Annotated in this window: 39 protein-coding genes, 4 tRNA genes and 5 pseudogenes; 32 read left to right on the forward strand and 16 right to left on the reverse strand. The window is 71.1% G+C overall.

Going from position 1 to position 40414, the window contains the following annotated elements; translation table 11 throughout:
- On the forward strand, positions 1-302 hold a 302-nt coding region (locus B1L11_RS32270), incomplete at its 5' end, for a hypothetical protein (protein WP_218671457.1).
- Positions 303-921: 619 nt separating this feature from the next.
- On the opposite strand, the gene B1L11_RS32275 is transcribed toward B1L11_RS32270, so the two are convergent.
- Positions 922-996: transfer RNA gene (locus tag B1L11_RS32275), tRNA-Val, on the reverse strand.
- A 25-nt stretch (positions 997-1021) separates the two neighbouring features.
- Positions 1022-1093 (reverse strand) — tRNA-Gly (locus B1L11_RS32280).
- A gap of 190 nt (positions 1094-1283) precedes the next feature.
- Between B1L11_RS32280 and B1L11_RS32285 the strand changes: the two genes are divergently transcribed.
- Positions 1284-1766, forward strand: coding sequence for a DJ-1/PfpI family protein (locus B1L11_RS32285; protein ID WP_218671458.1), 483 nt, complete (start codon positions 1284-1286; stop codon positions 1764-1766).
- 181 nt (positions 1767-1947) lie between these two features.
- Here B1L11_RS32285 and B1L11_RS32290 read toward each other — a convergent pair.
- Positions 1948-2879 (reverse strand): annotated as a pseudogene (locus B1L11_RS32290) (LysR family transcriptional regulator).
- A gap of 131 nt (positions 2880-3010) precedes the next feature.
- Here B1L11_RS32290 and B1L11_RS32295 point away from each other — a divergent pair.
- From B1L11_RS32295 to B1L11_RS32330, 9 genes and pseudogenes are all read left to right on the forward strand, one after another.
- Complete coding sequence (locus B1L11_RS32295; protein ID WP_079319162.1) at positions 3011-3706, forward strand: type 1 glutamine amidotransferase domain-containing protein; 696 nt, start codon at positions 3011-3013, stop codon at positions 3704-3706.
- Positions 3707-4257: 551 nt separating this feature from the next.
- Positions 4258-9372 (forward strand): LamG-like jellyroll fold domain-containing protein, encoded by a 5115-nt coding sequence (locus B1L11_RS32300; protein ID WP_179155426.1) that lies wholly within the window; start codon positions 4258-4260, stop codon positions 9370-9372.
- Between the two features lie 111 nt (positions 9373-9483).
- The gene (locus B1L11_RS45840; protein WP_143737699.1) at positions 9484-10329 is read left to right on the forward strand and encodes a hypothetical protein; all 846 of its coding nucleotides are present in this window, start codon (positions 9484-9486) and stop codon (positions 10327-10329) included.
- A 305-nt stretch (positions 10330-10634) separates the two neighbouring features.
- Positions 10635-11279 (forward strand): hypothetical protein, encoded by a 645-nt coding sequence (locus B1L11_RS32310; protein ID WP_079319165.1) that lies wholly within the window; start codon positions 10635-10637, stop codon positions 11277-11279.
- 276 nt (positions 11280-11555) lie between these two features.
- Complete coding sequence (locus B1L11_RS32315) at positions 11556-11831, forward strand: hypothetical protein (RefSeq protein ID WP_079319166.1); 276 nt, start codon at positions 11556-11558, stop codon at positions 11829-11831.
- Between the two features lie 8 nt (positions 11832-11839).
- Positions 11840-12190 (forward strand): annotated as a pseudogene (locus tag B1L11_RS52455) (glutamine--fructose-6-phosphate aminotransferase); the annotation flags it as partial.
- Positions 12191-12242: 52 nt separating this feature from the next.
- Positions 12243-13658, forward strand: a complete 1416-nt coding sequence (gene glmS, locus B1L11_RS32320) for a glutamine--fructose-6-phosphate transaminase (isomerizing) (RefSeq protein ID WP_256863071.1) — start codon at positions 12243-12245, stop codon at positions 13656-13658.
- Positions 13659-13822: 164 nt separating this feature from the next.
- Complete coding sequence (locus tag B1L11_RS32325; protein WP_079319167.1) at positions 13823-14761, forward strand: tripartite tricarboxylate transporter substrate binding protein; 939 nt, start codon at positions 13823-13825, stop codon at positions 14759-14761.
- A 45-nt stretch (positions 14762-14806) separates the two neighbouring features.
- Complete coding sequence (locus B1L11_RS32330) at positions 14807-15862, forward strand: mechanosensitive ion channel family protein (RefSeq protein ID WP_079319168.1); 1056 nt, start codon at positions 14807-14809, stop codon at positions 15860-15862.
- Between the two features lie 10 nt (positions 15863-15872).
- On the opposite strand, the gene B1L11_RS32335 is transcribed toward B1L11_RS32330, so the two are convergent.
- The gene (locus tag B1L11_RS32335) at positions 15873-16259 is read right to left on the reverse strand and encodes a hypothetical protein (protein WP_079319169.1); all 387 of its coding nucleotides are present in this window, start codon (positions 16257-16259) and stop codon (positions 15873-15875) included.
- Positions 16260-16578: 319 nt separating this feature from the next.
- On the opposite strand from B1L11_RS32335, the gene B1L11_RS32340 reads away from it, so the two are divergent.
- The 4 genes and pseudogenes from B1L11_RS32340 to B1L11_RS32355 all read left to right on the forward strand — a co-directional run bounded on the left by B1L11_RS32340 (position 16579) and on the right by B1L11_RS32355 (position 18624).
- Positions 16579-16794 (forward strand): hypothetical protein, encoded by a 216-nt coding sequence (locus tag B1L11_RS32340; protein WP_143737700.1) that lies wholly within the window; start codon positions 16579-16581, stop codon positions 16792-16794.
- Positions 16784-17029: a hypothetical protein gene (locus tag B1L11_RS32345; RefSeq protein WP_143737701.1), complete on the forward strand. Its 246-nt coding sequence runs from the start codon at positions 16784-16786 to the stop codon at positions 17027-17029. Before B1L11_RS32340 ends, B1L11_RS32345 begins: the two co-directional genes overlap by 11 nt.
- A gap of 63 nt (positions 17030-17092) precedes the next feature.
- Positions 17093-17428 carry a hypothetical protein gene (locus B1L11_RS32350; RefSeq protein WP_079319172.1) on the forward strand — a complete coding sequence of 112 codons (336 nt, stop codon included), beginning with the start codon at positions 17093-17095 and terminating at the stop codon, positions 17426-17428.
- A gap of 156 nt (positions 17429-17584) precedes the next feature.
- A pseudogene (locus B1L11_RS32355) lies at positions 17585-18624 on the forward strand (P1 family peptidase).
- Positions 18625-18648: 24 nt separating this feature from the next.
- Here B1L11_RS32355 and B1L11_RS32360 read toward each other — a convergent pair.
- Together B1L11_RS32360 and B1L11_RS32365 are read right to left on the reverse strand one after the other, a co-directional pair.
- A complete protein-coding gene (locus B1L11_RS32360) occupies positions 18649-19890 on the reverse strand; it encodes a DUF5685 family protein (protein WP_079319173.1) in 1242 nt (413 codons plus the stop codon).
- A 150-nt stretch (positions 19891-20040) separates the two neighbouring features.
- Positions 20041-21231 carry an RNA-guided endonuclease TnpB family protein gene (locus B1L11_RS32365; protein WP_079319174.1) on the reverse strand — a complete coding sequence of 397 codons (1191 nt, stop codon included), beginning with the start codon at positions 21229-21231 and terminating at the stop codon, positions 20041-20043.
- A 363-nt stretch (positions 21232-21594) separates the two neighbouring features.
- Here B1L11_RS32365 and B1L11_RS32370 point away from each other — a divergent pair, with 363 nt between their 5' ends.
- Complete coding sequence (locus tag B1L11_RS32370) at positions 21595-22359, forward strand: enoyl-CoA hydratase/isomerase family protein (protein WP_079319175.1); 765 nt, start codon at positions 21595-21597, stop codon at positions 22357-22359.
- Positions 22360-22519: 160 nt separating this feature from the next.
- The gene (locus B1L11_RS32375) at positions 22520-22993 is read left to right on the forward strand and encodes a hypothetical protein (protein ID WP_143737702.1); all 474 of its coding nucleotides are present in this window, start codon (positions 22520-22522) and stop codon (positions 22991-22993) included.
- Positions 22994-23021: 28 nt separating this feature from the next.
- On the opposite strand, the gene glgC is transcribed toward B1L11_RS32375, so the two are convergent.
- On the reverse strand, positions 23022-24395 hold the full coding sequence (glgC, locus tag B1L11_RS32380) for a glucose-1-phosphate adenylyltransferase (protein ID WP_256863072.1): 1374 nt from the start codon (positions 24393-24395) through the stop codon (positions 23022-23024).
- On the opposite strand from glgC, the gene glgA reads away from it, so the two are divergent.
- Positions 24333-25517: a glycogen synthase gene (gene glgA / locus B1L11_RS32385; RefSeq protein ID WP_079319178.1), complete on the forward strand. Its 1185-nt coding sequence runs from the start codon at positions 24333-24335 to the stop codon at positions 25515-25517. The genes glgC and glgA overlap by 63 nt on opposite strands.
- Here the strand turns inward: glgA and B1L11_RS52460 are convergent.
- Positions 25501-25881, reverse strand: a complete 381-nt coding sequence (locus tag B1L11_RS52460; protein WP_306291733.1) for a zinc-binding dehydrogenase — start codon at positions 25879-25881, stop codon at positions 25501-25503. The two genes, glgA and B1L11_RS52460, sit on opposite strands and share 17 nt — an antisense overlap.
- Before the next feature lie 316 nt (positions 25882-26197).
- A pseudogene (locus tag B1L11_RS54230) lies at positions 26198-26545 on the reverse strand (alcohol dehydrogenase catalytic domain-containing protein); the annotation flags it as partial.
- A 126-nt stretch (positions 26546-26671) separates the two neighbouring features.
- Here B1L11_RS54230 and pgeF point away from each other — a divergent pair.
- Positions 26672-27292 (forward strand): peptidoglycan editing factor PgeF, encoded by a 621-nt coding sequence (gene pgeF, locus B1L11_RS32395; protein WP_143737703.1) that lies wholly within the window; start codon positions 26672-26674, stop codon positions 27290-27292.
- A 49-nt stretch (positions 27293-27341) separates the two neighbouring features.
- On the opposite strand, the gene B1L11_RS32400 is transcribed toward pgeF, so the two are convergent.
- Positions 27342-27800: a MarR family winged helix-turn-helix transcriptional regulator gene (locus tag B1L11_RS32400; RefSeq protein ID WP_218671459.1), complete on the reverse strand. Its 459-nt coding sequence runs from the start codon at positions 27798-27800 to the stop codon at positions 27342-27344.
- Between the two features lie 50 nt (positions 27801-27850).
- Here B1L11_RS32400 and B1L11_RS32405 point away from each other — a divergent pair, with 50 nt between their 5' ends.
- Positions 27851-28243 (forward strand): VOC family protein, encoded by a 393-nt coding sequence (locus tag B1L11_RS32405; RefSeq protein WP_079319179.1) that lies wholly within the window; start codon positions 27851-27853, stop codon positions 28241-28243.
- Here the strand turns inward: B1L11_RS32405 and B1L11_RS32410 are convergent.
- A complete protein-coding gene (locus B1L11_RS32410) occupies positions 28237-29157 on the reverse strand; it encodes a TIGR03564 family F420-dependent LLM class oxidoreductase (protein WP_079319180.1) in 921 nt (306 codons plus the stop codon). The genes B1L11_RS32405 and B1L11_RS32410 overlap by 7 nt on opposite strands.
- Positions 29158-29243: 86 nt before the next feature.
- On the opposite strand from B1L11_RS32410, the gene B1L11_RS32415 reads away from it, so the two are divergent.
- A complete protein-coding gene (locus B1L11_RS32415; RefSeq protein ID WP_256863073.1) occupies positions 29244-29687 on the forward strand; it encodes a TetR/AcrR family transcriptional regulator in 444 nt (147 codons plus the stop codon).
- Entirely contained in the window at positions 29615-29788 is a 174-nt protein-coding gene (locus B1L11_RS55380; protein ID WP_372974751.1) for a hypothetical protein, read from the forward strand. Before B1L11_RS32415 ends, B1L11_RS55380 begins: the two co-directional genes overlap by 73 nt.
- Here the strand turns inward: B1L11_RS55380 and B1L11_RS32420 are convergent.
- The gene (locus B1L11_RS32420; RefSeq protein WP_179155427.1) at positions 29739-30848 is read right to left on the reverse strand and encodes an SPFH domain-containing protein; all 1110 of its coding nucleotides are present in this window, start codon (positions 30846-30848) and stop codon (positions 29739-29741) included. The genes B1L11_RS55380 and B1L11_RS32420 overlap by 50 nt on opposite strands.
- A 245-nt stretch (positions 30849-31093) precedes the next feature.
- Here B1L11_RS32420 and B1L11_RS45850 point away from each other — a divergent pair, with 245 nt between their 5' ends.
- The 4 genes from B1L11_RS45850 to B1L11_RS32435 all read left to right on the forward strand — a co-directional run bounded on the left by B1L11_RS45850 (position 31094) and on the right by B1L11_RS32435 (position 34580).
- Entirely contained in the window at positions 31094-31375 is a 282-nt protein-coding gene (locus tag B1L11_RS45850) for a hypothetical protein (RefSeq protein WP_143737704.1), read from the forward strand.
- A complete protein-coding gene (locus B1L11_RS32425) occupies positions 31263-31817 on the forward strand; it encodes a hypothetical protein (RefSeq protein ID WP_143737705.1) in 555 nt (184 codons plus the stop codon). The genes B1L11_RS45850 and B1L11_RS32425 overlap by 113 nt, the downstream gene beginning before the upstream one ends.
- Before the next feature lie 230 nt (positions 31818-32047).
- Positions 32048-33814, forward strand: coding sequence for a YhjD/YihY/BrkB family envelope integrity protein (locus B1L11_RS52470; protein ID WP_079319182.1), 1767 nt, complete (start codon positions 32048-32050; stop codon positions 33812-33814).
- A gap of 52 nt (positions 33815-33866) precedes the next feature.
- The gene (locus B1L11_RS32435) at positions 33867-34580 is read left to right on the forward strand and encodes a phosphatase PAP2 family protein (RefSeq protein WP_179155428.1); all 714 of its coding nucleotides are present in this window, start codon (positions 33867-33869) and stop codon (positions 34578-34580) included.
- A gap of 62 nt (positions 34581-34642) precedes the next feature.
- On the opposite strand, the gene B1L11_RS32440 is transcribed toward B1L11_RS32435, so the two are convergent.
- Positions 34643-35299 carry a hypothetical protein gene (locus tag B1L11_RS32440; RefSeq protein ID WP_256863074.1) on the reverse strand — a complete coding sequence of 219 codons (657 nt, stop codon included), beginning with the start codon at positions 35297-35299 and terminating at the stop codon, positions 34643-34645.
- Positions 35300-35591: 292 nt separating this feature from the next.
- Between B1L11_RS32440 and B1L11_RS32445 the strand changes: the two genes are divergently transcribed.
- A complete protein-coding gene (locus B1L11_RS32445) occupies positions 35592-36509 on the forward strand; it encodes a hypothetical protein (RefSeq protein ID WP_079319184.1) in 918 nt (305 codons plus the stop codon).
- Positions 36510-36672: 163 nt separating this feature from the next.
- On the opposite strand, the gene B1L11_RS32450 is transcribed toward B1L11_RS32445, so the two are convergent.
- From B1L11_RS32450 to B1L11_RS32460, 3 genes are all read right to left on the reverse strand, one after another.
- Positions 36673-36743, reverse strand: a tRNA-Cys gene (locus tag B1L11_RS32450).
- A gap of 30 nt (positions 36744-36773) precedes the next feature.
- Positions 36774-36845: transfer RNA gene (locus B1L11_RS32455), tRNA-Gly, on the reverse strand.
- Between the two features lie 54 nt (positions 36846-36899).
- A complete protein-coding gene (locus B1L11_RS32460; RefSeq protein WP_143737706.1) occupies positions 36900-37562 on the reverse strand; it encodes an ACT domain-containing protein in 663 nt (220 codons plus the stop codon).
- Between the two features lie 150 nt (positions 37563-37712).
- Between B1L11_RS32460 and dusB the strand changes: the two are divergent.
- The 5 genes and pseudogenes from dusB to B1L11_RS32480 all read left to right on the forward strand — a co-directional run.
- A pseudogene (gene dusB, locus B1L11_RS32465) lies at positions 37713-38776 on the forward strand (tRNA dihydrouridine synthase DusB).
- Between the two features lie 67 nt (positions 38777-38843).
- The gene (locus B1L11_RS55385) at positions 38844-39119 is read left to right on the forward strand and encodes an ABC transporter ATP-binding protein (protein ID WP_218671460.1); all 276 of its coding nucleotides are present in this window, start codon (positions 38844-38846) and stop codon (positions 39117-39119) included.
- Entirely contained in the window at positions 39068-39469 is a 402-nt protein-coding gene (locus B1L11_RS48865; RefSeq protein WP_372974752.1) for an AAA family ATPase, read from the forward strand. Before B1L11_RS55385 ends, B1L11_RS48865 begins: the two co-directional genes overlap by 52 nt.
- Positions 39466-39846 (forward strand): hypothetical protein, encoded by a 381-nt coding sequence (locus tag B1L11_RS32475; RefSeq protein WP_079319186.1) that lies wholly within the window; start codon positions 39466-39468, stop codon positions 39844-39846. Before B1L11_RS48865 ends, B1L11_RS32475 begins: the two co-directional genes overlap by 4 nt.
- A partial coding sequence (locus B1L11_RS32480) for a DUF6297 family protein (RefSeq protein ID WP_256863075.1) occupies positions 39747-40414 on the forward strand: 668 nt, incomplete at its 3' end. The genes B1L11_RS32475 and B1L11_RS32480, both read left to right, overlap by 100 nt.

A 40414-nucleotide genomic window follows, 5' to 3' on the forward strand; every position in this document is an offset into this window, starting at 1 on the left:
GCGGGCGGGCGCCGAGGGCGTGGACGCCGGGGCGGCGCGGCGCCCCCCGCGTGACGCCGGGACGGGGCGGGGGGGACGGCGGCGGCCTCGCGCTGCTGCGGGACCTGCACGGCCTGTACCTCCTCGCCACCGAGTGCGACCTGTCGTGGAGCGTGGTCGCGCAGGCCGCCCGCGGGCTCAGGGACGACGACCTGCTCGACCTCGCCCGGCACTGCGCCGCCGAGACGGCCGTCCAACTGCTCTGGCTGCGTACCCGGATGCGTCAGGCCGCGCCGCAGGTTCTCGTCGTCCCGTCCTGGTAGTACGGGAAAAGGCCGACAAAGTCCGCCATTAAGAGGAAATCTAGACAAGCGTCGTATGATTTCCGGTGAAATGGATTGTGTCGGGGCGGGGGTAATTGATAGAAGTTTATCTCGGCGCCGGCGACCGGCAGGGATCGGCCGTGCCCATCGCTATACCGGTGCTCACGGCGGGGGCGTACCGGTGGTGGCGGGAATGGCTCGCAGGAAAAGGCGAGCGCCGTGCCGCGATTTCTCGGCGGAGCCGGCCGCATTCGGCGGCCGGCGCCGCCGCGGATCGGCTGGAAATCCGCACAGGCCCGAGCGCGTCACGCGCCGCTCGCGGAGACGGGCAGGTCCTCGAGGCGGATCAGGCCGTATCGGCCGCCCGAGTTCTCCTTCATATCGGCTTGCGAATGGCGGAACTGGGCGCTGCCGGAGTCGTACGAGTTCCTGCGTGGTGGACGCGGCCCGTGGGGGCGGCGAGCGGGCCGTGCCGGCCGATGATCCGGTCGAGCGACCGTGAGGCGACCGGCGCCATGACGATCGGGGGCGCCGTCCCCACGCCGGACTCGCGTCCGCTGCAGGGAGGCGACCAGGTGGGAAACGACGAAACCCCGGCCGCGGCCGGGGTTTCGGTGGCTGGTGGACGATACTGGGATTGAACCAGTGACCTCTTCCGTGTCAGGGAAGCGCTCTCCCGCTGAGCTAATCGTCCGTGCCCGGATCTCGTCCGGGCTCCGAGCGGAAGACGGGATTCGAACCCGCGACCCTCACCTTGGCAAGGTGATGCTCTACCACTGAGCCACTTCCGCAGCCATCGCTCGGGGTTTTTTCCCGGCGACGCGTGAACAACTCTAGCGGATCCCGGAGGGTGCCGGTGCCAACTGCCTTCGATCCCCAGGCGCCCACGCGGCACGTGACCGAAGCGGGGCGAGACGTTGACCTGCGGGGGAGGCCGCGCGCAGGATGAGGCGGCAACGGTACGCAGGAGGGGGTTACGCGATGGCGAAGGTGCTCATCATCACCGGCGACGCGGCCGAGGACCTGGAGGTGATGTACCCGTACCAGCGGCTTCTCGAGGAGGGCTACGAGGCGCGCATCGCGGCGCCGTCCGCCAAGAAGCTGCAGTTCGTGGTGCACGACTTCGTCGAGGGCTTCGACACCTACACCGAGAAGCCGGGCCACACCTGGGCGGCCGACGTCGCCTTCTCCGACGTGAACCCGGACGAGTACGCCGCGCTGGTGATCCCCGGCGGTCGTGCCCCCGAGTACATCCGCGGCGACCGGGACGTTCAGGAGATCGTCCGCCACTTCGCGGACGCCGGCAAGCCGATCGCCGCACTCTGCCACGGGCCGCTGGTGCTCGCCGCCGCCGGTGTGCTGAAGGGCCGCGAGAGCAGCGCGTACCCCGCCTGCGCGTCCGACGTCGAGAACGGCGGCGCACGTGGGTCGACAGCGAGGCGCACGTCGACCAGAACCTCGTGACCGGGCGGGCCTGGCCCGACCACCCGGCGTGGATGCGCGAGTTCATGAAGGTGCTGCGCGCCGCCGCCCCGGCGACCTGATCGCCCGCGCCGCGCCTGCCGCCGGACCGCGCGGTGCTCGCCGTGTTCGCCGAGCCCGCGCGGGCCGCCGGCGCCGGGCCCGTCGCCGAACTCGGGCCTGGCTACCACTCGCGCGCCGAGGCGAGCAGCACCTCCCGGACGAGGGAGACATGAGGGCTCTCCGGCGCCCCGCGCGGCGGGCGAGAAACGGGGTGTTTATGGGCGCGTCGCCGGGGTCGAGGAGCGGCACGACCTCCCCCGTGCGCAGCTCCCGAAGGCACAGGTAGCGGGGGAGGACGCTGATCCCGGCACCGGCGGCGACCGCGGCCAGCACACCGCGAAGATCCGGCACGACCACGGCCGGTGACATCGGCGGGCGCGTGCGGAACACGTGCCGCCAATACCTGCGGACGATGGGCAGGTCCTCGGCGTAGGCGACCAGCGGGACATCGCGCAGGGGGCCGGGATCCTCGCAGCCGACGGGGCCGATGCGCGCGGCCCAGGCCGGCGCGGCCACCAGTACGAACTCCTCGTCCATGAGCGGTTCGGCGACGACCGATCGCCCGCGCGGACGTACGGCGGAAAGGACCAGATCGAAGCGCCCGGCGCGCAGTCCGTCGAGCAGGTCGTCGGCGAGACCGGTGGTCACCCGCAGCCGTACGCCCCGATCCACCAGAGGCGCCAGGGCGGGCAGCACCCGCACGCACAACAGTTCGGCCGGACCGCCCAGATGCACCGGCTCGGAGGAATCGCTTCCCGGCAGGCCCCGTTCCGCGACCGCGGCCAGAGCGTCGAGAGGCCCGGCGACCTGTGCCGCCAGTTCGTCGGCCACCGGGGTGGGCGCCACCCCTCGCGGCAGCCGTTCGAACAGCTGGCGCTCCAGTTGCTGTTCGAGGCTGCGTATCTGGCCGGTCACGGTCGGCTGGGACAACCCGAGGAACTGCGCCCCGCCGGTGAGGGAACCGGCCCGGTAGACGGCGAGGAACGTCCGCAGCAGCGTGAGGTCCAGCGGGCCGCGATCGGGGACCGGCTCATCGGATTCCTGATGGGTCATAGTGACAACGCTATTGGTCCTCCGATGGCATGGCGACCTACTGTCTGATCGTCGCCGCCGGCGAGCCGCCAACGGCCGCCGGCTCATCGCGCCTCGCGTACGCGCCGAGGCCCGTCGAGAGAGCTACCGCAATGGCACAGATCCTTTTCGTCATGACCGGCGCCGACCGCCTGAGGCTGGCCGACGGCACCTCGCACCCCACCGGCTACTGGGCCGAGGAGTTCCTCGCGCCGTACCGCGCGTTCACGGAGGCGGGGTACGAGGTCGTCGTCGCGACCCCGGGCGGCGTCGTGCCGCCGGTCGACCCGGCCAGCTTGGCGCCGGAGTTCAACGGGGGACAGGAGGGCGCGGACGCCGTCGCCGCGGCGCTGGAGGCCGCCGTGGAGCTACGCCGCCCGATCGCACTGGAGAAGGCCGACCCGGGCGAGTACGCGGCCGTGTTCTACCCGGGCGGGCACGGGCCGATGGAGGACCTCGCGTCCGACGCCGACTCGGCCCGGTTGCTCACCGCGGCGATCGGGTCCGGCACGCCGCTCGGCCTCGTCTGCCATGGTGTGGCCGCCCTGGCAGGCACCGCGGACGGTGACGGGACCTCGCCCTTCGCCGGCTACCGCGTCACCGGCTTCACCAGGGCGGAGGAGGAGCAGGCCGGCCTCGCCGACCGGATGGAGTGGGTGCTGGAGGACCGGCTGGTGGCGCTGCGCCTGCGCTTCTCCGCCGGCGAGCCGTGGGCGCCGCACGTCGTCGTCGACCGCACCCTGCACACCGGGCAGAACCCGGCTTCGTCCGCCCCGCTGGCCGCCGCGCTGCTGAAGACGCTCAACTGACCCCGGCCCTGGTCCTGTCGTGGCACTGCCTGCCGCCGACGGTCGCGCCACTGCCTGGCGCGGGACAATCCGACGACTCTGATCGCATCCAGGAACACGGGCCGTTTCCGAGCGGCGGGAGGAACCCCTCCCGCCGCCTCTGTTCGTGCCGGGCCTGCCGTTCCGCGTACGAGGCGCTCTTCTCCATGCTCGCCCCGTTACGGCGAACGTATGTGGGAAATTCAGATTTCCCGAATTCGCCGACGTTCGCCGCCATATGGGGGCTCATCTGGATATGTGCCAAATTTTCGCCCACCAGGTGTTGTGCGTATCAGCGCATTGCTGATACAAGATCACGTGACATCCCACATGCTTGCGAAAGGGGTATTTGTGAGAGAAAGTCACGAAGGGTTCTCCTCGCATTACCGAGGGCTTCCGCACGATGGTCGGGGAGGAGTAAAGCGCTGGTAGCGGCCCTGGCCGTGGCGGCGCTCACGGCGGGGGGCCTACCAGCGGCTGCGGAGGACAACGAGGTCGGGCCCAGTGCGGCTCCGCAACCGGCTGCTCCACCGTTGACGCAATTTCCGAAACCTAAGGATCCGGACGCCCCTTTACGAGAGGCGATCGCGGAGGCGAAAAAACAAGGAAAGCCGGTGCCGGTGCCATCGAAGGACACCGAGACGAGCTGGACCTGGGCATATCCCGATTCTCATCTCACCACGGAGACCTGGGCGGGACCCGCTCGCGTCAAGCAGTCGGATGGAACGTTCCGCTGGATCGATACCACGCTTGAGGAGCGCGACGGTGCACTTCGGCCCAAGGTGGCTAAGGCGGACGTCCGGATAGGCGACGGTGGTGACACCCACCTGGCGTCGCTGGAACGCGCCGACAAGGGGCAGTCGTTCGCGATCGACTGGCCGACCGTGCTCCCCAAGCCCCGTGTCGAGGGCAACAAGGCGATCTACGATATCTCCACGTCCGGCTTGAAGGCCGACCTGGTCGTCACAGCCCTGGCCACAGGCTTCCGGCACGATGTGGTGCTGCGCGAGAGGCCCACCGGCCCCGTCGAGTTCCGGCTTCCGGTACGGACCGAGGGGCTCAAACTGGGCAGGACCGAGGCGGGCGGGCTGAAGCTCACCGACGCCAAGGGCAAGGTCGTAGCCTCCGCGGCCGAGCCGTTCATGACAGAGGCGCCGAGCACGGACGCGAAGTCCGCACCGAACACGCGCGGCCGGATCGACGCCGCGCTGGTCGGCAAGAACGGTGCCCAGACCCTTGTGATCAAACCGGATGCCGGGTTCCTCGCGGACAAGGACACCACCTACCCCGTCACCGTGGATCCCACGGTCTCCCTCACGCTGGCGAGGGACGTCTCGGTGCAGTCCTCCAGTTCGAGTGCCGGGGACGAGACCGGATCGACTCTCTACGTCGGCAGCGGCACCTACCTGCAGGCGGAGCGCCGTTGCAGCGGCAGCGTGTGCACCACCACCAACAAGATCTACCCGGACTTCTTCCGGACCTATATCGACTTCGGCAGCGACACCGGCGCACTGGCCGGCAAGTACGTCGACTCCGCCACCCTGCAACTGGTCGGCTCCTACACCGGCCCGTGTGTGGGCCGTACCATCACCGCGTCGCCGATCACGTCGTCCTGGCTGTCGGTGTCGTATCTCCGGCGCCCGTCCACCTCGGCCACGGGTACGGTCACGGTCACGCCGAGCTGCAGTTCGAACGCCGTGACGAGCTTCAACGTCACCCAGATGGTCAAGGACTGGGTGACTGGGAGCGGGTTCTACGGCGTGGAGCTGAAGTCGGCGGAGGACTCCCGCAGCAGCTGGCCCGACGACCCGAACCCGATCACGGCCCAGTACTGGTCGTTCAACTCCACGGAGGCGGGTCAGAACCCGCCGAAGCTGAGCGTCAACTACCTGCTGCCGCCGGAGATCCCCACGGTGACAGGGGAGTCGATCGACTCGATCGCCGGCAACGACGCCATCTCGCGCACCAGCGACGTGAAGGTCAATTACTCGTCGACCTCGGTCGACGGTAAGAACATCGACTACCTCGTGTCGATCTCCGACCCGACCACGCCCATCCCGGTGCCCACGACCAGCCCGTCGCCCGACCCCAGCCCGACCCCTACTCCCTCGCCCTCCCCGTCGAGCACGCCGTTCCCCGGCCTGGTCGCGGCGTACGGGATGAACGAGGGCACCGGGACAGCGGTGGGCGACCAGTCGGGCACCGGCAACGCCGGCACGACGAGCGGCACGACCTGGGCGGCCGGCAAGTTCGGCCAGGCGCTGTCGTTCAACGGCAGTTCCAGCATGGTCACCGTGCCGGACTCCCCCTCCTTGCGCCTGACGAACAAGATGACGATCGAGGCGTGGGTCAAGCCCTCCATCGCCACGAGCTGGCGCTCGGTGCTCATGAAGGAGACCTCCAGCAGTACGTCTTACGGCATCTACTCCAACACCACCGTCGGCCGCACTTTCGTCGGACCGACGAGCTACCTGCAGATCGGCGGCAGCGTCACCAGCGTCAGCGGCCCGAGCGCCCTGCCGACCGGGGCCTGGAGCCATATCGCCAGCACGTACGACGGCAGCGTCATCAAGACCTACCTGAACGGCAGCGTGGTCGCACAGAGCAACGTCAGCGGCACCCTCGCCACGAGCACGGGGCCCCTGCACATGGGCGGGAACGGCATCTGGGGTGAGTACTACGGCGGTCTCATCGACGAGGTGAGGATCTACAACGGCGTCCTCACGCAGGGGCAGATCCAGTCCGACATGAACACCGCCGTCGGCAACACAACGACGGTGGACAATCCGCCGTCCGCTCCGGGGACGCTGAATGCGGTCGCCGGGCCCGACACCGTCGACCTGTCCTGGGGCGCGGCCACCGACGACCATGGCACGGTCACCTACCAGGTGCACCGCTCGACGACCGCCGGCTTCACCCCGACGGCGGCTACCCGCGTCGCCACGGTGAACGGCCTGACCTACAGCGACAGCGGCATGGTCCAGGGCCAGTACTACTACCGGATCGTGGCGGTGGACAACGCCGGACAGGCTGGTGCTCCCTCGAACGAGGCGGCGGCCAGGACGTCGGCGCAGCTCTTCCCGCCGGTCACCGGGTCCCCCTCAGGGCAGGTGGTGAGCAACGAGTTCAAGCTGGGCAGCCCCGACAGCTTCAAGTTCAAGGTCAAAGCCTGTCTCAGCGGCATCACCCCCCGGATGTGCAACGAAACCCCCTATTACCGCATCACCACCGACGCTCCGTACGTTCCGACCGATACGGAGACGGGACTGGCCGACCCGCAGGCGCCGATTCTGTCGGCCATGGTGGCACGGCCCTCAGGCGGTCCGGTGACCGCACGGTTCTACCTCTACAACAGCGTCGGGCAGCCGGTGGGGGCCGTGCCGCTCATCGAACGGACCATCCCGGGCCGTGAGCGCATCTCGGTCGACGTGCCGGAGGGACTCCTGCAGCCCGGGCAGACCTACACGTGGCAGGCGCAGTCGTGTGCCGTGGAAGTCTGCTCCTCGAAATCCGCTCCGGTGAGCTTCACGATCGAAGCAGTGGACGGTGAGACGAGTCCTGAGCCGATCCAGCAGAGTCTGACGCTTGGCCAGAGCAACTTCGTCTTCAAAGCCGCGAAGAGCAGTGCCACAGCCTGCGGTGGTGGCCCGTGCGTTCTCCAGGACTCCGACAAGATCACGGTTGGAGGTGAGGGGGAGGACAGGGTCGTCTCCGCATTCGCCCTCAACATGTCCGAGGTGCCGGACGGCGCCGTGGTGACGAGCGCGGTTCTGGATCTCGGTAGTGCCGCCTGCGCGGGTGCACCGTGTCCAGCTGATGCGACCGTCGTGCTTCGCCCGCTCAAGGCCGTGGTGACGTCCGAGACTACAGGAGCGCAACTCGCTGGGCTCGTAACCGGCGGCGACTATTCGATGCCGATAGCCGGCCCGCAGGCGGATATCGCAGGGGACGAGTTCTCCTGGTTCTCGGTCGAGACGAATCAGGCGACTCCGATCACCTTCGGAGAGGCAGACGCGCAGAGCCGAGTAAGCCTGAAGATCTCCTACATTCCCGCGGGGCCGCCGAGCTCGGTGATGAACCTGGTGGCCGACGCGGGTGACGGTTCCGCGACCGTGCGGTGGGGAGTGCCGGAGTCCAACGGCTCCATGTCCATCCTGGACGGCTATGACGTGGAGGTCTTCGACCCCAGCGGTGACCAGTTGGACCACGTGGAGACCGAAGACGCGACGGTCGGAATCGACGGCCTCACCAATGACGTCACCTACACGGTCAAGGTCCGGGCGCGTACGAGGTTCGGGGCCGGCGAGTGGAGTTCGGTTACGGTCATGCCGAAGCCCCTGCCGTCGCCGTGCGACACGGACACGTATACCGACGCCGTGCGCGACTATTACCAGGCACAGGATGCGGTGCTGGACGGCGAAGCCCCCGACGTGTGGGATGTTCCCAATGTCACGCGCGAGTCGCCGATCGCCGCGTCGCTTTCCCTGCTGAACGCTCCTCTGGTGAGAGCTCACCAGGCCATGTCCGACTCGGCGATCACCCGTACTGACTCTCAGGTCGTCCTGAAGAACGTGGTGGTGTCCCAGGCCGCCGACGGCGAGGTGCAAGTGGCCGCCGAGGTGGAACGCAGGTGGACCGAAAGGAACACCACAAGTGGCGAGACCGAGCCGCACGAGAGCATGGACAAGGTCGTTCACACCTTCGACGCCTGCGACGATCTCAACGCCACGCTCGATGTCGTCGATCAGAACGAGGACACGAGTGACTTCATCGACACGGGTGCCGGTAGCGACGATGCGGACGGCGACGGCGAAGCCTACCTGCGGAGCCTGCACAACCAGTCGGCTTCGCTCGCGGGTGGGAGTACGACGACACGTCGCAGCGACTCGTCGGCGAGTCCCGGCAGCCCGTTGACGGGGAAGGGCGCCATGCAGGCGCGTACGGGCGTTTCGGCAGCGGAGACAAGCGTCTCGACGGCGCGATCCTCCTGCCCGTACTACTCCTGGGGCCTCACCACTGGAACGCCCACACGGTCCTACCGCTACACGAAGGGGACTCTCTTCCAGGTCGCTCACAGTGGTTGGTGGCGCGTGTGCGACCCGCGGCAGGACGACACCGAGTGGGTGGTGGACAAGATGGGGGCAGTCTCGACCTTGTACACCGATTCCTGGTTCTGGAAACCGACGAAGAAGGACCCCAAGACCAAGAAGAACGTGCTGGACAAGGCTGCCCAGAAGCTCAACAAATACATACTCGCCAACTCGTCCGTCGATGTGAACAGCGCCCCGTGCTTCCGCAGTCAGGCCACCACCTACACCATCGAGGTGTCGGGAGCGTTCGGGTTCCCGGATGCCGAGGTAGCCGGCGGTATCAGCCTCGGGCGAACGGCAGGAAAGGACTGCGGTTCCACCGTGGAAGAGCCTGGTGAAAGGCTTGGCGGGACGATCTCGAAGAGAAAGGCCGCACTCAGGACCACCCTATGGGTCTCAAGTGATTCTGCCGTGGCGAACTGCTTCCAGAGCGCCGGAAACACCTGCAGCGTCGATCGGTTCCGCCAGACATCGGCTGGGAAGCTCCATCTCAGAAAGGGCCCGGGAAACGTGGCGTTGAAGAGCATCGTCCTCAACAGCGACTGGGTCTGGTACTAGCCTCACAGCCCAACTGATTGTGGTTGACTGACCTCGGGGCGAGGCGCTGCTCCGCGCCTCGCCCGAGCCGTCGAGGAAATTTGGTGCCCGAGCATCATGAGGAGTGTCGGTATGCGGATGCGTTCACTCGGCGCGCTCGTCGTCGCCCTGCTGTCCATCAGTGCCTGTGGTGATTCGGAGGCAGCGAGCGCTCCGCGTCCGTCGGCACCGTTTCCCGATCATGCGGAGCTGGTCGTGAAACTCGCCGCTGTGACGACGAACCCGGGACGACGGCTGGATTTGCGCAACTGGTACAGGGAGCCGCAGGGAAGTGGCTACCGGATAGGGGCGACGGGTGAGTTGTGGTCGGGCTTCCGGGGGCCGGTACGTATTTCCCCCAGCTCTTACGCTGTCACCTTGGACGCGGCAGGGAAAGTGGTCCAGGTGCCTGAGCCGTCGCCGGATCCGATTTCCCGTGTGCTCCTCGGGCTGGGAACGGGAGCCGGCTTCGGTACGGCGGCGAAGGGTGACGGCAGCGCCTGGGTACTGAAGAGACTCCCGTCGGGCCTGACCGTGGAAGCGATAATCGAGTTCAAGAAGCCGGTGACGGAGAAGGCCCTGGGCGTGGAGAACGGCCCTCCTGAGCGTGTACTCCTGTCGAGGTCCCGCAAAGCCGGCTCGCCGCTCTACTGGGATGGCGACGAAGGGTGCGCGCCAGGCTCTCGATGCGTGGAGTGGTCGTCCGTGAACCAATTCAGAAGTTGGGTCGCGCGGCTCGCCGGTACCGACGAATCCAATCTGCGGAAGTTCGGACTGGCACTGGGAGAGCTGAGAAAGGCGGCTTCGGACGGGCTGATCTATGGAGTCATCACGGAATCGTCGCCGAGGCGCCTGCGTGAGATGAGCCGCGACAAGAACGTGCTGGGAGTGTGGATCACGGATATGTGGCCCTGTCCGAAGAAGGAGTCCTGCCCCTAGTAGAACGTCGTCGGCTCGTCGTGGCGGTCGTTGGTGCCAAACGTCGGCCTGGGATGGTTTCGTAGCCTTGAGGCTGATTCAACGCCTGGTCCGCGCGCTGAGCTACCGAAGCGGATGCGGGTGATCGGGTCGATCGGCCTGGCGATATGCCTGGTGCTGGTCGGGGTTGCTGCCTGGTTCGTTTCGACAAACGCTCGTCGTGCACACCGGATGCTGGCGGTTCTCGGGAATGCGGTGCAGGTCGCCCACCCGGAGTATTTGTGCGATTAGAACCTCCAGACGGAGTTTTCTCTCTCACTCTCCCCTTGTCCTTCGAGCGGCAGTCCTCCGGCAGCTCCGGCGGTGGGCGGGAGGTGGTGGAGAACGCGCTGGGCGACCTCACCACCGTCCCCTCGTTCCCCACCACAGACCTGACCGGGTATCTGCGGGCGTTCGCCGGTGGCCGGGGTCATGAGCCGGCTGCGAAGAAGGCGGCGGAGCGGCAGATCAGGGGGCTGGGGCAGTCGGAGTGGGCGACGGCCCTGGTGGAACTGGCGAGCCCTCTCGCCGAGCGGGACCTGGTCGAAGAGATGAAACCGTATGGGTTCGGCCCTCAGGACAGGGACAAGTATTTCTTCCTGTCGCCGACGGTTCCGGCCGCGGCGAAGCCGGTCTTCTGGTCCGCCCTCGACGGGTGTGCCGATCGTGGGTTGGCCGGGTGCGACGATCCCGCCGCGACGAAGCAGTTCCAGCAGTCGGCCGGCCTGCTGACCGAGGACGATCGCCGTAACCTGCGCAGAGTCGGTCTTGATCTGGACGTTCTTCGCGCCGCCGCCTCGGAGGGCCGGGTCTACGGCTTCATCGTCAACTGGATGACGAAGGACGACCTCTTGGGCCTGTTCGGCAAGCCGGACGTGCGCGTCGTCCACGTCGTCGAGATGGTGCCGCGAACCGACCGCGTCCCGAGCTGAACCAGTGCCCCGGCCCGGCTGGTTGAAGGGCGCGTCGTCCGGCCCTCTGGTGGAGCCTTTTGCCGGCGACGTATCCCAACCTCAGCGGGTGGCCCACGGGTCTGTTGCCCCTCGCCGACGACCCCAGCGTCATGTCGCTTCGTGTGGCCGACATCGTCGTGGACGTCTGAGAAGGCCACAGGGACGCCGCTGCAGGACGATCTCTGGACTGATCCTGCCCGAAAACGGGCAGGAAACTTGTTAGTCGGCATCGGTGCTGCGTTAGGGTCCTGCTCTGTGTCCACGGCACGGCATCCCTTCGAGGATCTGATCGGCCACCTCACCCGGACCACCTCACTGGGGCCGGGTGAGGCGGCCCGCGTGGTGGCCGACGTCCTGACGTACTTCGGCGAGCCCGCGGAAGAGTACGTGCGGCGCCGCCACGGCGAACTCAAGTCGAGGGGGCTCACCAACGACCAGATCTTTCCCAGAATCTCCGCCGAGCTCGCGGGAAGACGTGTCGCGGCACCGGAGCTGACCCTGCGCCAGCTCCGGCGGATCGTTTACGGATAGGAGCGGTTATGTGCGGAATCGTCGCTTATGTCGGGCCGAAGGATGCGGCGCCCATCCTGCTCGAAGGTCTCCAGCGGCTGGAGTACCGGGGCTACGACTCGGCCGGCCTCGCCGTCGTGAACGCCAAGAGCCTCAAGACGCGCAAGGTCAAGGGCCGGGTCGCCGACCTGGCGGCGGCGGTACCCGCGAAGTTCAAGGGCACGAGCGGCATCGGCCACACCCGGTGGGCCACCCACGGCGCGCCCAGTGACGTGAACGCGCACCCGCACCTCGACCAGGAGCAGCGGATCGCCGTCGTGCACAACGGCATCATCGAGAACGCCGACGAGCTGCGCCGCCGCCTGGAGGGCGAGGGCGTGAAGTTCGAGAGCGAGACCGACAGCGAGGTGCTCTCGCAGCTCATCGGGGCGCATGGTGAAGGAGACCGACTCGCTGCGGGAGGCCGTCCTGCGGGCGCTCAAGGGCGTGGTCGGCACGTACGGCATCGCCGTCATCGACGCGCAGCGCCCCGGCGAGATCGTGGTGGCGCGCAACGGCAGCCCGATCGTGCTCGGCCTCGGCGAGAAGGAGATGTTCGCCGCCTCCGACGTCGCCGCGCTCATCCGCTACACGCGCCAGGTCGTCCACCTGGAGGACGGCGAGCTCGCGGTCATCAAGGCCGACGGGTTCAACACGTTCACGAGCGACGCCAGGGAGACGGCCAAGGAGCCGTTCACCGTCGACTGGGACGCCGGTCACTACGACAACGGCGGCTACGAGCACTACCTGCTCAAGGAGATCTCCGAGCAGCCCGACACCGTCGCCCGCACGCTGCGCGGCCGCATCGACGACCGGTTCCACATCGCCCATCTCGGCGGTCTCAACATGGACGCCCGCGAGACCCGCTCGTTCCGCCGCGTGAAGATCATCGGCTGCGGGTCCGCGTACTACTCGGGTCAGATGGGCGCGCAGCTCATCGAGGAACTGGCCCGCATCCCCGCCGACGCCGAGCCCGCGTCGGAGTTCCGCTACCGCAGCCCCGTCGTCGAGCCCGACACGCTGTACGTCGCGATCAGCCAGTCGGGTGAGACCTACGACACGCTCGCCGCCGTGCAGGAGCTCAAGCGCAAGGGCGGCCGGGTGCTCGGCATCGTCAACACCGTCGGCAGCGCCATCGCCCGGGAGACCGACGGCGGCATCTACCTGCACGCGGGTCCCGAGGTCTCGGTGGCCTCCACCAAGGCGTTCACCTCCACCGCCGTGGCGTTCGCGCTGCTCGCCCTGCACCTCGGCCGCGTACGCGACCTGTCGCCGGCCGACGGCCGACGGATCTGCGAGGGCCTGCGCCGGCTGCCCGAGCAGATCAAGGAGATCCTCACGCTGGAGGACCGGATCAAGGAGCTGGCGAAGAAGTACGCCGACTCGCCGGGCATGATGTTCGTCGGCCGGGTGCGCGGCTACCCGGTGGCCCGCGAGGGCGCCCAGAAGCTCAAGGAGATCTCCTACGTCCACGCCGAGGCGTACCCGGCGAGCGAGCTCAAGCACGGCCCGCTCGCGCTGATCAGCCCCGAGCTGCCGACGGTCGCGATCGTCCCCGACGACGAGCTGCTGGACAAGAACCTCACCACGCTGGGCGAGATCCGGGCCCGGCACGGGCGCATCCTCATGGTCGGCCACCGCACCTCGGAGGCGGCCGACGACTGCATCGTGGTGCCCAAGAACGAGGTCGAGCTCGACCCCATCCTGCTCACGATCCCGCTGCAGCTGTTCGCCTACCACGCCGCCGTCGCCCTGGAGCGCGACGTCGACCGCCCGCGCAACCTCGCCAAGAGCGTGACGGTCGAGTAGGACCCGTTCGTCCCGTACGCCGCGCCCACCCGGCGCGGGCCGTACGGGCATGTCCGGGCCACCCGCATCAATCACCGCAGCCGTAACGTCCGTTATGTGGTGACATGGTGTAGTTACTCATAGTCTGTGCGTGTAAGGGACTCTTCGGGTAGGAGGGTGCCGACATGCGACGCCGTACGGTCCTCGCACTGGGAGTCCTGGCCCTCGCGGGCGCGTGCGGCGTCCAGGAACCGCCGCGCCGCAGGGAGCTCTCCCTGGCCGTCCCGGGCCCGCCCGGAGGATGCGGGGACGGCGTCGCCGCCGGGATCAAGGCGCTCGTCGAGGGGCGCGGCTGGGCCCGCGCCGTACGGATCAGGCGGGAGGCCGGCGACGGCGGGACGGCTCTCGCCCGGCCGGGCGGGCCGCGGACCGACCTGGTGATCGCCGATCCCGCGCTGCTCGCCGCCTGCGCGCGGGGCCGCGACCCGCTCCTGGTGACCAGGGCGGTCCCGCTCGCGCGGCTGACGGGGGAGTGGGAGGTGCTGGTCGCCTCGCCCGACTCGGGTTATCGCACGTTCGAGCAGTTCGCCGCCGCGCTGCTGCGCGACCCCCGGGGGCCCAGGGTGGCGGGGGGCGCCGACCGCGGCCCGGAGCACCTGCTGCTCGGCATGACCGCGCAGGGCCTGGGAGCCGACCCCCGGCTGCTCGACTACGTCGCGTTCGACAGCAGAGCGCAGGCCGTCGCCGCGGTCCTCGACGGGCGGCTCGCGCTCGGATTCGGCAGCAGGCGCGAGGTCGCCCCCCACGTGCGCGCCGGACGCCTGCGGCCGCTCGCCGTCTCCTCCGCCGAGCGGCTGCCCGGGGTGGACGCGCCGACGTTGTCGGAGTCGGGCGTGCGGATCGTGTACGCCGACTGGACGGGGCTGATCGCCCCGCACGGCACGCCCGAGCTTGACGCCCTGCTCGACCTGTGCCGGGCCGTCGCCGACACTCCGGGGTGGCGGAGCCTGTGCGACCGCAACGACTGGACGCCGATGTGGCTCGACGGCGACGACTTCCGCCAATGGCTCGCCGGCGAGGCGCGCCGTACGGCCCTGCTCCTCACCGATCTCGGACTCCGTTGAACTCACGCGGTTTTCGGCGTACCCGTAAAGGGCAAAGGGAACGCCATGACGACGACAGGGGGCGCCGTCACAACGGCAGCGTGGAACTGGGTGACCTTGGCGATCGCCGTGGCCGCCGCGATCGTCGCGGTGGAGCTGGTCCGGCGGGTGCTGAAATCGCGCCTGATAGGGGAGCGGTGGGCGCTCGCCGGGCCGTTCGTGCGCCGGTGCACCTGGCCGGGCTTCGCCTCGGCCGTGGTGGGCACCGTCAAGGCGGCCTACGATCCCGACATGCCCGGGTCGGACTCCCACGGCTTCCAGCGGGTGCTCGCGCTGCTGCTGATCGCCTGCGTGACCTGGCTGATGATCCAGGCGGCGTACGCGGTGACCGACGTCGTCCTCGACCGGCTCACCCGGGTCGAGGGCGAGCGCAACCGCAGGGCCCGGCGCATCCGCACCCAGATCACACTGGTGCGCCGGGTGTCGGCGGCGGTCGTCGTGGTGCTCGCGCTGGGGGCGATGCTGTTCACCTTCCCGCAGGTGCGGGCGCTGGGCGCGGGGCTGCTCGCCTCCGCGGGCATCGCCGGCGTGGTGGGCGGCATCGCGGCCCAGTCCACGCTCGGCAACATGCTGGCCGGGCTGCAGCTCGCCTTCAGCGACGCGCTGCGGCTCGACGACGTGGTCGTGGTGGAGAACGAGTGGGGCCGCATCGAGGAGCTGACCCTCACGTACGTGGCGCTGCGCCTGTGGGACGAGCGGCGCCTCATCCTGCCGGTGTCCTACTTCACCACCAACCCGTTCGAGAACTGGACGCGTCACGAGAGCCGCATCCTCGGCAGCGTGTACCTCCGGGTGGACTGGTCGATCCCGGTCGACGAGGTGCGCACCGAGCTCTACCGGGCGCTGCGCGAGAACCCGCTGTGGGACCAGAAGGACTGGACACTGCAGGTCACCGACATCACGCCGGAGGGGCTGGTCGAGCTGCGCGCCCTGATGAGCGCGGCCGACTCGGCGAGCGCCTTCGACCTGCGCTGCGACATCCGCGAGCACCTGGTCGGGTTCATCCGCGAGAAGTACCCCGAGAGTCTCCCGCGCCTGCGCGTCGAGGCCCCCGCACGCTGAGCGACGGGCGTCAGGGGGCGTTGGACGGCCGCAGGAGTCTGCTCGCGCCCGCGATGAGCGCGGTGGCGAGGATCCAGCCCGCGGCGACCAGGCCGTTCGCCAGCCACTGGGTCCATCCGGCCGGCTCCCAGGCGCCTCGCTGCTCGAACACGCTCACCGGCACGAGCAGGTCGAGGGTGTAGACGAAGGCGTTGAAGTGGCGCGACTCGTCCAGCCCGATCTGGTGCGGCGGCCACTGGGTGAAGACCGCCGTGCCCGTCGCGAGGAGCAGCGCGGCCCACAGGCCGGCGAGCCAGGGCCGGTAGCCGTACCCGACGAGCCCGTCGAGCAGTCGGCCCCACAGCCGCCCGGGCAGCCGCAGCGTCCGCCGCCGCGCCCGCTGCCTGGCCAGCAGCACCCGGCGCGCGTCCGGCTCGTGCCCGATGCGCCGGCAGTAGGCGGCCAGCTGCTCGTACGGCTGGGGCCGGTAGCCCCCGGGGTCCGCGCCGCAGCCAGGAGAGGCGGTCGGCCAGGGTCGCGGGCCCGCGCAGCGACTCGTACGTCAGCCCGTTGAGCCGCACCTCGCCCGGGTAGCTCTCCGGACGGTCGAACAGCACGCCGAAGCGGGAGTAGCCGAGGTTGACCTCGCCCTCGATCGCCTCGGGCAGCAGGATGAGCTCGTCCGCCTGCATGTGGCTCAGATGCAGCACCCGGCCCGGCGCCCGCAGCACCGCGCCGTGGAACGACAGGACCCCGTCGATGCGCGCGCCGCGCAGCCGTACGGTCCCGTCGGCGGTGAAACCCGCGCCGAGTTCGGCCGTGGCGGCCTGAAGGTGGTCGGCGTGCACGGCGGGGGTGCCGTCCGCCGTGACGACCGCGCCCTGGAGATAGAGCCCGCTGGAGAAGCGGGCGCCGATCAGCCGCAGGCCGCCAGTGGCCCGCATGTCGCGTAAGAAGGCGCTGCCGTCCACGACGAGCCCGCCGGCCCACAGCGCGACCGACTTCCAGGTCCGCGGCTCCTCCGATCCCTCGGGTCCGTTCCACGGGGTCTGCTCCATGGGCGGCTCCAGGGACGACGCCCCGGGCGGCATGCCCCGGTTCTGCGCCTCGCCGGGAGTGCCCACCCGCGTGCCGGAGAGCCGGAGCTGCCCGGTCACGTGGGCGTTGTCCAGGCGCACCCCCGCGTGAACGACCGATCCGTCGAGGTCGAGGAGCCCGTCGACCGTGGCCCGGCTTGCTCGGAAGCGGTAGATGTCGCAGCGCCGCAGCCGTACGCCCCTGGTCCTGGCGTCGTTGAGCGAGACCGTCCCGGCGATGTGGCAGTCGAGCAGGTGGACCTTCGCCTCGATCGTGGCGTCGGACAGGTTGAGGTCGCCGACGATCCGGGCTCCGGAGAGCCGGACGCCCGGCACCCGGGCCGATCCGCCGATGCCCCGGTCGAGCACCAGCGCGGAGATCACCTCCGCCCGGACCACCCGCGAGCGGCCCCACACGCCGCTCGAGTCCCCGCTTGAGCCCCACCCGCCGCCGGAGGAGGAGCCCGTCTCCCGGCCATGGCGCAGGTCGACCCAGGCGCCGGTGGGGTAGGCGTCCCAGAGCCGTCGCTCGGCGGGGGTGAGCCGGCGGAAAGGGGGCCGCGATCTTCGCATAAGCCGACGATATCGCCGATCTTCCAAGGGGCCGGCGCTCCGGCGGACCGGCCCGCGCACCGCGGGAGAGCGTGACACCGACAAGATGAACGCCATGGACAACCATCTGAACGGGCGCGTACGGGCGCGCTCGCTGGGCGTCGTCGTCGGCGCGTTGCCGACCGGGCCGCTGAACGCGATCACCGATGTCGACGGGGTCCTGGTGGGTCACACCACGATCGACGACGGCGCCGATCTCCACACCGGGGTCACCGCCGTCGTTCCCCGTCAGTTGATCGCCGGGCGGCGGGGGCTGCCCGCGGCCGTCCACGCCGGCAACGGGTACGGCAAGCTGGTCGGCTCGACCCAGGTCGACGAACTCGGCGTGCTGGAGTCGCCCGTCGTCCTGACCGCCACGTTGTCGGTGTTCCGGGCGGCCGACGCGCTGCTCACCTACCTGATGGACCGCCGCCCGGACGGGATCTCCTTCAATCCCCTGGTGGGCGAGACCAACGACGGCTTCCTTTCCGACATCCGGCGCGCCCCGTCACCGAACGGCACGTCCTCGACGCGCTGGAGGGAGCGTCCGGCGGGCCGCCCGCCGAGGGATGCGTGGGGGCGGGGACCGGGACGACGGCCCTGGGATACAAGGCCGGCATCGGCACCTCCTCCCGGCGGCAGGCGGTGGACGGCGCTCCGGTCACGGTCGGAGCGCTCGTCCAGGCCAACTTCGGCGGCGTGCTGACCGTCCGCGGTGTCCCGATGCCCGTCGGCGAACTCATCCCGGGGGCCGGTCGTCACGAGCAGCCCGCCGGCTCCTGCATGATCGTGGTGGCCACCGACGCGCCGGTCGACGCACGTCAACTCGGCCGCCTCGCCCGCCGCGCGATCTTCGCGATGGGCCGTGCGGGCGCGTCGTACTCCCACGGCAGCGGCGACTACGCGATCGCCTTCACCACGGCGCCGCCGGGGGTCCCACTCCTGCCCGACGAGGCGCTGAACCCCGTCTTCGCCGCGGTCATGGACTCGGTCGAGGAGGCGCTGCTCAACTCCCTGTTCACCGCGACGACCACCACCGGCTTCCGCGGTCGCACGAGCCATGCGGTCCCCTACGACCGGCTCCCGGCACCGGACGGCCGGACCGCGCTTCCGTGAGCGCCGGGTGCCAGGTGCCAGGTGTCAGGAGCCGCAGTCGCAGCAGCAGCCGTCCCCGCAGGAGCAGCCGTCGCCGGAGCAGCAGTCGGAGCACGACGAGCAGCAGTCGCAACAGTCGCAGCAGCCCGAACAGTCGCAGTCGTCGCAGAAGCAGCGCTCGGTCCACGGCGAGTTCCGGTGCTCGCTCCATGGGCGGGCGGTAGACGCCCGCAGGTCAGGAAGACCGCCACCCCGGCCGCCGCGCGGCCCGAGCCCCGGAGGCCCGGCCGGCGGCTCCCCGAGGGGCCCCGGCGGGCCCTCGGGTGGCGCCGGCGAGGTCCCCTCGGCTCGCGTACGGTCGCCTTGCACACGGTCGGCTTGCCCACGGTGCGTCGCACAGGCGGCGCCGTGGGCGCGCGGCCCGAACGCCCGGTCGACGGCGCGGCGGGTCTCGCCGCACAGCAGCGCCTCGACGAGGTGCCGCTCCTCCAGGTCGAGATCGCGTACGGCCAGGCGCAGCCCGTGCAGCGCCTCCTCGCACACGTGCCGGGCCTCGGCGGGGGAGGTGCCGGTCGCGTCCAGCGGGTTGTACGCCCCGCGGGCCCGGTCCTCGGCGAGGTCCTCGACCGCGTCGATCAGGTGCGCGATCCGGCCGAAGAAGCGGCCGGCCTCGCGCAGGTTCTCGGCATTGCCCGGCCGGCCCGCGAGCACGGCGGTGTGCGCGAAGGCCGCGGCAACGGCGGTCTCGGTGGGCTCGGTGATCTCGAGCAGCCCACGCCCCGGGGACGTCTCCAGCAGCGCCTGGCGGGCGGATACCTCGGTCAGGACGGCCGTGTCGAAGCCGATCGACTCCGCGCCGCGCCGGGCGGCCGAGGCCCAGGCGGCGGCCGTGGCGCGCATCGGGACGCCGGCCACGCGCCGGGCCGCGATCCCGTCGCCGTCGGACGCGTGGTCGCGGATCTTGCCCGAGGCGAGGGCCAGCGAGACCACGGCGGCCAGGCGGGCGCCCCGGTCGTCCGACCGAACCACCTCCGCCGACCGGAAGCCGCGCAGCGCGCAGGGCCCCGCGGTGCGCCGGTTCGGCCCGGCGGCCCCCGCTCCTGAACGGGCTCCCGACTGGGCCTCGGTCAGGACGGACAGGATGAGGCCGTCGTAGTTGGTCGCCATGCGGGCCAGGTGCCCGTGCCGGTCCCGCAACGTCAGGCAGAGCCCGCACAGGTGCGCGCGCCAGGCCTCGTGGACGGACGGGCAGGAGTGGCGGGCACACGGCCGGAGGATCCCGAACACCCAGAGACTCCTTGGGGGGTCATGCGTACGGGATCGTCCCGTTGCGCGGCGATTATGCCATCGCGGCCGGGACCCCTGCCGGAGCAACCGGGGGGAAGCCTGGACAATCGAGGGGTGACTCCTCCGCTCCCTGAAGGGAGCGGCTTCTCGCTAGGCCGCTTCCGCAGCGTCGCGAAGGGCAAGCCCTGCCCTGAGGATGTTGATCGCCGCGTTCACGTCGGCGTGCGCGGTGTGCCCGCATGCCGTACAGGCGAACTCGGCTTGGGTGACGCGGTTCTCCCTTGCCACATGCCCGCACCGCGAGCAGGTGCGGGAGGTGTTGCGGGGATCAACTGCGATCAGCTCTCGACCGGCACTTTCAGCCTTGTACGCGAGCACACGCAGGAACACCCCCCAACCCGCGTCCAGGATGCTCCGGTTCAGCCCCGACTTGGCAGCGACGTTCCGCCCGGGTCGTTCGATCGTGCCGGACGCGGACCGGGTCATGTTCGCGATCCGCAGGTCCTCGTGCACGATCACGTCATAGCCGCGGACCAGGGTCAGCGCGGCCTTGTGCGCGCCGTCCAGGCGTTGGCGACGGACCTTCGCGTGCAGCGCCGCCACCCGCGCCACCGCCTTACCGCGCCGCTTGGACCCCCGCTTCTTGCGGGCCAGAGCCTGCTGGGCCGCCGCCAGACGGCCGGCGGAGGAGGCCAGGTGGCGCGGGTTGGCCAGGGGGTCACCGTCGCTGGTGGTGACCAGCGATGCCACGCCCATGTCCAGGCCCACGGCCGCGCCCGTCGCGGGCAAGGTCTCGGCGGGGACGTCGTCGCACGACAGGATCACATACCAACGGGTGCCTTCCCGCTTGATACTGATCGTCTTCACCCGGCCCCGCACCGGGCGGTGCTGATGCACCCGAACGTGCCCGATGCCCTGAAGGCGGACGAACGTCGCCGTGGGGTGCTCGGGTTGGGAGTCCCACCGGCAGCCGTCCCCGTCCTTGGGCCACTCCACCGTGTCGAACCAGCCGCGCCCCTTGAATCTGGGGAACCCGGGTGTGCGCCCCTCACGGACGCGGACGAAGAACGCACGGAACGCCTTGTCCAATCGGCGGAGCGTGGCCTGCTGGGAGGAGAACGACCACCGGCCCTGACCGGCGGGGTCATCGGCGCGGATGTCCTTCAAGTCTGCGGACTGGTCACCGTAGCGAACGGTTACACCCGCCTTGCGGTAGGCCGTGCACCGGTGCTCAAGGGCGGCGTTGTAGAGCTGCCGGTGATCCTCAAGGCAGGCGGCGAGCGAGGCGGCCTGCTTGATGGTGGGGCGCAGCAGGAACTTGACCGACCGGCGCACGCCCACCCCCCGTTCATTCCTACGTTCAGTAATCAGATCACCACGCTACTGGAAGGCGCCGACAAAACCGGGAGGGAGGAAGCGCGGAATCAGCGGTCAGCCGAAGCAGGCCGCGGATGAGCTCCTCAAGGCGGGCCTTCATCCGGCCACTCAGAACGGGACGGCGGTACTTCGGACATCACACCACGTGGTACCCGAGGTCATACGCCGCACCGGGGGAGGTGCGCACCTGAGGAGTCACACGATCATTACAGCACCGTCCGTCTAATCGCACCGGTGAAAGGCATCCGCGATGAGCCCAGACAGAAAACCAGCCAGGGGCGGCCTTCCCCCGTCGCCTGAAGGCCACGGTCCCCTGCAGAGGTTCTGATGGAAGTTACCGACGGGTTCGAACTGGCCCTCGACGAGCACGTCGCCACCCTCACCCTCAACCGCCCCGCGAAGCGCAACGCCGTGACCGCCGCCATGTGGCGGGCGCTGCCGGGCATCCTCGCGGACCTCGCCGCCGACCCGAAGGTACGTGTCCTCGTCTTTACCGGAGCCGGGGGAACTTTCTGCTCCGGCGCTGATATTTCGGAAATTCATGAGCTTGGCGATAACGACGATGACACCGGTCTTACCGTTGTCGCGGAGCACGCACTCGTGACCTTTCCCAAACCCGTGATCGCGATGATCGAGGGATACTGCGTCGGCGGCGGATGCCAGCTCGCGCTCGCCTGCGATCTGCGCGTCGCGGCGGCCGGGGCCCGCTTCGGCGTCACCCCGGCCAAGCTCGGGATCGTCTACCCGCTCAGCTCCACGCGGCGGCTGGCGGAGATCGCCGGACCCGCCACCGCGAAGCTCCTGCTCTTCTCCGCCGAGCTCATCAGCGCAGATCACGCATTGCGTACCGGTCTCGTCGACGAGGTCTGCCCGCCGGAGGAGTTGCGCGAGCGCGTGTACGGCCTGGCGGCCACGATGGCCGGCAGGTCCCGGCTGACGCTGGCGGCGGCCAAGCAGATCATCGACGGCCGGGCCGGGGAGGCCGAGGTGCGCGCCTGGCAGCGGGAGGCCAGGGAGAGCGGCGAAATGGCCGAAGGTGTCCGGGCATATCGGGAGGGGCGTTCCCCTGGATTCTCTTGGGATGCAAAATAGGCATAAACGGGACTCGCAGTGGTAATGACCCTGTGAGGTGTGAGATGTCGCAGAATCCATTCGCCAGGTTCGCTCGCTGGCTGGGACTTGATAGGAATCCGCTTCGGCGCCGTGCGACCGGGTCGAAGCGGTGGTACGGCTTGCCGCGGTGCTGGGAGTCATGGCCGCGATCGTGTTCGGAGTGATGCTCGGCATCCGCGAGTACGGCAACGGCCTGAGGACCGAGGCTCAGCAGGCGCGCACCCGGCATCAGGTCGTCGCCACACTGGCGGGCGACGTGACGACGCCCCGGCTGTCGGTGGCCGGAGCGGCGGTCGGGCATGCCCAGGCCACCTGGACGGCCCCCGACGGCACGGCGAGGACCGGTGTCATCGAGGTCTCGCCCAGCAGACATGCGGGCGAGACGGTGCGCATCTGGACCGACGACAAAGGCGTGATCACGCCCCGGCCGCAGGACCGGGAGACCACGGTGGTCGCCGCGCTGACCGTCGGCACGGGCGTCCCGCTGGCCGCCGCCGCGATGCTCGCGCTGCTGGTGACCGGCACCCGCCTGGTCAACCAGCGCAGGGCCCGCCGGGTGTGGGAGGCCCAGTGGACCGTGGTCGAGCCCATGTGGCGGATCAACGGCCGCTGACCCGCTCGCCGCGCACGGACGGGCGGGCTCAGCGGTCGACGATCTCGTTCTTCCCGATCACGACCACACCGCTGCGGGTCACCGCGAAACGCTGGCGGTCGTACTCCGGGTCGAAGCCGATCCGGGCGCCGTCGGGGATGACCACGTTCTTGTCGATGATGGCCCTGCGGACGATCGCGCCCCTGCCGATCTTGACCGAGCCCATCAGCACCGAGTCCTCGACGTGCGAGTGGGAGTGCAGCACCACGCCGGGGGACAGGATCGAGCGCAGCGCGGTGCCGCCCGACACGATGACCCCGGGCGACACGAGCGACTCCAGCGCGTGCCCCACCCGGTCGCCCTCGTTGTGCACGAACTTGGCCGGCGGCAGCGGATCGTTGCCGGTGTAGATCGGCCAGCGGTCGTTGTAGAGATTGAAGACCGGCTGCACGGAGATGAGGTCCATGTTGGCCTCGTAGTAGGCGTCGAGCGTCCCCACGTCGCGCCAGTAGCCGCGGTCGCGCTCGGTGGAGCCGGGCACCACGTTGTTCGCGAAGTCGTACACCTCGGCGCCGCCGCTCTTGACGAACATCGGGATGATGTTGCCGCCGAGGTCATGCTTGCTGCTGGGGTCGAGGGCGTCCTCGCGCAGGGCCTCGATGAGGGCCTGGGTCTTGAAGACGTAGTTGCCCATCGAGGCGAAGATCTGGTCGGGCGCGTCGGGCAGGCCGACCGCGTCCTTCGGCTTCTCGCGGAACGCCACGATCCTGCGGCCCGAGGGGTCCGCCTCGATGACCCCGAACTGGTCGGCCAGTTCGAGGGGCTGGCGGATCGCGGCGACGGTCACGTCCGCGCCCGAGTCGATGTGCTGGTCGACCATCTGGCGGGGATCCATCCGGTAGATGTGGTCCGCGCCGAAGACGATCACGTGATCGGGCATCTCGTCGTAGATCAGGTTGAGGTTCTGGAACAGCGCGTCGGCCGATCCGGCGAACCAGCGCGGCCCGAGCCGCTGCTGCGCGGGCACCGGGGTCACGTAGTTGCCGAGCATCGACGACAGCCGCCACGTCCGGGAGATGTGCCGGTCCAGGCTGTGGTTCTTGTACTGCGTCAGCACCACGATCTGCCAGTAGTGCGCGTTCGCCAGGTTGGACAGTACGAAGTCGATGAGCCGGTAGATGCCGCCGAAGGGCACGGCGGGCTTCGCCCGGTCCGCGGTCAGCGGCATCAGCCGCTTGCCCTCTCCACCCGCGAGCACGATCGCCAGGACCTTCATAGGCAGGACCTTAACCCGCGAAATGGCTAACAAACACCAGGGACACCCGCAAACAGCGCGGATCAGGACTCTAAGCTCACTCGTATGCGTGTCGATCTGCTGAGCCGTGAGTATCCGCCCGAGGTGTACGGCGGGGCCGGAGTCCATGTCGAGTACCTCGCGCGGGAGCTTCGCGGGCTGGCCGACGTGCGGGTTCGCTGCTTCGGCGCCCCGCGCGAGGAGCCCGGCGTGCGGGCCTACCCGGTCCCCGGGGGGCTGTCCGGGGCGAACGCCGCCCTGCAGGTGCTCGGCGTCGACGTCGAGATGGCGGCCGGCTGCGAGGGCGCGGACGTCGTGCACAGCCACACCTGGTACGCGAACTTCGCCGGCCACGTCGCGAAGATGCTGTACGGCGTGCCCCACGTGATGACCACGCACAGCCTGGAGCCGCTGCGCCCGTGGAAGGCCGAGCAGCTCGGCGGCGGCTACACGCTCTCGTCGTGGGCGGAGCGGACCGCGCTCCACGCGGCCGACGCGATCGTCGCGGTGTCGGAGGGCATGCGGCGCGACGTGCTCACGGCCTACCCGGAGGTCCCCGCCGAGCGCGTACGGGTGATCCATAACGGCATCGACACCGAGGAGTACGCGCCCTCCCGGGGCACCGAGGCCCTGGTCAAGCACGGCATCGACCCCGCCGTGCCGTACGTCGTCTTCGTGGGGCGGATCACCCGGCAGAAGGGCCTCGTGCACCTGCTCCACGCGGCCCGGTCGTTCGACCCGGCGGCACAGCTCGTGCTCTGCGCGGGCGCGCCCGACACGCCGGAGATCGCCGAGGAGGTCACGGCACTCGTGCGCGAGCTGTCGGCCTCCCGCAAGGGCGTGGTGTGGATCTCCGAGATGCTGCCCAGGCCCGAGGTGATCCAGATCCTCACGCACGCCACCGTGTTCGTGTGCCCCTCGGTCTACGAGCCGATGGGCATCGTGAACCTGGAGGCGATGGCGTGCGAGACCGCCGTCGTGGCGACCGCGACCGGAGGCATCCCCGAGGTCGTCGCCGACGGCGAGACGGGCCTGCTCGTCCCGATCGACCAGGGCCGGGACGGCGAGCCGCACGACCCGGAGGCGTTCGCCGCGGCGCTGGCCGAGCGGGTGAACACGGTGCTCGGCGACCCGCGCCTCGCCGCCGCGATGGGCGAGGCCGGGCGCGTGCGCGCGATCGACCACTTCTCCTGGCGGCGGATCGCCGAGCGCACCCACGAGCTCTACGCGTCGCTCACCGGCCAGGGATGATCATGGTGACGCCCGGATGCGCGCCCGGCCGGGTCAGCGCGTCCGGCGCGTCGTCCAGGCCGATGGTGCGGGTGACCAGCAGGCCGGGGCGGAGCACGCCCGCCGCGATCAGCTCCAGCATCGGGGGATAGGCGTGGGCGGCCATCCCGTGGCTGCCCACGATCTCCAGCTCGTGCGCGATCACCCGGCCCATCGGCAGGGCCGTCTCCCCGGGAAGCAGGCCCACCTGCACGTGGCGGCCCCGCCTGCGCAGGCCGCCGATCGACGCGGCGCAGGTGGCGGCGTCGCCCAGCGCGTCGAGGGAGACGTCGGCGCCGCCGCCCCCGGTCGCCGCCCTCGACCCGCGCGGCCGACTCCTCGGGATAGTCGCCCTCCCCGAGCAGGACGCACTCGGCCGCGCCGAACCGCCGGGCCAGGTCGAGCGCGGCGGGGGACACGTCCACCGCGACGACCCTGGCCCCCACGGCGGCGCCGATCATCACGGCCGACAGCCCGACCCCGCCGCAGCCGTGCACGGCGAGCCACTGGCCCGCCCGGACCCGCCCCTGCTCGACGACGGCGCGGAAGGCGGTGGCGAAGCGGCAGCCGAGGCTCGCCGCCGTGGCGAACGCCATGCCGTCCGGCAGCCGCACGAGGTTCACGTCGGCGTGGTCGATCGCCACCAGCTCGGCGAACGACCCCCAGTGGGTGAAGCCGGGCTGGGTCTGGCGCTCGCACACCTGCTGGTCGCCGGCCGCGCACTCGCGGCAGCTCCCGCAGGCGCAGATGAACGGCACCATCACCCGGTCGCCCGGCCGCCAGCGGCTCACCCCCGGGCCGGCCGAGTCCACCACGCCCGCCAGCTCGTGCCCCGGCACGTGGGGCAGCGCCGTGATGTCCGCGTCGTGGCCCATCCACCCGTGCCAGTCGCTGCGGCACATCCCGGTCGCCTCGACCCTGATCACGACGCCGTCCGGCGGCGCCACCGGGTCCGCCACCTCGCGCACCTCGGCCCGCCCGCCGAACTCCTCGTACACCACCGCGCGCATGTCACGCTCCTTTCCCAGGCCGTACGCTAATCGGGTGATTGCGATCGACCGGGTACGGATGGCCTTCACCGACCGGCACGGCGGCGTGAGCGCCGGGCGTACGGCACGCGCAACCTCGGCGGGGCGGTGGGGGACGACCCGGCGGCGGTCGCCGAGAACCGGGCGAAGACGGCCGCGGAGTTCGGGCTCGACCGGGTGGTCTTCATGCGCCAGGTCCACGGGACCGACGTCGCCTACGCGGAGGAGCCCTTCGGGAACGACCCGCCCGCGCTGGACGGGGTGTTCACCGACCGTCCCGGGCTCGGCCTGGCGGTCCTGGTCGCCGACTGCGCGCCCGTGCTGGTGGCCGACCCTGTGGCCGGGCTGGTCGGCGGCGCCCACTCGGGGCGGCCGGGTACGGAGGCGGGCGTGGTCCCCGCCCTCGTCGAGGCGATGGCGGCGCGGGGCGCACGGCCGGAGCGGATGGTGGCCGTGATCGGGCCGTCGGCCTGCGGGCTGTGCTACGAGGTGCCGGAAGACCTGCGCGAGCGCGTCGCCGCCCGCGTGCCCGAGACCTGGTCGCGGACCCGGCAGGGCACGCCCGCGCTCGACATCCGGGCCGGGATCGCGGCCCAGCTCAGCCGGGCCGGCGTGGCCGACGTGCGGCACGACGACCGCTGCACGATCGAGACGGCCGATCTCTACTCCTACCGTCGAGAGCAGCGCACGGGACGCTTCGCCGGTTACGTCTGGCTCGTCGGCGACTGAGACCGCTCCGCCGCCCGCGGCAGCTCCATGGTGGGCGGCCGGAGGCGTCTCAGGCCCGTGCCCGCGGCTCCAGCCCGGCGTACGCCTTGCGGAGCAGCGCGTGCAGGGTCGCCCGCTCGTCCTCGTCCAGCGCGGCCAGCAGGTCGTCGCGCACCTCGCCGGCCTGGCGCAGGGCCGCCTCCAGTGTGGCCCGGCCCGCGGGGCTGAGGGCGACCCGGTATCGCCGCCGGTCCTCGGGGTCGCGCTCGCGCTCCACGAGGCCGAGCGGCACGAGCGTGTCCATCACCTCAACGAGGTCGCTGGGGTCGATGCCCAGCCGGGCGCCGAGCTCGCGCTGGGATGCCGGGCCGAAGTCGCGCAGCGCGGCCAGCACGGCCATGTCCCACAGGCCGATGCCGTGCCCGCGCAGCCGGTCGCCCATGCGGCGTCGCCCGGCGATGCCCACCTTCGACAGCAGGAACGCGGTGATCCCGAGCAGGGACGGGGGGAGTTGCGGCACGTCGCTCACGGGAGCAGGATAGGGCACACCCAATAGTTGGTCCTTACCAAGGGATTTCCATGGACGCTCTGTATCCCCGCGTGCTCGCCTCCCGGTTCGCCGAGTGCTTCCGCTTCTACGACGGCCTGCTCACCGCGGTGGCGGGCGCGCACCTCGTGAAGGGCGCGGAGACGGGGCCGTACGCCAACTGGGACCGGGACACGGAGGCGGTGCTGGCCCTGCTCGACCGCGAGATGCTGGCGAAGGTCACCGGCGTGGACCTCGGCGGCGGAGGCGACGGGACGATGCTGGTCCTGACCGTGGACGACGTGGACCGGGCCGCGGCCGTCGCGGCCGCCCACGGAGGCCGGGTCGTGGCGCCGCCGAGCGCCCGGCCCGAATGGGGGCCGACCTGCCGCACCGCCCACCTGCGCGACCCCGACGGCAACCTGCTGGAGCTCCAGTCCTACTGATCGCCGCCGCGCCGCCCGCGCAGCGCGGCCAGGAGGCCGAGGGTCCGCGCCCGCTCGCGCGCGTCACCGAAGGGGCTCACCACGAGTTCGGTCGCGCCCGCCTCGGCATAGGCCCGCACGGCGCGCTCGACCGCCGACTCGTCCCCGGCCACGACCGTCTCCTCCACCCCCGACCTGCCCTGGCGGTCCAGGATCGCCCGGTAGCTGGGCAGGTCGCCGACGGGTCCGAGGGACTCCGCGACCCGCCGCCGTACGCCCTCGGGGTCGGCGGTCACGCTCACGATCACACCGGCGACGACGCGTGGCCGCGGCCGTCCGGCGGCCGCGGCGGCGCGGGTGACCGTCGGCGTCACGTGGTCGGCGATCGTCTCCGGGCCGGTCCAGACGGTCACCGCGCCGTCGGCGAGTTCGCCGGCCATCCGCAGCATGACCGGCCCGAGGGCGGCCAGCAGGACCGGCGGCGGCTCGGCGCCCGGCACCTCGACCCGCCCCGCCGCGGTCAGCGTCTCCCCGCGGTAGTCGACCTGCTCGCCTCGCAGCAGCGGCACGAGCGCGGACAGATATTCGCGGACGTGCCGGGCCGGCCGGTCGTACGACAGGCCGAAGTGCGTCTCGATGAGCGGCCCGTGGCTCGGCCCGATGCCGAGCGTGAAGCGGTTGCCGCTGGCCGCCTGGGTGGTGAGCGCCTGCCCGGCGAGCGCCAGCGGATGTCTCGGGTAGGTCTGGGTCACCGCCGTGCCGACGGCGATCCCGGGCACCTCGCGGGCGGCGAGCGCCGCGAGCTGGACGGCGTCCCATGACAGAACCTGGTTGAAGTAGGCGCTGTCCAGGCCGGCCTCGGCCGCCTCGCGCACCTGCCCGATCAGCTCGTCCAGGCCCAGGCCGTTCCCTCCGGCGAGCACTCCGAGTTTCATCGCGCCTCCAATATGAATCGGAAATTCCGCTTCCGGTTGTGCACCCTACAATAAGCTGAATCTCGGATTCCGGTTGGGGGAGACCTGTGCGAGCCGACGCCCGGCGCAACCGCGCGCTCATCGTGGACGCGGCCGTCGACCTGTTCACGGCCCGGGGCCCGGAGGCCTCGATGGAGGAGATCGCGCAGGCGGCCGGCCTCGGCGTGGGCACGCTCTACCGCCACTTCCCGGACCGGCGGGCGCTGCTGGAGGAGATCGCGGCCGGCGCGCTGCGGACCCTGCTCGATGCCGCGCGGGACCACGCCGCCCGCCCGGTGAGCCGGTGGGACGCGCTGCTGGCGTGCGTCCGGTGCGGCGCCGACCTGCCACTGGCCCTGACCAAGTCGCTGTCGGACGCGTCGAGGCCCATCCGGAGCTGGGCCCGCTCGTACGCGACCTCGACGCCACGCTCGAAGACCTGGCCGCGGGAGCCCAGCGGGAGGGCGACGTCCGCGACGACATCACACCGCGCGAGGTCGTCGGGCTGCTGAGCGTCGCCGTGTGCCGCCCCGGCGCCCGGCCCGACGACGCGCTGACCACCGTCATCCTCGACGGGCTCGGCACCCGGACGGCCTCGCGCGGGCGGGCCTGACGATCGACGCCACCGGCGGCGGGGGCTCTTGCGGGCGGGGATGCGGGGCGAGCGGGGCGCCGCCTGCGCCGGTGACCGGCCGGACGGTCCGGGGACGGTTCACTTGCGTGGGCACGATGATCTCGGAGTTGCCCGGGGCGTAGACGGTGATGCCCTGGGGCAGCGACTTGAGCTTGTCGATGTCGGCGCAGGCCGGGCACCGCTCGTATCCCGACTGGCGGGCCCGGTCGGCCTTGGCCCTCGCCTCGGCCGAGTCGACCTCCGCGAGCGCCTCGGCGACCCGGGCGCTCGCGGCCAGCGCCCTGGTGACCGCCTGCTGCACGTCCTGGGGCAGCGTGACGCGGACGAGGTTGAAGCGCATGCCGGTGAGGAAGCGGTCGCCGAGCGTCTGGGCGAGGTCGTGCTCCAGCGTGGTGTTGACCGCGTCCTGCACCCGGGTGATGCCGCCGTTCGCGTCGTGCGGCTCCAGCCTGACCCCCTGCCGGGCCTTGTCGACCAAGGCGCAGGTGGGGACGAGGTCCGCGCACCGCATCGCGCCGATCTGGGCGCGCAGCGCGTTGTCGACCACCGGGCGTACGGCCTGGCCGAAGAAGGCGGCCCAGCCCTCGTCGCCGTCCCAGGCGTGACGCTGCTCCCCGTCCTGCCCTCGGAAGGTGCGGGTGCCGAACTTGTCGTCGAACCGCTTGAGCGTCGCGTGGTCGAGGTTCAGCGTGAAATACAGCGTGCCCTCGATGCCGAGGTCCACCCCGTCGCTGCTCGGTACCGTCACGACGTCCACGCCGAGGGTCGTGGCCCGCTTGGCGTCGGCCGTGATGGTGTAGAAGCGCTGCTGGGCGGGGTAGCGGTGCGCCGACGACCACAGGCCGGTCCACGTCAGGCCCGATGCGGGATCGACGATCTGCCGGATTCCGCTGTCGTCGAGCGGCCCGCCGTCGCGGATCACCGCGACCTCGCCGCCGTCGGTGCGTTCGAAGCCCGTGACCGCGCCGAAGAGCGTGACGAGCGCCGCCACGACGGCGACGGCGAGGCCGGTGACACCGAGTGCCCGCATCGGTCCCATGGAGATCGCTCCTTAGGAGAGGGGTTTCCTCCAAAGTAAAAATCGTTCAACAAGTCGACAAGAGGCTTGGAGGATGATTTTTGCCTGCACGTGCCTTGCGGGCGGCTTGCAGCGGTTGCGGAAAGCCTGCGGCAAGGGGCGTGCAGGCGAGCGGGCCTATCACTGAGGTGCACGGACCCGGCGGCGACGGCCGGACCGGGACCGCCGATCAGCACCCTCGTCCCGCAGCAGCACAGGAGACTGTCATGAAGCGCACCCTGCTCGGCCTGGCCACCGCCACGATCGCCGGTCTGGCCGTCACCGCCCCCGTCACGCTCATGGCCGGCCCGGCCTCCGCCGGCGGCGACTTCGGCCCGAACACCTGCCTGGAGGGCTACGTCTGGCGCGAGGCCCGCACGGGGCGACGTCGTGTGCGTGACGCCCGCGACCCGCACGCAGACCCTCGCCGACAACGCCGCCAAGGCGTCCCGCTGGACCTCCGGCCCGTTCGGCCCGCACACCTGCGTCACCGGGTACGTCTGGCGTGAGGCGTTCACCGGCGACGACGTGTGCGTCACCCCCGCCGTCCGCGCGCAGGCCAAGCTCGACAACGGCAAGGCGGCCGACCGCAGGGTCTCGGCCCGGCTGTGGATCAGCCGTTACACCGTCCCCCCGGTGGACAACGGCGACGGCACCTCCACCAGCACCTCGGTCGACGACATTCCGCGGCTCAAGATCAACGGCGACCACTTCAACATCGGCCAGGTCAGGCTCTACATCCGCTACAACACCGGCAGGCTCTACTGGAGCGGCACGGTGAGCGCGAGCGCGCACAGCGGCTACGCGGGCGGCAGCTTCGGCAAGAAGACCGGCGTGTTCGACTGCGCCGCGGCCGGCAAGGCGGCCAACGCCTACGCGCAGGCCCAGGACGTCGTCTCCGGCCGCTGGTCGCCCCGCCTTCCCGTACGCGTCGGCTGCGCCGTCCTGTGACACCCGCTACTCAATGGCACCGGCGGTGCCGCGACACGGAGGACCGGTCCGGTCGGGCCGGTCCTCCGGCGCGTCGTGGACAGCCGCCGCCCAGGTCAGGGGATCTTCTGATAGGCCTGGCGTTCCAAGCACCGTGATCGGGGTAGTCGGTGGGCCTGCGGGGACCGCCGGAGGCCGGCCCGCGACCCGGCCCCCGGTGGTCCCCACCCCCTGACGATGTGAGGACTGACATGGGAACCGCGACCCCGGTGCCGGAGACCAGGAGCATGAGCGGCGACGAACTGTCGGCCGACGACGCATACGCCGCCATACGACGGTACGGCGGCTGGCACCTCATCCGTGACGCGTACGTCCGGTTCAGGTACGGCGACGGCACGAGCAACGCCCGCTCCTTCGCGTTCCAGACCTGCCTCGCGATCATCCCGGGAGCGATCGCCATCGTGGGTCTGAGCTCGGTGCTGCACCAGGAACACCTCGGCAGGCTCCTCGAGCTCACCCTGCGGCGGCTCACTCCCGGTGCGGGCTCGCAGGTCATCCAGGAGACGCTCAGCCAGAGCCACCACGCCTCGGGCGCGGGGGAGAAGCTGGCCCTGTGGCTCGGTCTGCTGACCGCGCTGGTGTCGCTGACCACCGCCATGGGCCAGTTCGAACGCGGAGCCAACCGCATCTACGGCATCGAGCGCGACCGCCCCTTCGCGGCCAAGTACGGCAGGGCGCTGCTGATGGCCGTCACGGCGGGCCTCCTCATGAGCGTCGGCTTCGTCATCCTGGTCGGCGGCGGCGCGGTCGGCGAGGCCGCGGCGCACGTCTACGGCTGGAGCGACACGACCCAGCGGTTGTTCGGCTGGCTGCGCTGGCCGATCGGCTTCCTGCTCGCCGTCCTGTCGATCTCGGTGCTGTTCCGCTCCTCGCCCCGGCGCAAGCAGCCCGGCCACACCTGGCTCGCGGTCGGGGCGACGGTCGCCGTGCTGCTGTGGACGCTGTTCACCTGGCTGCTCGCGCTCTACACCGCCAGCAGTCACACCTTCGGCGCGACGTACGGCCCGCTCACGGCGGTCATGGCGCTGCTGCTGTGGTCGTTCCTCAGCTCGATGGCGCTCTTCCTCGGCCTTTCCTTCTCGGCGCAGCTGGAGGCCTGCCGTGCGGGCCGCGGCGAGCCGGCCGAGCCCCGACCCCGGCCCCGCCCCGGCCTCGTCGCGGGAGCGGCAGCCGGTCGGGAGCGGCCGATGAGCTGGTGGCGCAGGCGGCTCGACCCCGAGCACGGACTGGGCCTGCGGCTGACGGTGGCGACGGCGGCGCTGGCGCTGATCGGCGTGCCGTTCACAGTGCTGCTGGTCTTCGTCAAGACCTCCTTCGGCCCGCTCACCGAAATCGACCAGGGCGCGGCGTGGGACCTGCACGCCTACGCCATCGGCAACCCCGGGTTCGCCCGGCTGATGCAACTGACAAGCGACGTCTTCGCACCGCTGACCTGGCGGATCGCGGTCGGCGCCGCGGTCGCCTGGCTGGTCTGGCGGCGCGCCTACCACCTGGCCCTGTGGGCGGCCACCACGATCACGGTCGGCGGCCTGCTCGGCCTCGCCCTGAAGGTCATCGTCGCGCGGGCCCGGCCCAGCCTGCCCGATCCCGTCGCCATCGCCCCCGGCGCGTCGTTCCCCTCGGGACACACGGTCAACGCCACGCTCGGCGCCGGGATCCTGTTGCTGCTCGTGCTGCCCCTCGTACGGGAACGCGGGCGGGCGGTCGCCTGGACGCTCGCCGTGCTGATCCCGCTGGCGGTCGGCTTCAGCCGGATCGCGCTCGGCGTGCACTGGTTCAGTGACGTGGTGGGCGGACTGGTGTTCGGCGTGGCCGTGGTGGCCGCCACGGCCGCCGCCTTCGAGACCTGGCGCCGCCGCGACGTGGGCCGCCGCCCCGCACAGCCGTTACGCGAGGGCGTCGGGCCCGAGACGAAGAGGGAGATCGCCCCCGAAGGAGGACGAATTGGCCGCCGATAGTAAACGTGGTACGGCGCGGGACGCCCGGTCGTCCTCCATGCCCACTCGACGCGTGCCCTCTCGACGTGTGGCCGCGGAGACGGCGCGGCGGGTCCTGCTGCCGCTCGCGCTCATGGCCCTGGTGACCCTCGGGCTCGGCCTGCTGCTCACCCGGGTCCTGGAGCACTCGACGCTCGTCGCGCAGGACGAGGCGGTCAGCCGCGAGATCGCCCAGGAGCGCACGCCGTTCTGGAACGAGGTGACCCACTACGCCTCGATGCTGTCGGACACCCCGGTGATCATCGTGGTGACGACGATCATGGCGATCCTCTTCCGGGTCGTCTACCGGCGCTGGCGGGAGTCGGTCTTCCTGGTGGCCGCCGTCTGCGCCCAGTCGGCGATCTTCCTGCTGGCGACCGTGTTCGCGCAGCGAGCCCGCCCGCACGTGCCGCATCTCGACCCGGCGCCGCCCACGTCCAGCTATCCGTCGGGGCACACCAGCGCCGCCGTGGCGTTCTACTGCGGCGCCGCGCTCGTGCTGACTCTGCACACGCATCGCCACACGATCCTGAACGCGCTGTGGTGGCTGCTCGGCGCGGGAGCGGCCCTGGCGGTCGGCCTGGCCAGGCTCTACCGGGGCATGCACCATCTGACGGACGTGAGCTGGGGCTACGTGCTCGGGATCTTCTGCGTGGTCGTGCTCGCCCAGGCCCTGCTGCTGCGGCCGATAACGGCGTCGCGGCGGGCCGCGCCGAAGCGAGCCGTACGCGGGGCCGCGCTTACCTGACCGGCTCACCGATCATCCGGTTTACGGCCACCGGCTCCGCGGCGAGCCGGTGGCCGTGGCGGTCAGGCCGAAAGGCCGGTGAGGCGGCAGGCGTCCGCCCAGCGTGCGGGATCCACCGCGGCGGGGGCGGGCTCGGCGGCTTCCGCGGCGGACTCGATGGCGGTTCCGGCGGCGGGTCGCAGCAGGGACCAGCAGTCGTCGATCGCGTCGGCCAGCAGATCGCGCAGCAGCGGATCGGGGTCGGGCACGCACGCCTGAGCGATGCCCCGCACCGCGAGCTGCACCGTGTTCGGCGCGGCGTACCTGCGGAAGCCCTTGGGCGAGACCCGCACCCCGCGCCCGAAGGTGTAGGCCCAGCGGGTGGCGTCCGGCACCTGGGCCAGCGCCTGCCTGCTGCGCTCGTCCAGGTCGCCGGCGGGGCGGCCCTCCAGCTCGGCGAGCACGTGCTCGGCCGACAGGATCGAGACCGCCATCGCGAGCTGGCGCTCATGCGCGACGACCGGCAGCGCGGCCCTGGCCGAGCACAGGGCGATCCGCGCGTCGAGGCGCGGATCGTCGCCTGTCAGGCCGATCACCGACGGAATCAGCTCGGCCAGGCGGGGCCGGGCGGTGTCGGAGGTGTGGTCGTTGACGAGGCGGGCGAGCCCGGCGAGCAGCGGGTGCGTACACGACGGATGGTCGCTCCACCGCTCACCTGCGAGGTAGGACGCGAACTCCATGAAGCAGGCGCCCTTGCTGGGATTTCGATGCTTGCCACGAGAGAGCATGGGCATCGCTGGAGGCATCTGACCGTGCACGAGCTACTCCACGCTGAATCGCCTGTTGTGTCCCTTTCAGTGTGCGCTCGCTATCGGACGTTGAGAAGAACTCTTACCGCGACTTGTCCCTCGCATGAGGGAACGCACCAGTGGCGGCCACGGCGGCCGTCACCGATAACAAGCCCGCCGGGGTTCTCCACATCCATGGGGTGCATCGTGACAGCTACTTGGGCGGGTTGTTTATTGAAGAGATATGCCTGCAGACATCGACGACCAGGCGGTGAGCGACTGGTGCCTTGAGCACCTGGGCTCCCCCGTCGCCGGACGCACCTTCACCGCGGGAAACCTGTCCACGGTGTACGGCCTGCGGCTGGCCGACGACCGCGAGGTGGTGCTGAAAGTTCGGAACGCTGATCCGCGGCTGGACGCCTGTACCTGGGTACAGCGCCGGATGTGGCAGGCGGGATTCCCGTGCCCGGAGCCGTTGACCGGTGTGCTGCCGCTGGGACCGAAGGCCGCCAGCGCCGAGGCGTCGCTGCCGGGCGGTGGACCACCGGAACTCGCCGATGCGCCGCGGCTGTTCGCCGGTCTCCTGGCCGACTTCGTGACCTGTGCGGAGAGCCTCGGAGCGCAGCCGGTCCTGCGGCCCGCGCCCGCCTGGGTCCACTGGTACCACCAGGAGGACGGCGTCTGGCCGGTCCCGAACGACCGCGACGTCGACCTCAATGCCGAGCGGTGCTCCGTCACCGCATGGGTCGACGAGCTCGGTGCGGCCGTGCGCGAGCGGCTGGAGGAGGTCCGCGACGCGGCGTGCGTCATCGGACACGGGGACTGGGACGGGCGCAACGTGACGTTCCTCCGCGGCCGGCCGCTGGCGGTCCACGACTGGGACAGCGTGGTCTACGAGCCCGAGGTGGTGATCGTCGGTCAGGCGGCCGCCATGTTCGAGGGCGGGCCCACCGGTGCGGGCGCCTCGGTCGAGCGGACCGAGGCATTCCTGGAGGCGTACCAGAGCGCGCGCGGACACGCGTTCAGCGAGAACGAACTGCAGCTGTGCTGGGCGGCGGGCCTGTGGGTGCGCGCGTTCAACGCCAAAAAGTTCCACCTGGACGACTTCGACGCACTGGGGCGCGAAGAAGCCGGCACGAGGATGAGGCGTGCGGGGCTCTGACGTGACGACGGGCGGGATCTGGTCGGCGGCTCCACCCACCGCTGCCGGCCGCGCCGGATCATGCCCGGCAGCAGCCCGATCCGAGCGCAACGACCGTGGAAGCGGAAGTGCCGTGCGTCGCGCGGCACCCGCGCCGATATCCGGAAGCGGATCGGAAAAACAGAGGTGGAGACGGGATTTGAACCCGTGTACGCGGCTTTGCAGGCCGCTGCCTCGCCTCTCGGCCACTCCACCAGAGCGAGGCCCGCAGTCGTGACCTCTCGGAGCGGAAGACGGGATTCGAACCCGCGACCCTCACCTTGGCAAGGTGATGCTCTACCACTGAGCCACTTCCGCGTCCGCCTTGCGGCGACGTGGCTACTGTACCGGGTTTTCCGCTCCGGTGTGTACTCAGAACGGCCGGGCGCTCGGCCTGCGGAACACCCGGTCGGCTCCCCGCTCGATCGCGGGCAGGGTCAGGAAGATCTCCAGGATCCGCGTGAGCCGGTGCACCTCGTTGCGGTGGAAGGCCGGCCCCTCCGCCCTGGCCAGCATCAGCGACAGCGCCAGCGGCGGCAGAGGTGCGACGATCACGTGCAGGCCGGACGGCAGCGTGGCGGCCGTCGGCCGGGGCGGTGTGTCCTCGGGGAAGGGAATGTCCTCGGGCGCCCGCCAGCTCGCGTACACGGTGACGCGCGGGTCCTTCTCCGTCGTCGCCGCCGCCCAGTCGGCGCTGAACAGCACCGGCATGGAGTCGATCAGCGTGCCGAGCGCGCGGTCGCCCGCCGTGGTGAGGAACTTGAGGATCTCCAGCTCCGGATAGGTGCCGGGCGCCTCTCTGGTACCCCAGACGCCCTCGATCCTGACCTCGTCCACGCCTTCCAGAGCCCGTACGAGGTCCTCTCGGGGGGCGGTGTCGGGCCAGTAGACGGTGAAGTCGTCGAGGGCGCGGCCGTCGCCCCGGTCGAGCACCGTCACCTGCGTGATGTCGGCGCCCGCGGACCCGAGGATCCCGGTCACCTGGCTCAGCGAGCCCGGACGATCCGGCAAGGCGATTCTCAGCCGCAGCAACATGACGACCTCCCCCACCGTTGGTCCAGGTCAGATTAACCGGGGCAAATGCCTCACGTCCATGATCTTGTACGGCTCACCGCCGGCAGCGGGGAGAATGAACGAGTGAAAATCGGCGCGCTCGAGGTCTGGCCCCCGGTGGTGCTCGCTCCCATGGCGGGCATCACGAACATCGGTTTCCGCACGCTGTGCCGGGAGCAGGGCGGCGGCCTGTTCGTGTCCGAGATGATCACTTCGCGGGCGCTGGTCGAGCGGGTGCCGCTCACGTTCCAGATGATCCGGTTCGGCGCGGACGAGTCCCCTCGCAGCATCCAGTTGTACGGCGTCGATCCGGCCGTCATCGGCAAGGCCGCGCGGATGATCGCCGAGGAGGACCTGGCCGACCACATCGACCTGAACTTCGGCTGCCCCGTGCCCAAGGTCACCCGCAGGGGCGGCGGGTCGGCCCTGCCGTACAAGCGCAACCTGCTGCGCGCCATCCTGCGCGAGGCGGTGGCCGGCGCCGGGCCGCTGCCGGTCACGATGAAGATGCGCATGGGTATCGACGAGGACCACCTGACCTACGTCGAGGCGGGACGCATCGCCGTGGAGGAGGGCCTCGCCGCCGTCGCCCTGCACGCCCGTACGGCCCGCCAGCATTACGGCGCACCGCGCACTGGGACGCGATCAAGCGGCTGAAGGACGCGGTGCCGGAGATCCCGGTGCTCGGCAACGGCGACATCTGGAGCGCCGACGACGCGTTGCGCATGGTCGCGGAGACCGGCTGCGACGGCGTGGTGATCGGGCGGGGCTGCCTGGGGCGGCCGTGGCTGTTCCGCGACCTCGACCTCGCCTTCCGGGGCTCGGCCGAGCGCGTCCGGCCCCGCCTGGGTGAGGTCGGCGCGATGATGCTGCGCCACGCCGAGCTGTTGTGCGAGGTCATCGGCAGTGAGCCGCACGGGCTGGCCGACTTCCGCAAGCACGTCGGCTGGTATCTCAAGGGCTTCGTCGTCGGAGCCGAGACCCGCCGTGCCCTCACCTCGGTCACCCGGCTGTCGGAGATGGCCGAACGGGTGGCCGAGCTCGACGCGGACCAGCCGTGGCCGGACGAGGCCGACGGCCCCCGCGGCAAGAGCGGCGAGAGATCGAAGGTGTCGCTGCCGCACGGCTGGCTCGACGACCCCGACGACATGACGATCCCAGGCGCCGGGGCCGAGGACCCCACCTCCGGCGGCTGAGCGCGTTCATGGCGCCCGCTCCGCCCGCGAGCTCATGGCGCCCGCTGCGCGCGCGTAGGCTCGGGGGATGACGAACGCGATCATCACGGCCCGGGGGGTCGGGCTGGACCTGGGCGGCGTGCCCGTGCTGCGCGGCGTGGATCTCACCGCCGCTCCGGGCGAGATCGTCGCCGTCATGGGGGAGAACGGCGTCGGGAAGTCGACGCTGCTGCGCTGCCTGGCCGGCCTGCACCCCTCGCCGCGCGGCGAGATCGACGTCCTCGGCGGGCCGCCGGCGGATGTGCCGGACTTCTGGCGGCGGGTCGTGCAGGCGGCGACGAGCCCGCCTGGTATCCGGGCCTGAGCGTCCGCGAACACCTGGAACTGATGAGCGCCGTCCACCAGGACGCCCGCCTGACGGTCGGCGAGGCGCTGGAGACCTTCGAGCTGAGCACCCGGGCCGATCTCGCCCCGCTGCCGCTGTCCACCGGTCAGCGGCAGCGGCTGTCGCTGGCGATGGCGCTGCTCCGGCCGAGCCGCCTGCTCCTGCTCGACGAGCCGGAGCGCGGCCTGGACGCCGGATTCAGGCAGCGCCTCGCGGGGATCCTGCGCGGCTACGCCGCCGAGGGCGGCACGGTCGTGATGGCCACCCACGACGCGCGGCTGGCGCAGGACGCGGGAGCCCGTGTGATCACGCTGCGGGCGGCGTCGTGATCCCGGCGACCGCGCGGACGCACCCCGCCCTCGCCTACCTCCGTGCCCGCCGCGGGCGGCCGGCGACCTGGTCGGACCGCTACACCAGGATTTTCGGCCTGCTCGTCGCCGCCGCGGTGATCGGCCGCCCGGTCGCGGACGCGCTCGCCGGGCTGGCCCATCACGCCGACCCCGCGCGGCTCGGCCCCGGGCTCGCGCTGGTCGCGGCGGCGTACGCGGGCTTCCTCGCCCTGGCACGGGCGCTCGGACCCGTCGTGCTGCCCGCCGCCGACGCCGCGTGGCTGGTGACCTCGCCGCTGCCCCGCAGGCCGTGCTCGGCCGTACGGCGCTGCTCCTGCTGTCGGCGGCGGTGCTCGCCGGGGCGGCGCTCGGGCTGACCGCGCTGTCGGTGTTCGGAGCCCCTGACCGGCTCGGTGTGCGTCTCGCGGCGGCGCTGGCGCTCGGCGTCGCGGCGGGCGTGGGCGGCATGGCCGCGGCGGTGCTCGGCCAGCAGTCCCCGGCCTCGGACGCCCGGCTGCAGTTCCTGATCGCCGGGATGCTTTCCGTGGCCGTGCTCGCGGCCGTGCTCGGCGCGGGCCCCGGCCGCCGGATCCTCGCCACCGTCGCCGAGGCGCCCGCGTCCCTGGGCGCGGCGGTCGCGGGCGTCGCCTCCGTCGTGGCCGCCTTCCTCGTACGGCGGGCCTGGGCGGCGCTCGACCGCATCCCCGCCCGCCGGATCCTGGCCTCCTCGACCAGGACGGCGCGGGTGACCTCGGCGGCGACCACGCTGGATCCCGGGATGCTCACCTGGGTCGCGGAGGACGCCCACTGGCGCGACCGCGCGCTGCGTTCCCGCCCCTGGCCGCGCCTCGTGTCGCGGCTCGGCGCCGCGCCCCGCGCTGGCCTGGCAGGAGTGGGCTGCGGGTGGGGCAGGGCGGCCGGGCCGCCTGGGGGGCGCTGCTCGGC

The organism is Microbispora sp. GKU 823, from assembly GCF_002027145.1.
In the GTDB taxonomy this organism is placed as follows: domain Bacteria; phylum Actinomycetota; class Actinomycetes; order Streptosporangiales; family Streptosporangiaceae; genus Microbispora; species Microbispora siamensis.

What these genes read in the sequence shown, in the direction of transcription:
- B1L11_RS32285 (WP_218671458.1), top strand. Translation starts at nt 1,284, where the DNA reads ATGGCGAAGGTGCTCATCATCACCGGCGACGCGGCCGAGGACCTGGAG.
- B1L11_RS32295 (WP_079319162.1), top strand. Translation starts at nt 3,011, where the DNA reads ATGGCACAGATCCTTTTCGTCATGACCGGCGCCGACCGCCTGAGGCTG.
- B1L11_RS45840 (WP_143737699.1), top strand. Translation starts at nt 9,484, where the DNA reads ATGCGGATGCGTTCACTCGGCGCGCTCGTCGTCGCCCTGCTGTCCATC.
- glmS (WP_256863071.1), top strand. Translation starts at nt 12,243, where the DNA reads ATGGTGAAGGAGACCGACTCGCTGCGGGAGGCCGTCCTGCGGGCGCTC.
- B1L11_RS32325 (WP_079319167.1), top strand. Translation starts at nt 13,823, where the DNA reads ATGCGACGCCGTACGGTCCTCGCACTGGGAGTCCTGGCCCTCGCGGGC.
- B1L11_RS32330 (WP_079319168.1), top strand. Translation starts at nt 14,807, where the DNA reads ATGACGACGACAGGGGGCGCCGTCACAACGGCAGCGTGGAACTGGGTG.
- B1L11_RS32345 (WP_143737701.1), top strand. Translation starts at nt 16,784, where the DNA reads ATGTCGCGTAAGAAGGCGCTGCCGTCCACGACGAGCCCGCCGGCCCAC.
- B1L11_RS32350 (WP_079319172.1), top strand. Translation starts at nt 17,093, where the DNA reads ATGTCGCAGCGCCGCAGCCGTACGCCCCTGGTCCTGGCGTCGTTGAGC.
- B1L11_RS32370 (WP_079319175.1), top strand. Translation starts at nt 21,595, where the DNA reads ATGGAAGTTACCGACGGGTTCGAACTGGCCCTCGACGAGCACGTCGCC.
- B1L11_RS32375 (WP_143737702.1), top strand. Translation starts at nt 22,520, where the DNA reads ATGGCCGCGATCGTGTTCGGAGTGATGCTCGGCATCCGCGAGTACGGC.
- glgA (WP_079319178.1), top strand. Translation starts at nt 24,333, where the DNA reads ATGCGTGTCGATCTGCTGAGCCGTGAGTATCCGCCCGAGGTGTACGGC.
- glgC (WP_256863072.1), bottom strand. Translation starts at nt 24,395, where the DNA reads ATGGACTCCGGCCCCGCCGTACACCTCGGGCGGATACTCACGGCTCAG.
- B1L11_RS32405 (WP_079319179.1), top strand. Translation starts at nt 27,851, where the DNA reads ATGGACGCTCTGTATCCCCGCGTGCTCGCCTCCCGGTTCGCCGAGTGC.
- B1L11_RS32410 (WP_079319180.1), bottom strand. Translation starts at nt 29,157, where the DNA reads ATGAAACTCGGAGTGCTCGCCGGAGGGAACGGCCTGGGCCTGGACGAG.
- B1L11_RS32420 (WP_179155427.1), bottom strand. Translation starts at nt 30,848, where the DNA reads ATGGGACCGATGCGGGCACTCGGTGTCACCGGCCTCGCCGTCGCCGTC.
- B1L11_RS45850 (WP_143737704.1), top strand. Translation starts at nt 31,094, where the DNA reads ATGAAGCGCACCCTGCTCGGCCTGGCCACCGCCACGATCGCCGGTCTG.
- B1L11_RS52470 (WP_079319182.1), top strand. Translation starts at nt 32,048, where the DNA reads ATGGGAACCGCGACCCCGGTGCCGGAGACCAGGAGCATGAGCGGCGAC.
- B1L11_RS32440 (WP_256863074.1), bottom strand. Translation starts at nt 35,299, where the DNA reads ATGGAGTTCGCGTCCTACCTCGCAGGTGAGCGGTGGAGCGACCATCCG.
- B1L11_RS32445 (WP_079319184.1), top strand. Translation starts at nt 35,592, where the DNA reads ATGCCTGCAGACATCGACGACCAGGCGGTGAGCGACTGGTGCCTTGAG.
- B1L11_RS32460 (WP_143737706.1), bottom strand. Translation starts at nt 37,562, where the DNA reads ATGTTGCTGCGGCTGAGAATCGCCTTGCCGGATCGTCCGGGCTCGCTG.
- B1L11_RS55385 (WP_218671460.1), top strand. Translation starts at nt 38,844, where the DNA reads ATGACGAACGCGATCATCACGGCCCGGGGGGTCGGGCTGGACCTGGGC.